Origin of the sequence: Enterobacter sp. WP_7_1 (assembly GCF_003688535.1) — a bacterium.
Taxonomy (GTDB): domain Bacteria; phylum Pseudomonadota; class Gammaproteobacteria; order Enterobacterales; family Enterobacteriaceae; genus Enterobacter; species Enterobacter asburiae.
Genome location: NZ_REFK01000004.1, coordinates 1 through 57,671 on the forward strand (window position 1 = coordinate 1; position 57,671 = coordinate 57,671).

51 protein-coding genes (1 of these 51 running past the window's edge) are annotated in these 57,671 nt (G+C 55.4%); 16 read left to right on the plus strand and 35 right to left on the minus strand.

Annotated features, from left to right (window positions below):
- Positions 1-319 precede the first annotated feature (319 nt).
- Positions 320-886 (minus strand): D-glycero-beta-D-manno-heptose 1,7-bisphosphate 7-phosphatase, encoded by a 567-nt coding sequence (gmhB, locus tag BJ885_RS16315; RefSeq protein ID WP_029741186.1) that lies wholly within the window; start codon positions 884-886, stop codon positions 320-322.
- Positions 887-1,074: 188 nt separating this feature from the next.
- Here gmhB and metN point away from each other — a divergent pair, with 188 nt between their 5' ends.
- The 6 genes from metN to proS all read left to right on the plus strand — a co-directional run bounded on the left by metN (position 1,075) and on the right by proS (position 6,654).
- On the plus strand, positions 1,075-2,106 hold the full coding sequence (metN, locus tag BJ885_RS16320) for a methionine ABC transporter ATP-binding protein MetN (RefSeq protein ID WP_121932528.1): 1,032 nt from the start codon (positions 1,075-1,077) through the stop codon (positions 2,104-2,106).
- Positions 2,099-2,752, plus strand: a complete 654-nt coding sequence (locus tag BJ885_RS16325; protein WP_014168730.1) for a methionine ABC transporter permease MetI — start codon at positions 2,099-2,101, stop codon at positions 2,750-2,752. The genes metN and BJ885_RS16325 overlap by 8 nt, the downstream gene beginning before the upstream one ends.
- Before the next feature lie 40 nt (positions 2,753-2,792).
- The gene (metQ, locus tag BJ885_RS16330) at positions 2,793-3,608 is read left to right on the plus strand and encodes a methionine ABC transporter substrate-binding lipoprotein MetQ (RefSeq protein WP_014168729.1); all 816 of its coding nucleotides are present in this window, start codon (positions 2,793-2,795) and stop codon (positions 3,606-3,608) included.
- 106 nt (positions 3,609-3,714) lie between these two features.
- Positions 3,715-4,119 (plus strand): Rcs stress response system protein RcsF, encoded by a 405-nt coding sequence (gene rcsF, locus BJ885_RS16335; RefSeq protein WP_008501883.1) that lies wholly within the window; start codon positions 3,715-3,717, stop codon positions 4,117-4,119.
- A complete protein-coding gene (tsaA, locus tag BJ885_RS16340; RefSeq protein WP_029741187.1) occupies positions 4,116-4,823 on the plus strand; it encodes a tRNA (N6-threonylcarbamoyladenosine(37)-N6)-methyltransferase TrmO in 708 nt (235 codons plus the stop codon). The genes rcsF and tsaA overlap by 4 nt, the downstream gene beginning before the upstream one ends.
- Positions 4,824-4,935: 112 nt before the next feature.
- Positions 4,936-6,654: a proline--tRNA ligase gene (gene proS / locus BJ885_RS16345; protein WP_033144681.1), complete on the plus strand. Its 1,719-nt coding sequence runs from the start codon at positions 4,936-4,938 to the stop codon at positions 6,652-6,654.
- Between the two features lie 47 nt (positions 6,655-6,701).
- On the opposite strand, the gene nlpE is transcribed toward proS, so the two are convergent.
- Genes nlpE through BJ885_RS16360 form a run of 3 tightly spaced genes read right to left on the minus strand, consistent with a single transcriptional unit; the run spans position 6,702 to position 8,399 of the window.
- Entirely contained in the window at positions 6,702-7,400 is a 699-nt protein-coding gene (gene nlpE, locus BJ885_RS16350) for an envelope stress response activation lipoprotein NlpE (RefSeq protein WP_032660574.1), read from the minus strand.
- Positions 7,401-7,434: 34 nt separating this feature from the next.
- Positions 7,435-7,857, minus strand: a complete 423-nt coding sequence (gene arfB, locus BJ885_RS16355) for an alternative ribosome rescue aminoacyl-tRNA hydrolase ArfB (protein ID WP_121932527.1) — start codon at positions 7,855-7,857, stop codon at positions 7,435-7,437.
- Positions 7,854-8,399: a YaeQ family protein gene (locus tag BJ885_RS16360; protein ID WP_033144678.1), complete on the minus strand. Its 546-nt coding sequence runs from the start codon at positions 8,397-8,399 to the stop codon at positions 7,854-7,856. The genes arfB and BJ885_RS16360 overlap by 4 nt, the downstream gene beginning before the upstream one ends.
- Positions 8,400-8,595: 196 nt before the next feature.
- Here BJ885_RS16360 and BJ885_RS16370 point away from each other — a divergent pair, with 196 nt between their 5' ends.
- Complete coding sequence (locus BJ885_RS16370; RefSeq protein WP_008501889.1) at positions 8,596-8,796, plus strand: YaeP family protein; 201 nt, start codon at positions 8,596-8,598, stop codon at positions 8,794-8,796.
- Positions 8,783-9,043 carry a Rho-binding antiterminator gene (rof, locus tag BJ885_RS16375; RefSeq protein ID WP_008501890.1) on the plus strand — a complete coding sequence of 87 codons (261 nt, stop codon included), beginning with the start codon at positions 8,783-8,785 and terminating at the stop codon, positions 9,041-9,043. The genes BJ885_RS16370 and rof overlap by 14 nt, the downstream gene beginning before the upstream one ends.
- 28 nt (positions 9,044-9,071) lie before the next feature.
- Here rof and tilS read toward each other — a convergent pair whose 3' ends face one another.
- The 20 genes from tilS to rpsB all read right to left on the minus strand — a co-directional run bounded on the left by tilS (position 9,072) and on the right by rpsB (position 32,554).
- Positions 9,072-10,361, minus strand: coding sequence for a tRNA lysidine(34) synthetase TilS (gene tilS, locus BJ885_RS16380; protein WP_121932526.1), 1,290 nt, complete (start codon positions 10,359-10,361; stop codon positions 9,072-9,074).
- Positions 10,362-10,419: 58 nt separating this feature from the next.
- Positions 10,420-10,809, minus strand: coding sequence for a VOC family protein (locus BJ885_RS16385; protein ID WP_029741193.1), 390 nt, complete (start codon positions 10,807-10,809; stop codon positions 10,420-10,422).
- 65 nt (positions 10,810-10,874) lie between these two features.
- On the minus strand, positions 10,875-13,007 hold the full coding sequence (locus tag BJ885_RS16390; RefSeq protein ID WP_121932525.1) for a lysine decarboxylase LdcC: 2,133 nt from the start codon (positions 13,005-13,007) through the stop codon (positions 10,875-10,877).
- 100 nt (positions 13,008-13,107) lie between these two features.
- Positions 13,108-14,067: an acetyl-CoA carboxylase carboxyl transferase subunit alpha gene (gene accA, locus BJ885_RS16395; RefSeq protein WP_008501895.1), complete on the minus strand. Its 960-nt coding sequence runs from the start codon at positions 14,065-14,067 to the stop codon at positions 13,108-13,110.
- Positions 14,068-14,079: 12 nt separating this feature from the next.
- Entirely contained in the window at positions 14,080-17,562 is a 3,483-nt protein-coding gene (dnaE, locus tag BJ885_RS16400; protein ID WP_121932524.1) for a DNA polymerase III subunit alpha, read from the minus strand.
- 38 nt (positions 17,563-17,600) lie between these two features.
- Positions 17,601-18,197, minus strand: coding sequence for a ribonuclease HII (rnhB, locus tag BJ885_RS16405; protein ID WP_024907528.1), 597 nt, complete (start codon positions 18,195-18,197; stop codon positions 17,601-17,603).
- The gene (lpxB, locus tag BJ885_RS16410) at positions 18,194-19,342 is read right to left on the minus strand and encodes a lipid-A-disaccharide synthase (protein WP_121932523.1); all 1,149 of its coding nucleotides are present in this window, start codon (positions 19,340-19,342) and stop codon (positions 18,194-18,196) included. Before lpxB ends, rnhB begins: the two co-directional genes overlap by 4 nt.
- Positions 19,342-20,130: an acyl-ACP--UDP-N-acetylglucosamine O-acyltransferase gene (lpxA, locus tag BJ885_RS16415; protein WP_029741198.1), complete on the minus strand. Its 789-nt coding sequence runs from the start codon at positions 20,128-20,130 to the stop codon at positions 19,342-19,344. The genes lpxB and lpxA overlap by 1 nt, the downstream gene beginning before the upstream one ends.
- A 3-nt stretch (positions 20,131-20,133) precedes the next feature.
- Positions 20,134-20,589: a 3-hydroxyacyl-ACP dehydratase FabZ gene (fabZ, locus tag BJ885_RS16420; protein ID WP_010426706.1), complete on the minus strand. Its 456-nt coding sequence runs from the start codon at positions 20,587-20,589 to the stop codon at positions 20,134-20,136.
- Between the two features lie 102 nt (positions 20,590-20,691).
- Positions 20,692-21,717: a UDP-3-O-(3-hydroxymyristoyl)glucosamine N-acyltransferase gene (lpxD, locus tag BJ885_RS16425; protein WP_029741199.1), complete on the minus strand. Its 1,026-nt coding sequence runs from the start codon at positions 21,715-21,717 to the stop codon at positions 20,692-20,694.
- A gap of 3 nt (positions 21,718-21,720) precedes the next feature.
- Positions 21,721-22,215: a molecular chaperone Skp gene (skp, locus tag BJ885_RS16430; RefSeq protein ID WP_029741200.1), complete on the minus strand. Its 495-nt coding sequence runs from the start codon at positions 22,213-22,215 to the stop codon at positions 21,721-21,723.
- 122 nt (positions 22,216-22,337) lie between these two features.
- A complete protein-coding gene (gene bamA, locus BJ885_RS16435) occupies positions 22,338-24,755 on the minus strand; it encodes an outer membrane protein assembly factor BamA (RefSeq protein ID WP_047646660.1) in 2,418 nt (805 codons plus the stop codon).
- 29 nt (positions 24,756-24,784) lie between these two features.
- Positions 24,785-26,137, minus strand: a complete 1,353-nt coding sequence (gene rseP / locus BJ885_RS16440; RefSeq protein ID WP_023310458.1) for a sigma E protease regulator RseP — start codon at positions 26,135-26,137, stop codon at positions 24,785-24,787.
- 11 nt (positions 26,138-26,148) lie between these two features.
- On the minus strand, positions 26,149-27,006 hold the full coding sequence (cdsA, locus tag BJ885_RS16445; protein ID WP_023310457.1) for a phosphatidate cytidylyltransferase: 858 nt from the start codon (positions 27,004-27,006) through the stop codon (positions 26,149-26,151).
- Between the two features lie 12 nt (positions 27,007-27,018).
- On the minus strand, positions 27,019-27,777 hold the full coding sequence (gene ispU / locus BJ885_RS16450; protein WP_024907522.1) for a (2E,6E)-farnesyl-diphosphate-specific ditrans,polycis-undecaprenyl-diphosphate synthase: 759 nt from the start codon (positions 27,775-27,777) through the stop codon (positions 27,019-27,021).
- A gap of 186 nt (positions 27,778-27,963) precedes the next feature.
- Positions 27,964-29,163 carry a 1-deoxy-D-xylulose-5-phosphate reductoisomerase gene (gene ispC / locus BJ885_RS16455; RefSeq protein ID WP_029741202.1) on the minus strand — a complete coding sequence of 400 codons (1,200 nt, stop codon included), beginning with the start codon at positions 29,161-29,163 and terminating at the stop codon, positions 27,964-27,966.
- Positions 29,164-29,258: 95 nt separating this feature from the next.
- The gene (gene frr, locus BJ885_RS16460; protein WP_003856180.1) at positions 29,259-29,816 is read right to left on the minus strand and encodes a ribosome recycling factor; all 558 of its coding nucleotides are present in this window, start codon (positions 29,814-29,816) and stop codon (positions 29,259-29,261) included.
- A gap of 167 nt (positions 29,817-29,983) precedes the next feature.
- Complete coding sequence (pyrH, locus tag BJ885_RS16465; protein WP_008501910.1) at positions 29,984-30,709, minus strand: UMP kinase; 726 nt, start codon at positions 30,707-30,709, stop codon at positions 29,984-29,986.
- Positions 30,710-30,859: 150 nt separating this feature from the next.
- Positions 30,860-31,711 carry a translation elongation factor Ts gene (tsf, locus tag BJ885_RS16470; protein WP_014882627.1) on the minus strand — a complete coding sequence of 284 codons (852 nt, stop codon included), beginning with the start codon at positions 31,709-31,711 and terminating at the stop codon, positions 30,860-30,862.
- Between the two features lie 117 nt (positions 31,712-31,828).
- Positions 31,829-32,554 (minus strand): 30S ribosomal protein S2, encoded by a 726-nt coding sequence (gene rpsB / locus BJ885_RS16475; RefSeq protein ID WP_003856207.1) that lies wholly within the window; start codon positions 32,552-32,554, stop codon positions 31,829-31,831.
- A 321-nt stretch (positions 32,555-32,875) separates the two neighbouring features.
- Here rpsB and map point away from each other — a divergent pair, with 321 nt between their 5' ends.
- The 4 genes from map to BJ885_RS16495 all read left to right on the plus strand — a co-directional run bounded on the left by map (position 32,876) and on the right by BJ885_RS16495 (position 37,764).
- Entirely contained in the window at positions 32,876-33,670 is a 795-nt protein-coding gene (map, locus tag BJ885_RS16480; RefSeq protein ID WP_023310454.1) for a type I methionyl aminopeptidase, read from the plus strand.
- Positions 33,671-33,733: 63 nt separating this feature from the next.
- A complete protein-coding gene (gene glnD, locus BJ885_RS16485) occupies positions 33,734-36,409 on the plus strand; it encodes a bifunctional uridylyltransferase/uridylyl-removing protein GlnD (RefSeq protein ID WP_029741204.1) in 2,676 nt (891 codons plus the stop codon).
- 32 nt (positions 36,410-36,441) lie between these two features.
- The gene (gene dapD, locus BJ885_RS16490; protein WP_121932522.1) at positions 36,442-37,266 is read left to right on the plus strand and encodes a 2,3,4,5-tetrahydropyridine-2,6-dicarboxylate N-succinyltransferase; all 825 of its coding nucleotides are present in this window, start codon (positions 36,442-36,444) and stop codon (positions 37,264-37,266) included.
- A 111-nt stretch (positions 37,267-37,377) separates the two neighbouring features.
- Positions 37,378-37,764 (plus strand): DUF3461 family protein, encoded by a 387-nt coding sequence (locus BJ885_RS16495; protein WP_014168696.1) that lies wholly within the window; start codon positions 37,378-37,380, stop codon positions 37,762-37,764.
- A gap of 92 nt (positions 37,765-37,856) precedes the next feature.
- Here the strand turns inward: BJ885_RS16495 and cdaR are convergent, their stop codons facing one another.
- The 3 genes from cdaR to dgt all read right to left on the minus strand — a co-directional run bounded on the left by cdaR (position 37,857) and on the right by dgt (position 42,243).
- Positions 37,857-39,014, minus strand: a complete 1,158-nt coding sequence (cdaR, locus tag BJ885_RS16500) for a DNA-binding transcriptional regulator CdaR (protein WP_023310452.1) — start codon at positions 39,012-39,014, stop codon at positions 37,857-37,859.
- 146 nt (positions 39,015-39,160) lie between these two features.
- Positions 39,161-40,597 (minus strand): serine endoprotease DegP, encoded by a 1,437-nt coding sequence (gene degP / locus BJ885_RS16505; protein WP_023334569.1) that lies wholly within the window; start codon positions 40,595-40,597, stop codon positions 39,161-39,163.
- A gap of 131 nt (positions 40,598-40,728) precedes the next feature.
- Positions 40,729-42,243 (minus strand): dGTPase, encoded by a 1,515-nt coding sequence (dgt, locus tag BJ885_RS16510; protein WP_121932521.1) that lies wholly within the window; start codon positions 42,241-42,243, stop codon positions 40,729-40,731.
- Positions 42,244-42,325: 82 nt separating this feature from the next.
- Here dgt and mtnN point away from each other — a divergent pair, with 82 nt between their 5' ends.
- The 3 genes from mtnN to BJ885_RS16525 are packed head-to-tail and all read left to right on the plus strand — an operon-like array spanning position 42,326 to position 44,468.
- Complete coding sequence (gene mtnN, locus BJ885_RS16515; protein WP_014882620.1) at positions 42,326-43,024, plus strand: 5'-methylthioadenosine/S-adenosylhomocysteine nucleosidase; 699 nt, start codon at positions 42,326-42,328, stop codon at positions 43,022-43,024.
- Positions 43,017-43,817 (plus strand): vitamin B12 ABC transporter substrate-binding protein BtuF, encoded by an 801-nt coding sequence (btuF, locus tag BJ885_RS16520; RefSeq protein ID WP_059347162.1) that lies wholly within the window; start codon positions 43,017-43,019, stop codon positions 43,815-43,817. Before mtnN ends, btuF begins: the two co-directional genes overlap by 8 nt.
- Before the next feature lie 27 nt (positions 43,818-43,844).
- Positions 43,845-44,468, plus strand: coding sequence for a TRIC cation channel family protein (locus BJ885_RS16525; RefSeq protein ID WP_023310447.1), 624 nt, complete (start codon positions 43,845-43,847; stop codon positions 44,466-44,468).
- Between the two features lie 71 nt (positions 44,469-44,539).
- On the opposite strand, the gene erpA is transcribed toward BJ885_RS16525, so the two are convergent.
- Together erpA and clcA are read right to left on the minus strand one after the other, a co-directional pair.
- Complete coding sequence (erpA, locus tag BJ885_RS16530) at positions 44,540-44,887, minus strand: iron-sulfur cluster insertion protein ErpA (protein WP_023310446.1); 348 nt, start codon at positions 44,885-44,887, stop codon at positions 44,540-44,542.
- A 79-nt stretch (positions 44,888-44,966) separates the two neighbouring features.
- On the minus strand, positions 44,967-46,367 hold the full coding sequence (gene clcA, locus BJ885_RS16535) for a H(+)/Cl(-) exchange transporter ClcA (RefSeq protein ID WP_039260615.1): 1,401 nt from the start codon (positions 46,365-46,367) through the stop codon (positions 44,967-44,969).
- Between the two features lie 177 nt (positions 46,368-46,544).
- Here clcA and hemL point away from each other — a divergent pair, with 177 nt between their 5' ends.
- Complete coding sequence (gene hemL, locus BJ885_RS16540) at positions 46,545-47,825, plus strand: glutamate-1-semialdehyde 2,1-aminomutase (protein ID WP_121932520.1); 1,281 nt, start codon at positions 46,545-46,547, stop codon at positions 47,823-47,825.
- 94 nt (positions 47,826-47,919) lie between these two features.
- On the opposite strand, the gene fhuB is transcribed toward hemL, so the two are convergent.
- The 6 genes from fhuB to hrpB form a co-directional block, all read right to left on the minus strand.
- Positions 47,920-49,902, minus strand: a complete 1,983-nt coding sequence (fhuB, locus tag BJ885_RS16545; protein WP_121932519.1) for a Fe(3+)-hydroxamate ABC transporter permease FhuB — start codon at positions 49,900-49,902, stop codon at positions 47,920-47,922.
- Entirely contained in the window at positions 49,899-50,789 is an 891-nt protein-coding gene (gene fhuD / locus BJ885_RS16550) for a Fe(3+)-hydroxamate ABC transporter substrate-binding protein FhuD (protein ID WP_121932518.1), read from the minus strand. The genes fhuB and fhuD overlap by 4 nt, the downstream gene beginning before the upstream one ends.
- Positions 50,789-51,586 carry a Fe3+-hydroxamate ABC transporter ATP-binding protein FhuC gene (fhuC, locus tag BJ885_RS16555; protein WP_121932517.1) on the minus strand — a complete coding sequence of 266 codons (798 nt, stop codon included), beginning with the start codon at positions 51,584-51,586 and terminating at the stop codon, positions 50,789-50,791. The genes fhuD and fhuC overlap by 1 nt, the downstream gene beginning before the upstream one ends.
- Positions 51,587-51,636: 50 nt before the next feature.
- A complete protein-coding gene (fhuA, locus tag BJ885_RS16560) occupies positions 51,637-53,886 on the minus strand; it encodes a ferrichrome porin FhuA (RefSeq protein WP_121932516.1) in 2,250 nt (749 codons plus the stop codon).
- A gap of 235 nt (positions 53,887-54,121) precedes the next feature.
- Positions 54,122-56,647 (minus strand): bifunctional glycosyl transferase/transpeptidase, encoded by a 2,526-nt coding sequence (gene mrcB, locus BJ885_RS16565; RefSeq protein ID WP_121932515.1) that lies wholly within the window; start codon positions 56,645-56,647, stop codon positions 54,122-54,124.
- 144 nt (positions 56,648-56,791) lie between these two features.
- On the minus strand, positions 56,792-57,671 hold the 3' portion of the coding sequence (gene hrpB / locus BJ885_RS16570) for an ATP-dependent helicase HrpB (protein WP_121932514.1). Its footprint extends 1,550 nt past the window's final position; only the last 880 of its 2,430 coding nucleotides appear in the window; the start codon falls outside the window, past its right edge; its stop codon occupies positions 56,792-56,794.

Here is a 57,671-nt window from a genome sequence, read left to right on the forward strand (position 1 = left end):
AGAGACTTGGTATTCATTTATTGTCCGAAGACATTAAGAATCCATGTCACTTTGAGTGCCCACACAGATTGTCTGATAAATTGTTAAAGAGCAGTTGCAACGCGGCTTTCGCTCACCGTTGCGAGGTGGCGTATATTACGCTTTCCTCTTTCAGAGTCAACCCGTTATTTCAGGATTTTTTCTCTTCAACCGAACCGCTTGTTGTGTGAAGTGATTCACATCCGCCGTGTCGATGGAGGCGCATTATAGGGAGCCGCCGAGGAATGACAAGCGGAAAAATGCATTTTTATTTCAACCGCTCATCTTTTCGCCAAAAAGGCTATTTTTGGTGCTTTTTAATCTCTTTTGGCAGATCGGCCAGACTATTAATCACCCAATCCGCTGCATTTTCTGCTTCTGGCGTCACTGGCTTACCGGTGCGAACTAATATTTTGGTCCCTACACCCGCTGCGGCGGCTGCCTGCATATCTTCCAGTTTATCGCCCACCATATAAGAAGCAGACATATCAATGTGCAGGAACTCCTGCGCAGAGATGAACATCCCCGGATGCGGCTTACGGCAGTCACAGGTCTGGCGATACGCTTCTACCGTTCCCTGCGGGTGGTGCGGACAATAGTAGATACCGTCGAGATCCACGCCTCGGTCGGCCAGCGACCAGTCCATCCATTCCGTCAGCGTTTCGAACTGCGCTTCGGTGAATTTACCGCGTGCAATACCGGACTGGTTCGTCACCACCACCAGCGCATAGCCCATCTCTTTCAGCTGGCGCATGGCATCTATTACGCCCTCGATAAACTCGAACTCATCAATCTCATGGACATAACCGTGATCCACATTAATAGTGCCGTCACGATCGAGAAAAATTGCGGGTACTGATTTTGCCACCGGTTTGCTCCTGAAAAAGGCATGTTCGACTAGTATCTCATGAATCGCAGCGCAATAAAGTGCTCATCGTACAGAGTTGGATTGATTTAGACGTCTGGATGCCTTAACATCCGTTTTGTTTACGGTCATCACCCGTATCTGGCAGAAGAAAATGCCACGGCTAACTTACATACGATAAAAATAATCTAATGATTAAACTTTCCAATATCACCAAAGTGTTCCAGCAGGGGAACCGAACCATTCAGGCGCTGAACAACGTCAGCCTGCATGTTCCTGCTGGTCAAATTTATGGCGTCATTGGCGCATCGGGTGCAGGTAAAAGCACGCTGATTCGTTGTGTTAACCTGCTTGAGCGCCCAACCCAGGGCAGCGTAGAAGTTGGCGGCCAGGAACTTACCGCCCTCTCAGAGAAAGAACTCACCAAAGCGCGTCGTCAGATTGGCATGATCTTCCAGCACTTTAACCTGCTGGCCTCCCGCACCGTGTTCGGCAACGTTGCCCTGCCGCTTGAGCTGGATAACACGCCGAAAGAAGAAGTGAAGCGTCGCGTTACCGAGCTGCTCGACCTCGTGGGTCTGGGCGACAAGCATGATAGCTACCCGGCCAATCTGTCCGGCGGTCAAAAGCAGCGTGTGGCCATTGCCCGCGCGCTGGCAAGCAACCCTAAGGTACTGCTGTGCGATGAAGCCACCAGCGCACTGGATCCGGCAACCACGCGTTCAATTCTGGAACTGCTAAAAGACATTAACCGTCGCCTGGGCCTGACGATCCTCCTTATTACACATGAGATGGACGTGGTGAAACGCATCTGCGACTGCGTGGCGGTCATCAGCAACGGTGAACTGATCGAGCAGGGCACGGTAAGTGAAGTGTTTTCGCATCCGAAGACGCCTCTGGCACAGCAGTTCATCCAGTCCACGCTGCATCTGGATATTCCGGAAGATTATCTGGAGCGTTTGAAAACCGAACCGACGGCAGACAGCGTCCCGATGCTGCGCATGGAGTTCACCGGTCAGTCCGTTGACGCTCCCCTGCTTTCCGAAACCGCGCGTCGCTTTAACGTGAACAACAACATCATCAGCGCGCAGATGGATTACGCCGGTGGCGTGAAGTTCGGCATTATGCTGACAGAAATGCACGGCACACAAGAAGAAACCCAGGCCGCGATTGCCTGGCTGCAAGAACACCATGTAAAAGTAGAGGTACTGGGTTATGTCTGAGCCGATGATGTGGCTGCTGGTTCGAGGCGTTTGGGAAACGCTGGCAATGACCTTTGTCTCTGGCTTCTTTGGTTTTGTGATTGGCCTGCCGGTCGGCGTATTGCTGTACGTGACGCGTCCGGGTCAAATCATTGAGAACGCGAAGCTGTACCGTACGCTCTCTGCGCTGGTGAACATCTTCCGTTCTATTCCCTTCATTATTCTGCTGGTGTGGATGATTCCGTTTACCCGCGTGATAGTCGGAACGTCTATCGGTCTGCAGGCGGCCATCGTTCCGCTGACCGTAGGCGCAGCGCCGTTTATCGCCCGTATGGTGGAAAATGCCCTGCTGGAAATCCCGACAGGTCTGATTGAGGCTTCCCGCGCGATGGGCGCAACACCGATGCAGATCGTCCGCAAAGTTCTGCTCCCGGAAGCACTGCCAGGCCTGGTGAACGCGGCAACCATCACGCTTATCACGCTGGTCGGGTATTCCGCGATGGGCGGTGCAGTTGGCGCTGGCGGTTTAGGCCAGATTGGTTACCAGTACGGCTATATTGGATATAACGCTACCGTGATGAATACCGTTCTGGTATTGCTGGTTGTTCTGGTTTATTTAATCCAGTTCTCTGGCGATCGCATCGTCCGGACCGTTACTCACAAATAACGTTACACACAACACAAACTCTACGAGTTAAGGATAAAACATGGCGTTTAAATTAAAGACCTTTGCAGCAGTAGGCGCGCTGATCGGCTCTCTGGCACTGGTGGGTTGCGGTCAGGACGAAAAAGATCCAAACCACATTAAAGTGGGCGTTATTGTGGGTGCAGAACAACAGGTTGCTGAAGTTGCTCAGAAAGTGGCGAAAGAGAAGTATGGCCTGGACGTTGAGCTGGTGACCTTCAACGATTACGTTCTGCCGAACGAAGCGCTGAGCAAAGGCGATATCGACGCTAACGCCTTCCAGCATAAGCCATACCTGGATCAGCAGATCAAAGATCGTGGCTATAAACTGGTGGGCGTCGGTAACACCTTCGTTTATCCAATTGCCGGTTACTCGAAGAAAATTAAATCTCTGGACGAGCTGCAGCCGGGCTCTCAGGTTGCCGTGCCTAACGACCCAACCAACCTTGGTCGTTCCCTGCTTCTGCTGCAGAAAGTGGGCCTGATCAAACTGAAAGACGGTGTTGGCCTGCTGCCAACCGTTCTGGATGTCACCGAGAACCCGAAAAATCTGAAAATTGTTGAACTGGAAGCACCGCAGCTGCCACGTTCTCTGGACGATGCGCAGATTGCCCTGGCCGTTATCAACACCACTTACGCCAGCCAGATTGGCCTGACGCCAGCCAAAGACGGTATCTTCGTAGAAGATAAAGACTCCCCGTACGTTAACCTGATCGTGACTCGCGAAGACAACAAGGACGCGGAAAACGTGAAGAAATTCGTTCAGGCTTATCAGTCTGATGAAGTTTACCAGGAAGCCAACAAAGTGTTTAACGGCGGCGCTGTTAAAGGCTGGTAATCTCACCTCAGTGTAATATCATCAGGACGGGCTTATGCCCGTCTTGTCATTTGTGCAATCAACTGATTCAATATCTGACGTTTTGATTATCCATTGAGGAACTATTATGCGTGCTTTACCGATCTGTCTTTTAGCACTCATGCTGAGCGGCTGTTCTATGCTAAGCAGATCTCCCGTTGAACCTGTTCAAAGCACGGCAACCCCGCCAAAAACCGAGCCTGCGAAACCGAAAGTGGTTCGCCCTGCGCCGGTTCGCATTATCACGAAAGCAGACGAACTCGTCGGTAAACCGTTCCGTGAACTGGGCGAAGTGAGCGGCGAATCCTGTCAGGCGACCAATCAGGACTCACCACCGAATATTCCGACAGCGCGTAAACGCATGCAGATTAATGCCGCAAAAATGAAAGCCAACGCGGTTCTGCTGCACAGCTGCGAAGTCACCAGCGGCACGCCAGGCTGCTATCGTCAGGCGGTTTGCATCGGTTCTGCGCTGAACATCACGGCTAAATGAGTGCATTTCAGTTCGAGCAGATAGGCGTTATCCACTCTCCTTATAAAGAGAAGTTCGCCGTCCCCCGCCAGCCCGGTCTTGTGACCAGCGGAAGCGGTGAACTTCACCTGATTGCGCCTTACAATCAGGCCGATGCGGTACGCGGGCTCGAGGCTTTCAGCCATTTATGGGTGGTGTTCGTGTTTCACCAGACGATGGAAGGCGGCTGGCGACCTACCGTGCGTCCTCCTCGTCTTGGCGGAAATGCGAGAATGGGCGTGTTTGCGACTCGCTCGACCTTCCGCCCAAACCCGGTTGGCATGTCGCTGGTTGAACTGAAAGGCATACGCTGCCAGAAAGATCGGGTGATACTGGAGTTAGGTAGCCTGGACCTGGTAGACGGCACGCCGGTAATCGACATCAAACCCTATCTGCCCTTCGCCGAAGCCCTCCCGGACGCGCGTGCAAGCTATGCTCAGGACGCACCGCAGGCGGACATGCCTGTTTATTTTACGCCTGAGATAACCGCGCAGCTCGGTCAGCTGGAGAAACGCTATCCTCGCTTACAGGATTTCATCACTGAAGTTCTGGCACAGGACCCTCGTCCGGCCTACCGTAAAGAAGAGGAAGAAGGAAAAACGTACGCCGTCTGGCTGTTCGATTTCAACGTTCGCTGGCGCGTCACCGGGGCAGGTTTTGAAGTGTTTGCCCTTGAACCCAGGTAATTTTGTTCTCCTCTCTTTTGGCATCTTTGCCACACTGGTAAACTAAACCACTTTTTTTGTGTCAGGCTGGTGTTTCAGCCTGTTCCAATCGTCGAAATGGAACCGTAACAACATGCGTACTAGCCAATATCTGCTCTCCACTCTGAAGGAGACGCCTGCCGACGCCGAAGTGATCAGCCATCAGCTGATGCTGCGCGCCGGGATGATCCGCAAGCTGGCCTCCGGGTTATACACCTGGCTGCCGACCGGCGTGCGCGTCCTGAAAAAAGTCGAAAACATCGTGCGTGAAGAGATGAACAACGCCGGTGCTATCGAGGTGTCCATGCCTGTGGTTCAGCCCGCTGACCTGTGGCAGGAGAGCGGCCGTTGGGAACAATATGGTCCTGAACTGCTGCGCTTTGTCGATCGCGGCGAGCGTCCTTTCGTTCTCGGCCCAACGCATGAAGAAGTCATTACCGACCTGATTCGTAATGAGCTGAGCTCTTACAAACAGCTGCCGCTGAACTTCTTCCAGATCCAGACCAAGTTCCGTGACGAAGTTCGCCCACGTTTCGGCGTTATGCGCTCTCGCGAATTCCTGATGAAAGATGCCTACTCTTTCCATACCTCTCAGGAATCACTGCAAGAGACTTACGACGCAATGTACGCGGCGTACAGCAAAATCTTCTCCCGCATGGGTCTGGATTTCCGTGCTGTGCAGGCTGATACCGGCTCCATCGGCGGTAGCGCATCCCATGAGTTCCAGGTACTGGCACAGAGCGGTGAAGACGATGTGATCTTCTCTGACTCTTCAGACTACGCGGCGAACATCGAATTTGCAGAAGCGCTGGCGCCAAAAGAACCGCGCGGCGCGGCAACGCAAGAGATGACGCTGGTTGATACGCCAAACGCGAAAACCATCGCCGAGCTGGTTGAGCAGTTCAATCTGCCAGTCGAAAAAACCGTAAAAACGCTGCTGGTGAAATCCACCGAAGGTAGCGCTTACCCGCTGGTTGCCCTGCTGGTGCGTGGCGATCACGAGCTGAACGAAGTGAAAGCCGAGAAGCTGCCGCAGGTAGCCAGCCCGCTGACCTTCGCAACGGAAGCGGAAATCCGCGCCGTGGTGAATGCGGGTCCAGGTTCACTGGGTCCAGTCAACCTGCCGGTGCCGGTTGTTATTGACCGCACGGTTGCTGCAATGAGCGACTTCTCCGCAGGTGCGAACATCGACGGTAAACACTACTTCGGCATCAACTGGGATCGCGACGTGGCGACGCCGGAAGTGGCTGACATCCGTAACGTGGTTGCAGGCGATCCAAGCCCGGACGGTCAGGGTACCCTGATGATTAAGCGCGGCATCGAAGTCGGTCACATCTTCCAGCTGGGCGATAAATACTCTCGCGCGCTGAACGCCGCTGTTCAGGGTGAAGATGGCCGTAACCAGATCCTGACCATGGGTTGCTACGGTATTGGGGTGACGCGCGTGGTAGCTGCGGCAATTGAGCAGAACTACGACGAACGCGGCATCGTCTGGCCGGACAATATTGCGCCGTTCCAGGTAGCCATTCTGCCAATGAACATGCACAAGTCTTACCGCGTGCAGGAGCTGGCCGAGAAGCTGTATGCCGAGCTGCGCGCACAGGGTATCGAAGTGCTGATGGATGACCGTAAAGAGCGTCCAGGCGTAATGTTCGCCGATATGGAACTGATCGGTATCCCGCACACCGTCGTCATCGGCGACCGTAACCTCGACAGCGATGAGATTGAATACAAATACCGTCGCAGCGGCGAAAAACAGATGATCAAGACCGGCGACATTCTTGATTACCTGGTGAAAGCCATCAAAGGCTAAACAAAAAACCCCGCTCAGGCGGGGTTTTTTAATGGCACAGCGTCAGCTTATTTACTGTTACAGTCTTTACCCGCAACAAACTTCGCGTCTTTATCTGCCACCAGCGTTTTCACCATCTCCCCGCTATCCGGGTTTGGCTCCAGCGTAAAGTGACCGTCAACCGTAAGCAATACCGGCTTGCTGTCATTGCCGCGTGCCACAGCGTAATCACGTTCAAGCTGCGCATTATTTGCCACGCTGACCTTCCTGCCGGTTGCGCAGTCGGTAAAGATCGCCGCATCCGCCATATAGAAGTACATTCCCCGCATTGCCATCGGCGTGGCAGGCAGAGCCGCTTTTACCGGCGCAAGCGTGTAGTTGAACTGGGATTCAATCGGGTTGCCTTCGCGGTCAAGCATCTCCATCCCCTCACCTTTGGCGCGGAAAAAGGTTTTCTCACCGGTGGTATCCGTCAGGACCAGCTTCTCCGCCGTGCGCGCCCATGTTCCATAAGTTGCAAAAGAAGAAGGCTCTTTAGCGCCCTGATAGCGCTGATTCATCACCCAGGTGCCGTCTTTTTGCAGGAACAGAGACGTTTCAATGCCTTCGCAGTCCGCGCAAGGCAATACGCCGCGCCAGCTTTGCTGCATTGGTTTTAATTCTTCCGTTTGCGTGGGTTGTAAAACCTGCGTTTCGGAGCGGTTGTTACACCCAAAAAGCGCAAACAGCGTACTCGCTGCCAGCGCTGACCATAATACTTTTTTCACAATGAATTCCTTATGAAAAGTGTGTTCCCTTTCGTCACTCTGTCGGGCGACGAACTTTACCGCGTAGTGCTTTCACTGTGGATTTTTGGGCCTTCGAGGACAACCGACGCTCTTTCGATGCGCGGGTTGGCCGCGTTGCCCGGCGGCTTTTTTGTACCGTCGTTAACTCTTTGATGACCGCCACCAGTCTGGCCAGCGCCGCTTCCCGGTTGAGCTCCTGGCTGCGGTACTCCTGGGCTTTGATCACAATCACGCCATCGCTGGTGATCAGATGATGACTGGCGGCAAGCAGGCTTTCTTTATAATACTCTGGCAGGCTTGAGGCCCGAATGTCAAAACGCAAATGGATAGCCGTCGACGCCTTGTTGACGTGCTGCCCGCCAGCCCCCTGCGCACGGATGGCGGTGATCTCCAGCTCGTTGTCAGGAATGCTGACGTTTCGGGACAAGACGATCATGACGCGGGTTGCCACGCCGTTAAATGAATTTCCAGATTATTCTGAGAATCAGAGAGCCAGATGGCGCCATCCTGAATCGTCGCCTGCAAAACCATGGTTCGGCTGGCAAACTCGCTCAACTGCGCCAGCTGCTCATCATCCAGATACCAGACCGTGAGATTTTTAAACTGTCCGCACTTGCTCTTGTTTTGCTGCCACCAGATCTCCGCAGCGCGCTGATTATACGCGAATAAGGCCACTTCAGCGGACTGGGTGCAGGCCTTCTTAATTCTGCGCTCGTCCGGCAGGCCGAGTTCGATCCACAAATCGATACCCAGATGATCGTTGCGCAGCCAAGCTTCAGGTTCGTCTTCTGCGCTTAACCCACGGGAAAACTGCAGGCGCTCGTCGGCATACTTAATCCACGCCAGCAGGCGCAGCATCATGCGCTCCTGGGTTTCGGAGGGGTGGCGTGCCAGCGTAAGCGACGCGTCGAGGAACTGGTTGCGATCCAGATCGGCCACATTGACCACTGCTTTATAAATTGTCGCTTTCAGCGCCATGAGAGAACTCCATTCGAATCAGGCGCACATTGTAGCGAAAACCGCGGCAAAAGGCTGTTACAGGGTGTTAAATACACCGCTATCAAGGCTCTGATATTGCTTAAATGAGTATGGTATAGTCACCTTGCTAAACCGAGTTTATCTTCGTAGGCTTAATGATATCTCACAGTAAGTCAGTGCGCTGGCGGGAGGGGATGTGAATAATTATTGTGAGTTAATTCGCAAACGGTATGCGGAAATCGCCAGCGGAGATCTGGGGTATGTCCCGGACGCGTTGGGCTGTGTATTGAAAGTGCTTAATGAAGTGGCCTCTGATGAGAGCCTTTCAGAGTCGGTCAGGGAAAAAGCAGCGTATGCTGCGGCGAATTTACTGGTGAGCGATTATGTCGATGAATGATACTTATCAACCCATCAATTGTGATGACTATGACAACCTCGAACTCGCCTGCCAGCATCATTTATTACTGACGCTGGAGCTAAAAGATGGCGAAGTTTTGAAGGCGAAAGCCAGCGATCTGGTTTCACGAAAGAATGTGGAATACCTGATAGTGGAAGACGCCGGTGCGACGCGTGAGCTGCGTCTGGACAAAATAGCCAGCTTCAGCCACCCGCAAATCGGCACCGTCGTGGTGAGCGAATCCTGATGACACTAACGGGCAGCCTGGCTGCCCGTTACGCTTTTTGCCACTCAAAACGGACACCCTCTTCTGACCACCCCTCTTCCGTGATGAAAACCCCTGCCGCAGCGATAAGCGTTTCACCGTAGAACAGTAGCGGCGTGGTGTCGCGCAGCCACGGCGGCACGTTACACTCCTGCCATATTTTCTTCAGCTTCCGTCCCCCGTTGCGCCCGACGATATGCAGCATGCCGCCAGCCTTAAAGCGCACGGTAACCGGTTCACCGGGCTTCGGCAGCCGCACATGACCAGACGGCAGGAGAGAGACGCGTCCTGACTCACAGGGCAATGGCAGCGGTGCGTCAGGAGAAAGCCAGTCGAGCACCACATCGGTCAGCGAGGGCGTGGATTTTACCCACCAGAGTTCGCCCTTATAGCGTCTCACCTCAAAACCGTTCAGATGGACGCACGGGGAAGCATCATCCCGCGCCAGGGCGACTTCGTCCCAGATACGACTCAGCATTGTCCGCGACGGCATCGCGGCGCGATGAAAGGCCAGCCAGCGTCGTAGCAGCGCGGCGCGACGTACCGGGCTCATCGCTTTCATCGGTGCGATCGCCAACGCCCCGTCGGCAGAAATGAGTCCAGCCAGCTCGTCGCTCAACAGCTCATCCAGCAACGACTCCTGTTCGGCGCACAGCATGGCGCTTCTTGCCGTCGCGTCGGCGAAATGCGGCCAGCGCTCGCCTAAAAGCGGGAGGACGCGCAGGCGCAGGAAGTTACGGTCATAGCCGTCATCCTGGTTACTCTCATCTTCGATCCAGTTCAGCTGATGTTCTCGCGCCCAGTTTTCCAGTGAGGCACGCGTCTCGCCAAGCAGCGGACGCAGTAACGTTGTGCCGGCAAATTCAGAACGCGCCGGCATGGCAGAAAGTCCCGCCGGCCCGCTACCCCGCTTAAGGGCCAGCAGAAAGGTTTCACACTGATCGTCCAGATGCTGGGCCGTGAGCAGCGCTTCTCCAGGACGTAATGCCCCGGCAAATGCAGCATAGCGGGCTTTACGCGCCTGCGCCTCGATGCCCAGCCCTTCCTCCGCAAGCGTGACGCGCTCAACGATGAGCGGGATCGCCCAGGCCGCACACAAGGCTTCGCAGTGCGCCACCCACGCCTCTGCGTGAGGACTTAATCCGTGGTGAATATGCATCGCCCGAAGCTGGACGTCAGGTTCCCGATCGCGCCAGCGCTTAAGGCGATGCAGCAACACGGTAGAATCCAGGCCACCGCTAAACCCCACCAGCAGCTGGCGGTACGGTGAAACGGCTTGTGCGATAGCGGGTAAGGTCATAGGAGATTACACATAAAAAATGCCCGAACTGAGCGGGCATTATCACACAGGACAATCATTACTGCTGATAAAGCTCCAGCGGCAGGCCGTCCGGGTCGTTGAAAAAGGTAAAACGCTTGTCGGTGAACGGATCGACGCGAATCGCTTCGCACGTCACGCCGTGCGCCTCCAGATGTTTTACCGCGCTATCCAGGTCATCGACGCTGAAGGCAAGATGACGCAGGCCACAGGCTTCCGGGCGGGACGGACGCGCAGGCGGAAAAGGAAAAGAGAACAGCTCAATCACATATTGCCCGTTTAACGCCAGATCGCCCTTCCAGGAGTCACGCTCCTCGCGGTAGGCCTCGCTCATGAGCGTAAAGCCCAGGATGTCGCAGTAGAAGGCCTTACTTTTCGCGTAGTCGGTCGCAATGATCGCAATATGATGAACCTGTTTTAAACCCAGCATAGCTTCTCCTTTTTATGATGCCTGAACGTTACAACCGAAAACCCGCACCTGGCAAGCAGTCACCCTTATTTTAGGACTCGCACCCAGTAAACGCCGTTCTCGTCGCGCTTCGCACCGTGGATATCAGTCTCAAAACCGGGATAGTGGCGCCCGACAGAGCAGAGCATCAGCAGGAAATCGAGCACGGCCCGACTCTCTTCGGTAATCATCTCTCCCGGCATCAGGAGCGGAACGCCCGGCGGGTAAGGCAGGATCATGTTAGCCGATACGCGCCCGACCAGGTTTTCCAGCTCGACGGTTTCGACCTCCCCTTTCACCTGGCGCTGCCATGCCTTGTGCGGGGTAAACTTCATCTCCGGTAAGACATCGAACGCCTGAAGCATCAGACGCGGCAGATCGTGCTGACGGATCAGCCTGTGGATCCCCTGGGCCAGATCCTGAATGCGCATATTTCGATAGAAGTCAGGATCTTCCGCGTAAAGATCCGGCAGCATATTCTTCACCCGCAGGTTGAGATCGTAGGCGCGCTTAAACTCCATCAGGCCGCGCAGCAACCCCATCGCGCGGGTTTTGTCGATCCCGATGCTGAACAGGAACAGCAGGTTATAGGGACCGGTTTTCTCCACCACCACGCCACGTTCATCAAGGAATTTCGCGACCAGCGCGGCCGGAATACCTTCATCGCTCATCTTGCCCTGCTCATCCATGCCCGGCGTCAGGATCGTCACTTTTACCGGGTCGAGGAACATATGGTCGCTATCGGCATCCCGGAAGCCATGCCAGTCTTCTCCGGGCGAGACGGGCCAGCATTCTGCTTCATCAATCTCTTCCGGCTGCCAGATATCAAAGAACCAGCCGTCGGCTTCATCTTTCAGCCGCTGCACCTCTTTGCGGAAATGCAGCGCGCGTTCTACCGAACGGTTGATGAGTCGTTTGCCCGGATTGCCGCGCAGCATCGCTGCGGCCGTTTCTATGGAGGCTACCAGCGGATAGCTCGGTGAGGTGGTTGTATGCATCATAAAGGCTTCGTTGAACGTGTCTTCGTCGTACTCGCCTTTGATGTGAATAAGCGAAGCCTGGGAAAACGCCGCCAGCATTTTATGGGTCGACTGCGTTTCGAAGAACACTTTACCCGGCACGCGTTCACCGCTCATGCCGCTTTTGCCGGCGTAAATCGGATGGAAATTAGTGTACGGCACCCATGCGGAATCGAAGTGGATCGACGGCACGTCGAGAGTCTTTTTGATCCAGTTCGTGTTGTACAGCAGACCGTCGTAGGTGGAGTTGGTGATCACCGCATGGACAGGCCAGCTTGCGCCAGGAATTGCCGCAACCTTACGTTCAATGGCGTCATGGGTGAACTCCCGGCGCGGAATACCCCCAAGAATACCGAGCGCGTTACGCGTGGGCGACAGCCAGAGCGGTACGACGTCGCTCATCATCAGCAGATGTGCCAGCGATTTATGGCAGTTACGGTCAATCAGCAAGGTGCTGCCAGCAGGCGCAGCGTACATCCCGACGATTTTGTTCGAGGTCGAAGTGCCGTTGGTCACCATATAGCTCTGCTCGGCGCCAAAGGTGCGGGCGATATACTCTTCGGCTTCAAGATGCGGGCCGGTGTGATCCAGCAGAGAGCCTAGTTCGGTGACTGAAATCGACACGTCCGCTTTCAGCGTGTTGCCACCGAAGAAATCATAGAACAGGCAGCCCACCGGGCTTTTTTGATAGGCCGTTCCCGCCATATGACCTGGCGTACAGAAGGTATATTTGCCCTCCTTCACGTAGGTGAAGAGCGCGCGTGTAAACGGCGGAGTGATGTTATCGAGATATTCACCGGTATATTGCTGAATTCGGGTCGCAATATCTTCAGCCACGCCGAGCGAATATTCAAAGAACCACAGCGCCATACGCATATCATTGGCGCTGACGTCCATGGTTGAGTGAGTATTAATAAACGCGTACAGCGGGAGGTATTCGTTCAGCTTGTTGATATCGCTGCACAGTTCGAGATCGTATTCGTCCCAGTCGAAGATCACGCCGCAGATACGCGGGTTATGCTCGATGAACTTCAGCAGGTCGGCGCTGTTGTGCGGCCAGATTAGCTGATACCCGCGCGACTGCAGGGCTTGCTCCAGCTCCTTAATTGGCTCATCTTTATAAAAGACGCCGTGCGGCCCCATAATGGCAATGATATTCATGGGCTTCCTCCCTAAAAAACATTAGCTAAGCATAGTCCGGCTAAACCGCAGGTATAAAAAAAGCCGCAACATTGTGCGGCTTTTCAGATAATTGTGAAGCTTACGCGTAACCGTAGGTCATCAGACGCTGGTAACGACGGTTGAGCAGATCTTCTTTGCTCAGCACGTCCAGATCTGCCAGGTCAGCCAGCAGCTGCGCTTTCAGAGAAGCCGCCATTACTTCCGGCTTACGATGCGCACCACCCAGCGGTTCCGGGATGATAGAGTCGATCAGCTTAAGCTCTTTCAGGCGTGGCGCAATGATGCCCATGGCTTCTGCAGCCAGCGGCGCTTTGTCGGCGCTTTTCCACAGAATGGATGCGCAGCCTTCCGGAGAGATAACGGAATAGGTGCTGTACTGCAGCATATTCACTTTATCGCCCACGCCAATCGCCAGCGCACCGCCGGAACCACCCTCACCGATAACGGTACAGATGACCGGCACCTTCAGACGAGACATCTCGCGCAGGTTGCGCGCGATGGCTTCAGACTGACCGCGCTCTTCCGCGCCCACGCCAGGGTATGCACCCGGGGTGTCGATGAAGGTGATGATTGGCATGTTGAAACGCTCAGCCATCTCCATCAGACGCAGGGCTTTACGGTAGCCTTCTGGTGCTGGCATACCGAAGTTACGACGGATTTTCTCTTTGGTTTCACGACCTTTCTGATGACCAATGATCATCACCGGGCGTCCGTCCAGACGCGCGATACCGCCAACGATAGCTTTATCGTCAGCGTATGCGCGATCGCCTGCCAGTTCGTCAAATTCGTCAAACGCCAGGCGGACATAATCCAGGGTGTACGGACGCTGTGGATGGCGAGCCAGCTGGGCCACCTGCCATGCGCCGAGATCGGCAAAGATTTTGCGCGTCAGCTCTACGCTTTTCTCGCGCAGACGATGCACTTCTTCGTCGATGTTAATATCCAGTTTTTCATCCTGACGGCTTACCGCTGTCAGAGAATCGATTTTCGCTTCCAGCTCAGCAATCGGCTGTTCGAAATCAAGGAAATTCAGACTCATAGTATTCCTGTATTAGTCAAACTCCAGTTCCACCTGCTCCGAACCAATGAGGCCACGGAGATCGTTCAGTAAACGATCGCTCGGAGAGACACGCCACGTTGCACCAAAGCGCAACCGCGCGCGTGCATCCGCCCTCTGATAGTAGAGATGTACTGGAATTGTCCCCGAGCGGTGGGGTTCCAGAGACTGACGGAGTCGGTTTAAAAGCTGGTCATCAATTTGCCTGTCCGTCAGCGAGATAGCAAGCCCGCGAGCATATTTTTCCCGGGCTTCGTCAATGTCCATCACTTCGCGGGCGGTCATTTTAAGCCCCCCACTGAAGTCATCAAAGCTGACCTGTCCGCTGACGATAAGTATGCGGTCTTTTTCCAGCAATTGCTGGTATTTATCCAGCGCGTCGGTGAACAACATCACCTCCAGACGCCCGGAACGGTCATCCAGCGTACAGATGCCGATACGATTGCCGCGCTTGGTGACCATAACCCTTGCGGCAATCACGAGCCCCGCAGCCGTGGTGATTTTACCACGTTCTGTCGGATGCATGTCTTTAAGCCTGTGGCCGCCGACATAGCGCTCAATTTCTTTGATGTACTGGTTGATCGGGTGCCCCGTCAGGTACAAGCCTAACGTCTCACGCTCCCCATCCAGTACCACCTGTTCTGGCCACGGCTGGCAGTTGGAATAAGATTGCTCTATCTGCTCTGGCTCTTCCGCCAGCACCCCGAACATATCCGCCTGACCAATGGCTTCCGCTTTTGCATGCTGATCCGCCGCTTTCAGCGCGTCGCCCAGCGAGTTCATCAGCGCGGCGCGGTGCGGCCCCAGCCTGTCAAACGCGCCGGACATGATCAGTTTTTCCAGCACGCGACGGTTCAGTTTTTTGGTGTCGGTACGGGCGCAAAGATCGAACAGCTCGCGGAAATACCCGCCGTTGTTACGCGCTTCGATGATCGCCTCGATCGGACCTTCGCCCACGCCTTTGATCGCGCCGATCCCGTAAACGATCTCTCCGTCGTCGTTGACGTGGAAGTGGTAGAGCCCTGAGTTAATATCCGGCGGCAGGATCTTAAGCCCCATGCGCCAGCACTCGTCCACCAGGCCAACCACCTTCTCGGTGTTGTCCATATCGGCCGTCATTACCGCCGCCATAAATTCAGCAGGATAGTGCGCTTTCAGCCACAGCGTTTGATACGACACCAAAGCATAGGCGGCGGAGTGGGATTTGTTAAATCCGTACCCGGCGAATTTCTCCACCAGGTCGAAGATTTTCATCGCCAGCTCGCCGTCAACGCCATTTTTCTTCGCCCCGTCTTCAAAGATGGAACGCTGCTTGGCCATCTCTTCCGGCTTTTTCTTACCCATCGCACGACGCAGCATGTCCGCGCCGCCGAGCGTATAGCCGGAAAGCACCTGAGCAATCTGCATGACCTGTTCCTGATACAGGATAATGCCGTAGGTTGGTTCCAGTACCGGCTTCAGGCTTTCATGCTGCCACTGAACGTCCGGGTAAGAAATCTCTTCGCGACCGTGCTTACGGTCGATAAAGTTATCTACCATCCCTGACTGCAGTGGGCCCGGACGGAACAGGGCGACCAGTGCGATCATATCTTCGAAGCAGTCGGGCTGCAGACGTTTAATCAGGTCTTTCATACCGCGGGATTCAAGCTGGAAGACGGCTGTCGTCTCCGAGCGCTGCAGCATGTCGAAACTTTTCTTGTCATCCAGCGGGATGGCGGCAATGTCTATCGGCTCAAGGCCCTGCTTTTCCCGGCGCGGGTTGATCATCTTCAGCGCCCAGTCGATGATCGTCAGCGTACGCAGGCCGAGGAAGTCAAACTTCACCAGCCCGGCGTATTCCACGTCGTTCTTATCAAACTGAGTAACAGGGTGCTCACCCGCTTCATCACAGTAGAGCGGCGCGAAGTCGGTAATTTTGGTCGGGGCGATAACCACGCCCCCCGCATGCTTGCCGGCGTTACGCGTGACGCCTTCCAGCTTGCGCGCCATGTCGATCAGCGCTTTGACTTCTTCGTCGGCTTCGTAGATTTCCGGCAGCTGAGGTTCGGCTTCAAACGCTTTTGCCAGCGTCATGCCCGGATCGGGCGGCACCAGCTTAGAAATACGATCGACAAACCCGTACGGGTGGCCCAGCACGCGGCCAACGTCGCGGATAACCGCCTTCGCCGCCATCGTACCGAACGTAATAATCTGCGATACCGCATCACGGCCGTACATATCGGCGACGTGTTCGATCACCTGGTCGCGTTTCTCCATGCAGAAGTCGACGTCAAAGTCGGGCATGGAAACACGTTCCGGGTTAAGGAAACGTTCGAACAGCAGGTCGAATTCCAGCGGGTCGAGGTCGGTAATTTTAAGCGCATAGGCCACAAGCGAGCCTGCACCGGAGCCACGTCCCGGTCCGACCGGTACGCCGTTATCCTTCGACCACTGGATAAACTCCATTACGATCAGGAAGTAGCCCGGGAAGCCCATCTGGTTGATTACCTGGAGTTCAATATCCAGGCGCTCATCGTACGGCGGCCGCTTCTCTTTGCGAACGGCCTCATCCGGGAACAGGAATTCCAGACGCTCTTCCAGACCTTCTTTTGATTTCACGACCAGGAAATCTTCCGTGGTCATATCACCCGTCGGGAACTGCGGCAGGAAGTATTCGCCGAGGCGAACGGTAACGTTACAGCGCTTGGCGATTTCTACGCTGTTTTCCAGCGCTTCGGGGATATCAGAGAAGAGTTCACACATCTCCTCCTCGCTGCGCATGTACTGTTGAGAGGAGTAATTACGCGGTCGTTTCGGATCGTCGAGCGTGAAGCCATCATGGATCGCCACGCGAATTTCGTGAGCGTCAAAATCTCCCGGCTCGAGGAACCGCACATCGTTTGTCGCGACAACAGGCAGACCGCGTTCTTCCGCAAGTGCGACCGCTGCATGCAGATAGTTTTCTTCGTCCTGGCGACCGGTGCGGATCAGCTCCAGATAATAACGATCCGGGAAATACTCTTCATAGAACGAGACGCATTGATCCACCAGCGCGCTATTGCCGCGCAGCAGGCATTTACCGACATCGCCCATACGGCCACCGGAGATCAGCAGCAGCCCTTCGTTGAGTTCAGCCAGCCAGTCGCGGTCGATCCACGGGCCCAGCGCACCGTATCCGCGCTGGTAGGCTTTTGAGATAAGCAGAGTGAGGTTTTGATAGCCCGTGTTGTTCATCGCCAGCACGGAGATTTGCGTCATTTCATCGCCGATGAGATCGCTCTGCACATGAAAATCCGCCCCGACGATGGGCTTTATTCCCGCGCCGTGCGCCGTTCCGTAGAACTTCACCAGGCCACACAGGTTGGTAAAATCGGTGATCGCCAGCGCGGGCATGCCAAGGGAGGCCGCCTTTTTTACCAGCGGCCCGGTCTTCGCCAGCCCATCGATCATGGAGTAGTCGCTATGCACCCGCAGGTGTACGAAACGTGGTTCAGCCATCTTCAGATTCCGCGTTACTTAATTGCTTGCGTATTGATTCAGGACACCCGTCCCAGCGCGCGCTTCACCGGGCCAAAGCTGCGACGGTGGTGTTCGGTTGCGCCATGTTCAGCCAGCCTTTCCAGATGGAAAGGTGTGGGATACCCCTTATGCTGGGCGAAACCATACTGAGGGTAAGTGAGATCCAGCGCGGCCATTTCGGCGTCGCGCGTCACTTTGGCAATAATAGAAGCTGCGCTAATTTCTGCGACCCGGCTATCGCCTTTGACGACCGCCATTGAAGGCATGGGCAATGCCGGACAGCGGTTGCCGTCAATCAGGACATATTCCGGGGAAATTTTCAGGCCTGCTACCGCACGCTGCATCGCCAGCATCGTGGCATGCAAAATATTCAGCTCGTCTATTTCATGCGGTTCAGCGCGCCCCAGGCTCCAGGCCAGCGCCTTCTCCTGAATCTCACTAAACAGCGCCAGACGGCGCTTTTCAGACAATTTTTTAGAGTCGTTCAGCCCGATAATCGGGCGAGCCGGATCGAGGATCACCGCGGCAGTCACTACGGCCCCGACCAACGGGCCACGACCCACTTCGTCCACGCCCGCCACAAGGCGAGTGTGAGGATAAACAAATTCCATCATTTTGCTAGCTCCAGCACCGCATCAGCCGCTTGCTCATCAGCATTACAGCGGATCAGTTGATGCAGTTCGCGGAAGGTATCGTGCATCTGGTGGCTGGTCTTGCCGTTGGCGAGCAGCGGCAGTAGCGCATCGGCGAGCGCCTGCGGCTGGCACTCGTCCTGCAGCAGCTCTTTCACCAGCTCGCGCCCGGCAAGCAGGTTTGGCAGGGAGACATAATCCGTTTTCACCAGACGTTTTGCCAGCCAGAAGGTGAACGGCTTCATGCGATAACCGACCACCATAGGGCATTTCGCCAGCATACATTCCAGCGCCGCCGTACCGGAGGCCAGCAGCGCGGCATCGCTCGCATACATCGCTTCCCGCCCTTTCCCGTCCAGAAGACGGACGTGAAGCTCCGGGGCGACTTCCGCTTTGATGCGCTCAAACTGCTCGCGGCGTTTGGCATTTACCAGCGGAACAACCACTTCAAGATCCGGATAGGTCTGGCGAAGAATTTGCGCTGTTTTGAGAAAATCGGCGCTCAACATCTCAACTTCTGCGCCACGGCTGCCTGGCAGCAGTGCCAGACAGTGCACATCATGCGGGATGCCCAGCGCGTCGCGCGCCGCGTTTTTATCCGGATCCAATGGCATCGCATCCGCCATGGTATGACCGATAAAACGGCACGGAACATTAAATCTGTCGTAAAACGCTTTTTCGAAAGGCAGGAAAGCCAGCACCAGGTTGGTGGACCGTCCGATTTTGAAAACGCGTTTCTGTCGCCACGCCCAGACGGACGGACTGACGTAGTGAATCGTTTTGATACCCTGCTTTTTCAGATTCCCTTCGAGGGTAATGTTGAAATCAGGCGCATCGATACCGACAAACACATCGGGTTTGAGTTCGGTAAAGCGGCGGGTGAGATCGGCACGGATGTGCAGCAAACGGCGTAGCCGTCCCAGCACCTCAACGATGCCCATCACGGCGAGCTCTTCCATTTCATACCAGGCTTCACAGCCTTCGGCCTGCATCAGCGGGCCAGCAACGCCGACAAAGCGAGCATTGGGTACACGCGCCTTAAGCGCGCGGATGAGACCGGCACCAAGAATATCGCCGGAGGTTTCTCCGGCGACCAGGGCTATCGTAAGCGGACGACTGTCGACCATTAACGAATCAGACCCCTTGTTGAACGGTCAAAGAATTCCATGAACGCGTTCACTTCCGGGTGCTTATTCGCCAGCTCGGCAATTTCCGGCTTCGCCTCTTCCAGCGTTTTACCGCTACGGTACAGCAGTTTGTACGCGTTGCGGATGGCAGTAATCGCTTCGCGACTAAAACCACGACGCTTGAGGCCTTCGATGTTCACGCCAAACGGCGTGGCATGGTTGCCCTGCGCAATCACATACGGTGGAACGTCCTGCGCCACACCGGAGCAACCGCCTACCATCACGTGCGCACCAATGATGCAGAACTGATGGACTGCGGTCATGCCGCCAATAATTGCGAAGTCATCAACCGATACGTGTCCTGCCAGCGTTGCGTTGTTGGCAAGAATACAGCGGTCACCCACGGTACAGTCGTGCGCGATATGCGCATTAACCATAAACAGGTTATCGCTGCCCACCTTCGTCAACCCACCACCCTGTACTGTTCCACGATGAATGGTGACGCTTTCGCGAATACGGTTACGATCGCCAATTTCCAGACGGGTCGACTCACCAGCATATTTCAGATCCTGGTTAACTTCGCCGATGGAGGCGAACTGATAGATCTCGTTATTGCAGCCAATGGTCGTGTGACCATTCACCACAACGTGAGATTTCAGTACTGTACCCTCACCAATTTCGACATGGGGTCCAACAATACAAAACGGGCCAACGTGGACGTTAGCGCCAATGATGGCACCAGTTTCCACAATAGCGGTAGGATGAATAAAGGCGGATTTATCAATCACGTATCAGGACTCCCGGCTACGAGCACACATCATGGTCGCTTCGCAAACAACTTTGCCGTCAACCAGCGCTACGCCTTTGAAGCGAGTCAGGCCACGACGCGTTTTTTCAAAAGTGACTTCCATGATCATCTGATCACCAGGCACGACAGGGCGCTTAAAGCGCGCTTCATCGATACCCGCGAAGTAATACAGCTCACCTGGCTCCAGTTTGCCGACGCTTTTAAACGCCAGAATACCGGTAGCCTGAGCCATCGCTTCCAGAATCAACACACCCGGGAAGATAGGCTTACCAGGGAAGTGCCCCTGGAAGAACGGCTCATTCACGGAAACATTTTTCACTGCGCGCAGAAAACGACCTTCTTCAAAATCCAGCACACGGTCTACCAGCAGAAACGGGTAGCGGTGCGGCAGAAGTTCTAAAATCTCTTCAATATGCAGAGTATGAGTGTCAGTAGTCAAAATACTCTTCCTGTCAAAATGTACTGATAACAATAATAACACGGCCTGCCGGTTTATTAGAAAGCCGACAGGCCGGGAAAAATAGCGTTCAACGGATGACGCTTAATCTTGTTGATCGATCTTACGCTCAAGAGACTTGAGGCGCTTGCTCATATCATCAATATTCATCACCAGAGCTGCTGTTTTACGCCATACCTTGTTGGGTTGTAGCGGAATACCTGAGGAATAGACGCCAGGTTCAGTGATTGGACGCATTACCATGCCCATTCCCGTCACAGTGACCTTGTCGCATATTTCCATATGGCCATTAATCACGCTCGCGCCGCCAATCATGCAATAACGGCCAATTTTCAGGCTGCCAGCCATGATGACGCCACCCGCAACCGCGGTATTGTCGCCAATCACAACGTTATGCGCAATCTGGCACTGGTTATCGATGATAACACCATTGCCAATGATCGTGTCGTCAAGCGCGCCACGGTCAATGGTAGTACAGGCGCCGATCTCTACGCGATCGCCAATAATAACGCGACCAAGCTGCGGGATCTTAACCCAGTTACCGCGATCGTTAGCGTAACCAAAGCCGTCAGAACCAATTACGGTGCTGGACTGGACAAGACAATTTTCGCCAATTTCAACATCATGATAAACGGACACATTGGCCCATAAACGGGTCCCGGCGCCGATTTTCGTATTTTTCCCAACGAAGCAGCCCGGGCCAATGACGACGTTATCGCCCAGCACTACGCCGGATTCGATAACCGCATTTGCGCCAACGGCGACGTTGCTACCAAGCCTGGCCGTCGCGTCAATCGCTGCACTGGCAGCAATGTCCTGGGCCGGCTGCGGCGTAGTATCAAGAATTTGAGCCATGCGTGCATATGTCAGGTAGGGGTTTTTCACTACCAGCGCGCTTACAGTGGCAAATGGAAGATCGTCCTGCGTCAGAACAACAGCTGACGCCTGGCATTGAGCCAGTTGCTCACGGTACTTAGGGCTTACCATGAAGGTAATCGTGCCAGCTTTAGCAGATTGCATGGACGCAACAGCGGTGATGACGATATCGCCATCACCGTGTAATTCTGCATCCAACTGCTGAGCTAAATCAGCCAGTCGAATTGAAGGCATTACTTATTTAACCTGTTTCAGAACATCAGCGGTGATGTCTTTAACATCGCTGCCGTTGAAAGCTACAGCGTTCGCATCAACAACCAGATCGATGTTCTGATCGGCAGCCACTGATTTAACAGCGGTCTGAATGCGAGTCACCAGCTTACCGCGTTCTTCGTTAGAACGACGCTGACGATCCTGCTCGAAAGCCTGCGCTTTCTGAGAGAACGCCTGGCGCTGAGCCATTACGTCTTTTTCCAGCTTGCTGCGGTCGCTTGCTTTCATGGTAGAACCATCACGCTGCAAACGCTGCATTTTGGACTGAAGATCGTTTTCCATACCCTGCAGTTCGCTTGCACGGCCTTTGAATTCGTTTTCCAGAGTCGCAGAAACACCCGTTTTCTGTGCAACCTGCTGGAACAAATTACCCATGTTGACGATTGCAATTTTGTCTGCTGCCTGAGCAGAAGTTGCCATCGCTAAACCGAGACCTGCAGCTAATAACCACTTTTTCACAATTAACTCCTTACCATCCCATTGGCACCAGAAGGTACCGTTCTTTGCGTGGCAAGGCGACCGTGTTACCGATCGCCAGTTGTCAGCGCTACACTGCCAACGCATTCCTTTGCAGCGGATTATTACCAGGTTTTACCAATGTTAAACTGGAATTGCTCCGACTTATCTCCATCATATTTCTTAAACGGCTGGGCGTAGGAGAAGACCAACGGCCCCAGCGGTGACATCCATTGTAATGCGATACCGGCAGACATGCGAATATTGCTCGGATCGCTGTAGTCAGGAATGCCTTCTGCGCGCATCTGGGCAGTATTCTGCCAGTTGGTATCCCATACGGTACCGGCATCCCAGAAGAAGGACGTACGGACCGAGTTCGCGTATTTATCACTGATAAACGGCGTTGGTGTGATGAACTCCAGGCTGGCAACGGCCATGGCGTTACCGCCCACCGCGTCATTGGAGCTACAGACTTCGGACGAGGAAGTCTTATTACAGTTATCTTTGTCGTTTCCGCCGTAGTAAACCGCTTTAGGACCAATGTTGTTGGACTGGAAACCACGAACGGTGCTGGAGCCACCCGCATAGAAGTTTTCATAGAACGGCAGTTCTTTGCCACCCAGACCATCACCATAGCCCCAACGGGTACGACCCAGAACCACCCACTTGTGATCGTCATCGATCGGGAAGTAGGACGCGGTATCCAGCGTGACCTTATAGAACTCGTTATCGGAACCCGGCACGGTAACTTTACCGTTCAGGTTGACGCGAGAACCTTCCGTTGGGAAGTAACCACGGTCGAGACGGTTATAGGTCCAGCCGTAGTTAAAGGTGAAGTCATCCGCCGCGAAGCCATTGTCATTACCATTTTTACTGGTTGACTGGCCGATAGAGTCCAGATAACGCCACATCGCCACCTGCGGTTGCATGTTGGACAGGTCGTTATGCACGTAACCCAAGCCTGCACGCAGGGTATTGTATTCGTTAACCGGGAAGCCAAGCGTACCGTCTACACCGTAACTCTTGTTGGTGTATGAAGACAGGTCCGCGTCATCTGCTTTAAAGTCGTTATAGAAGATACGACCGCCCAGGCTCACACCGTCTACGGTGAAGTATGGGTTAGTCACAGAGAACTCAGAGTAGGTCTGGTAATCGTTTTTGGTGCCGTTAATACCGACAGAGTAACCCGTACCCAGCCAGTTATCCTGCTGCACGCCGACCTGGAAGCTGACGCCGCTTTCAGTACCGTAGCCCACACCGAAGTTGAAGCTACCGGTGTTGCGCTCTTTCACTTTATATACGACATCAACCTGATCCGGGCTGCCCGGTACGCGCTGGGTATCGGTATCCACCGTTTCAAAATAGCCCAGACGGTTCAGACGCTCTTTACCCTGATCAACAAGGTCGCTTCCCAACCATGCGCCTTCCATCTGACGCATTTCGCGACGCAGAACGGAATCTTTGGAAGTGTCGTTACCGACGAAGCGGATCTTACGCACGTAGAAACGGTTGCCCGCATCAACATTCACGTGCAGCTTAACGGTTTTATCCGCGTCATTGATTTCCGGCTGAGTCTGTACGCGCGGATAAGCATAACCATAGCGGCCGAGCAGCTTCTTAATGCTGTCTTCCATTTTGGTTACTTTGGAACCGCTGTACAGGTCGCCCGGCTGAATTTTGGTCAGCGATTCGATTTCAGCAGAATGCCCCGCAAGGTTACCACTCACTTCAACACCAGAAAGCTTGTACTGCTCGCCTTCAGTGATATTAACCGTAATGTAGATGCCTTTCTTGTCCGGAGTCAGACTGACCTGAGTCGAGTCGATGTTGAAACGTGCATAGCCACGATCGAGATAGTAGCTGCGCAGGGTTTCAAGGTCGCCCGCCAGTTTCTGTTTCTGGTATTTGCGATCGCCTACCACGTTCCACCATGGCACTTCATCGCGCAGCTGGAAGGTGGAGATCAGTTCGTCGGTGCTGAACGCGTGGTTGCCGACAATGTTGATCTGCTGGATCTTCGCAGAAACACCTTCCTGGAAGACCAGCTTCAGGTCAACACGGTTGCGCGGCAGCGGAGTGACAACCGCTTTCACGCTGGCACTGTATTTACCGACGCTGTAGTAGAAGTCTTCCAGACCTTTTTCAATGTCTGAAAGGGTTGTGCGGTCCAGGGATTCACCCACACGAACACCGGATGCTTCAAGGTTCTGCTTGAGCATGTCATCTTTCACCGACTTGTTACCGGAGAAAGTGATACTGGCGATCGTCGGACGTTCTTTTACCTGTACCAGCAGCGTATCACCATCGCGCAGGACGCGGACGTCCTCAAAGTTGCCGGTGGCAAACAGAGCACGGATGGTGTTACTGATATCATCATCATTAACCGTATCGCCGGGGCGTACAGGCATACTGAGGAGGGCCGCACCAACGGCGACACGCTGGAGGCCTTCGAAATGAATGTCTTTCACTACGAACCCGTCAGCACCGTATACGGTGGCGCTGCTAAACAGCAGCGACGCTATGAGCAACTTTTTCATCGCCATCGTTATTATGCGTTCTTCCTAACACTCTCTTACAACCGAGAGAAATCATTGAAAAGTGCAAGCCCCATTAACAGCACCAGCAAAATCGAGCCAATGCGATAACTAAAGTCTTGAACTCGCTCGGATACCGGTCCGCCTTTTAGCTTTTCAATCGCCAAAAACAGCAGATGACCCCCGTCTAAAACGGGAAGCGGGAACAGGTTGATTATCCCAAGGTTCACGCTAATGAGCGCGAGGAACATGAGATAGTAAATCACCCCGAATTCCGCTGACATCCCAGCCCCCTGAGCAATCGAAATTGGCCCACTGAGGTTGTTCAGTTTCACGTCACCGGTTATCAATTTCCCCAACATGTTGACCGTCAGCTTCATCAGTTGCCATGTTTTATCCGTGGCTTCAAGGATGGCGCTGAACGGCCCATACTGGCGTATTGTCTTGTACTCATCTGGCAGCGGGATCACTTTTGGCACAACGCCTGCAAACCCTTCTGCCTTTTTGCCGACCGACTTCGTATCCGGGATCAGCGTCAGCGAAAGCGGACTGCCTTGCCTTTCAACTTCCAGCGCGAGAGACGTTCCCGGATTATCGCGCACCAGAGTAACAAAGGTCATCCACTCTGTTAATGGTTGACCATCGACTTTAACGATCCTGTCGCCCGCTTGCAAACCCGCTTTGCTCGCCGCCGAATTTGCCTGTACTTCGGCTAATACCGGCTCAATCTGCGCACCGCGTGGACGAATGCCCAGCGCAGCGACGGGATCTTCTTTGTCTGGCTCGAAACGCCAGTGACGTAAATCGAGTACTTTGTCCTGACGCGTATCTGAACCAAACGGCGATACGCTGATGGTGGTCTGCGGATCGCCAATTTTGGCTACCAGCTGCAGTCGCACGGCATCCCAATCAGGGGTTTCGATGCCATCAATCGCTTTAAGTTCCATCCCGGATGTAATTTGCGCACTCGCCGCGATGGAGTTGGGGGCAATTTCACCCACCACCGGACGTACGCCAGGGACGCCGATGATAAACACCAGCCAGTAAGCGAAAATCGCAAAGATGAAGTTGGCTACCGGTCCGGCAGCAATGATGGCGGCGCGTTGTCCAACGGTTTTATTGTTGAATGCGCTGTGTCGCAGCTCAGGAGCGACAGGCTCGACGCGTTCGTCGAGCATTTTGACGTAGCCGCCCAGCGGGATAAGGGCGATGACAAATTCCGTGCCGTGGCGGTCGGTGCGCGTCCAGAGTGATTTACCAAAACCGATGGAAAATCGCTCTACGCGCACGCCACAGCGGCGAGCAACCCAGAAATGGCCAAATTCATGCACGGTAATCAGTACACCCAGTGCAACAATGAACGCCGCCAGATTCCAGAGAATGCTCAGCATAAAACCTTCCGTTAAATCGTCCCGAATACCAGTAAAAGCAAACACGCAAACACTGGAACAGCCGCTGTCAGGCTATCAATGCGATCCAGTATACCGCCATGCCCTGGAATCAGGTGTCCGCTGTCCTTAATCCCTGCTTCACGCTTAAACATACTTTCGGTTAAATCACCGAGCACGGAGGCAAGCGCAGCAAAAATCGAGCACACCAGCAGTATTGACGGTGCCACTTCAAGATTCGCCCAGACGCCGTAGCCCCAGGAGATGATCGCTGCCGTAAACAGGCCGCCGATGAATCCTTGCCAGGTTTTGCCCGGGGAAACCTTCGGTGCCAGCTTATGTTTGCCAAACAGTTTACCAAACATATAGGCCCCGGAGTCAGCCCCCCAGACCAGAATCATCACATAAAGCAGCCAGATCGCACCGCTGTAGTGGTTTTCGTCGTAGTGCCAGGCTCGCAGCGCAACCATACCCCAGAAAAAAGGAATAATTGTGAGCAAGCCAAAAATCAGTCGCAGCACTTTTGAATTACGCCATAATGCCGCTGAACCCGGATAAAAAAGAACCAGCAACAGCGCGGCAACCCACCAGGCCAACGATATCCACAAGGAACCGGCAACCAGGGGCTGATGAATATCATGGTGATATTCAGGCAACGTAAACAGCATTATGGCCAGGATAAAACCACAAAGTACCGCAAGCCATACTCGCTGAGTGCGCGAGGTAAAGCCGCTAAACTGTCCCCATTCCCACGCAGCGAGCATGCACACCACCAGCGTGACGATAGCGAATCCCACCGGGGGCAGTAAAAACAGCGCCGCAATGACAATGGGTATTAATACAAAAGCGGAAATCAGGCGATACTTCAGCAAAAGCTACCCCCATCAGGCTTTGTCGCCACCAGGCTCGGTGCCGCCGAAACGACGCTCTCGATTGGCAAAGGCATGCAGCGCACCTTCAAAGTCTTGTTCATCAAAATCGGGCCAAAGAACATCCGTAAAGTAAAGTTCGGCATAGGCAATTTGCCATATCAAAAAGTTACTTATGCGATGTTCCCCCCCTGTCCTAATTACCAAATCCACAGGTGCCTGTTCATTCATGCAGATTTGCTTGCTCAGCGCCTCTTCATCAATTTGGTCGGGTCTCAACAGCCCTTCCTGAACCTGTTCGGCCAGATGCCGAACGCCCTGGATAATATCCCAGCGTCCGCCGTAATTCGCCGCAATATTCAGCGTAAGACCGGTATTATTTTCCGTCAGCGCTTCTGCTTTACGAATCCGTTCCTGCAAACGTGAGTTGAAACGACTGGTATCGCCAATGATACGCAGGCGGACGTTGTGGCGGTGCAGGCTTTTTACTTCGCTGTCTAGCGCCCATACAAACAATTCCATCAACGCAGTCACTTCCTGCAGAGGTCGATTCCAGTTTTCACTGCTAAAAGCATAGAGCGTTAACGCATCAATGCCGTTGTTGGCGGCAAAAGAAACGGCGCGGCGAACGGATTTCGCCCCCGCTTTATGCCCAAAGGCTCGTATCTTCCCTTGTCTTTTCGCCCAGCGGCCATTGCCATCCATAATGATTGCTACATGACGGCAGCCATGAGCTGGCAAATTTTCGCTTATTGGTTGATTCGCAGACAACATAACGCGTTTTTTGTCCCTGAAAAGGATTTAACGGTACTCAGGAATACTGAAGCCTATACATAAAAAAGCCGTGTCAAACCACGGCTCACCTGACCACATTAAGTCAAATACCTGCGATCAGGTGGCGCAGACTATATCACTGAAGCCCAACGCTAACAAATAGCACGACGACTAGTGCTTGCTTTATCACCAGCTTGCGAGACGTGTCACCTGTTGGCGCGCAATATTACGCGCAGCTGCATCCACCGCCAGCACCTCTTCCACGCTTTGTGGTTCGCGCAAATCCATCATCTCCAGTACCGATAAATTTAACGACGCGATATCGGTAAAACGAATTTGCTGATTCAGAAATGCCTCAACGGTAATTTCATTGGCTGCATTAAGTGCCGTCGTCGCCGCCTGCCCCTGGTCAAAGGCATTCATCGCAAGCTTCAGACAAGGATAGCGGTCGTAGTCTGGTTCACTGAACGTCAGGGAACTTAGCTTGCAGAAATCAAGCGGCTTCACGCCGGATTTCACTCGATTTGGCCACGCCATTGAATGGGCAATCGGCGTACGCATATCCGGCTCGCCCAGCTGTGCCAGCACGCTGCCATCCTGATAACGCACCATCGAGTGAATCACCGATTGCGGGTGAATCAGTACTTCCATCTGTTTCGCTGACGCATTAAACAGCCAGCGTGCTTCAATGTATTCCAGACCTTTGTTCATCATGGTGGCAGAATCAACGGAGATTTTACGCCCCATCGACCAGTTCGGATGACGGCACGCCTGATCCGGTGTCATCGCACGCAGTTCAGACAGTGGCGTTTCACGGAACGGGCCACCAGACCCGGTAAGCAGAATAGACACCACGCCATTCTGCTCCAGGTCAGCGTACCCCAGGTTCTGTTGAAAAGGTTGCGGTAAACTCTGAAAAATCGCGTTGTGCTCGCTGTCGACCGGCAAAAGACGCGCGCCACGCTGCTTCACCGCATCCATAAACAGGCGTCCGCAGGTGACCAACGACTCTTTATTGGCCAGCAAAACATCCTTACCGGCATCAATCGCAGCAAGCGTCGGCAGCAGCCCTGCCGCGCCGACAATGGCCGCCATCACCTGATCCACCTCGTCCAGCGCCGCCATCTCGCAGGCCGCCTGCTGGCCGCTCAGCACTTCGGTTCGGCTGCCCTTTTCACGCAGCCGTGCTTTCAGCAGACGCGCGCTCTCTTCGTCATCCATCACCGCATAGCGGGGCGCAAACTCCAGGCACTGCTCGACCATTCGCTGCACATTCTTACCGGCCACCAGCGCTGTCACGGTGTAAAGTTCAGGATTATGGCGAACGACGTCGAGAGTGCTGCAACCGATAGAGCCGGTTGAGCCGAGGAGTGTTAAATGCTTCATGAGATGCCCGAAAAAAGTTAGACCAGATAAAAGCAAAACGCCGCCAGCAAGACCCGAAGTCCCTCTGAACGGCGTTTATCAGTGTACGACAGAAATCAGAACTGCATCAGTTCCGCTTCTTTTTCTGCCAGCGCCGCATCAATTTTCTTGATGGCCGCGTCGGTCATTTTCTGAATATCGTCCTGAGAACGACGATCGTCATCTTCGCTGATCTCTTTTTCTTTCAGCAGTGCTTTCACTTTATCGTTCGCGTCGCGACGGACGTTACGCACGGATACACGACCCTGCTCAGCTTCGCCACGAACCACTTTGATAAGATCTTTACGACGCTCTTCCGTCAGCGGAGGCAGTGGAACGCGGATGTCAGCGCCCGCAGAGCTAGGGTTCAGTCCGAGGTCAGAGGCCATAATCGCTTTCTCAACGGCCGGGCTCATAGAGCGGTCGAAGACGTTGATTTTCAGCGTACGGGTATCTTCTACCGTGACGCTCGCCAGCTGACGCAGAGGAGTTGGCGTACCGTAGTATTCTACGATGATGCCATCCAGCAGGCTCGGGGAAGCACGGCCAGTACGGATTTTGCTGATTTGGTTTTTGAACGCTTCTACGCATTTGTCCATGCGTACTTCAGCATCTTTTCTGATGTCGTTAATCACGTTACGAATCCTTGAAAACTTGTCTCAGGCAGACTATCCGCCAGCACAGCGCTACAGGTGTGCTAAGTATAGTCGCGTTTAATTCATGACAACGCCAAAGGCGCGCCCGGGTAAGATACCACTACAAAATAAAGCGGAATCTTACCTGTATTTATCGTCAACGGAAATTATTCCGTGATCAAAGTGCCTTCTTTTTCGCCCATGACCACGCGACGCAGTGCGCCAGGCTTGTTCATGTTGAAGACACGGATCGGCAGTTTGTGGTCGCGAGCCAGCGTGAAGGCGGCAAGATCCATCACTTTCAGCTCTTTATCCAGCACTTCGCTGTAGCTCAGCTGATCGTACATGGTGGCAGAAGGATCTTTTGCCGGGTCGGCAGTAAACACGCCGTCTACTTTGGTCGCTTTCAGTACCACATCGGCTTCGATCTCGATACCGCGCAGGCAGGCAGCGGAATCGGTAGTAAAGAACGGGTTACCCGTACCGGCGGAGAGGATCACCACGCGGTTATTGCGCAGCAGGCTGATGGCCTCTGCCCAGCTGTAATTATCGCAAACGCCATTCAGCGGGATCGCGGACATCAGGCGGGCATTCACATAGGCGCGGTGCAGTGCATCACGCATTGCCAGGCCATTCATGACGGTTGCCAGCATACCCATGTGGTCGCCCACAACGCGGTTCATCCCCGCTTTCGCCAGACCAGCACCACGGAAAAGGTTGCCACCGCCAATGACCACGCCAACCTGGATACCCAGTTCGACCAGTTCTTTGATTTCCTGTGCCATGCGATCAAGGATGCTTGCGTCAATACCGAAGCCTTCCGATCCCTGCAGCGCTTCGCCACTCAGCTTAAGCAGAATGCGTTTGTACACGGGTTTTGCATTGGTAGCCATGTTTCTTTCCTGAGACTGTCAACGATTAAGATGGGGGTTAATTCTGGCGACATGATATGCCGCAAATCAGCACAGCGATACTGGAGCCTGTCTGATTTCCTGTGACGGGTGACAAAAAGAAGCCGCCCTCAGGCGGCTCCTTTTCAATCATTAAGACTGCTTGGACATTGCAGCAACTTCTGCTGCGAAGTCAGTCTCAACTTTCTCGATGCCTTCGCCCACTTCGAAGCGGATGAAGCCAGTTACGTCAGCGTTGTGCTCTTTCAGCAGCTGAGCAACAGACTTGCTTGGGTCCATTACGAATGGCTGGCCAGTCAGAGAAACTTCGCCGGTGAATTTCTTCATGCGGCCTTCAACCATTTTCTCTGCGATTTCTTTTGGCTTACCAGACTGCATCGCGATGTCCAGCTGAACCTGGTACTCTTTCTCTACCACTTCAGCAGACACGTCTTCTGGCTTAACGAATTCTGGTTTGCTTGCAGCGATGTGCATTGCCAGCTGTTTAACCAGCTCTTCGTCAGCGCCTTTAGCCGCAACCAGAACACCGATACGTGCACCGTGCTGGTAAGAGCCCAGAACGTCGCCTTCCAGAGAAGATACGCGACGGATGTTGATGTTCTCACCGATTTTAGCAACCAGCGCAACACGTTCTTCTTCGAACTGTGCTTTCAGAACTTCAACGTCAGTGATTTTACCAGCAACAGCTGCGTCCAGAACTTTGTTAGCAAATGCCTGGAAACCGCCATCTTTAGCAACGAAGTCAGTCTGGCAGTTAACTTCCAGAATGATGCCGTAGTTGCCGTCGATCTTAGTGATGATCACGCCGTCAGCAGCAACGTTGCCTGCTTTTTTAGCTGCTTTGATCGCACCGGATTTACGCATGTTTTCGATTGCCAGCTCGATGTCGCCGTTCGCTTCAGTCAGCGCTTTTTTGCAATCCATCATGCCTGCGCCAGTACGCTCGCGCAGCTCTTTTACCAGGGATGCGGTAATTTCAGCCATTCTTAAATCCTCGGGAGATGTGAACTGCCCGGCCGGGGGCCAAACAGTGTAAATTGAAAAAAGGGGCCGGTAATGGGCCCCTATTCATACACGGTACTAATAAGGGGTAAAACCTTATTATTCAGCTTCTACGAAGCTTTCTTCCGCCTGAGAAGCCAGATCCTGGGAACGGCCTTCACGAACGGTAGCAGCTACAGCGCTCAGGTACAGGCTAACAGCACGGATTGCGTCGTCGTTACCCGGGATAACGAAGTCAACACCGTCCGGATCGGAGTTGGTATCAACGATAGCGAATACCGGGATACCCAGGTTGTTAGCTTCTTTGATTGCGATGTGCTCGTGGTCTGCATCGATTACGAACAGCGCGTCTGGCAGGCCGCCCATATCTTTGATACCGCCCAGGCTGTTTTCCAGCTTGTCCAGTTCACGAGTGCGCATCAGCGCTTCTTTCTTAGTCAGCTTGTCGAAAGTACCGTCCTGAGACTGGGTTTCCAGATCTTTCAGGCGTTTGATGGACTGACGAACAGTTTTCCAGTTGGTCAGCATGCCGCCCAACCAGCGATGGTTCACGAAGAACTGGTCGCAGCTGTTAGCAGCATCTTTCACAGCTTCGCTTGCAGCGCGCTTGGTACCAACGAACAGAATCTTACCTTTACGGGAAGAGATCTTGTTCAGCTCAGCCAGGGCTTCGTTGAACATTGGTACAGTTTTCTCAAGGTTGATGATGTGAACTTTGTTACGTGCGCCGAAGATGAAAGGCTTCATTTTCGGGTTCCAGTAACGGGTCTGGTGACCAAAGTGAACACCAGCCTTGAGCATGTCGCGCATGGAAACAGTTGCCATGTTTAAAACCTCTATATTGAAAGTTGGGGTTATGCCTCCACGTATCCCATATTACCGACCCCGAAGGGCACCCCGGAATATGTGCCGATACGTGTGTGTTGTTACACAAAGTGAGATTTGTCGCTTCCGTCCAGCCTGTGTATCTGAGATGGATCGGAAGTCCGGCGCGCTTTATACCACAAAACACGACCAGAAACCAACAGTTGTTGGCGGAGTGTGCTGTTAATGATTCTCAATTTGGCACGGAGCGTGCCTGACTGATACCATTGACGACACTTAGACTAGTATTGTCGAAAAAATCGACACCGATGGACAGATTACATGGCTATCTCTATTAAGACACCTGAAGAAATTGAAAAGATGCGCGTCGCCGGTCGTCTGGCCGCGGAAGTGCTGGAAATGATCGAGCCGTTCGTGAAGCCGGGCGTCAGCACCGGTGAACTGGACCGTATCTGTAACGACTATATCGTGAACGAGCAGCACGCGGTTTCCGCCTGCCTCGGCTACCACGGTTTCCCGAAATCCGTCTGCATCTCTATTAATGAAGTGGTTTGCCACGGCATCCCTGATGACGAAAAACTGCTGAAAGATGGCGACATCGTCAACATCGACGTGACCGTTATTAAAGACGAATACCACGGTGACACCTCAAAAATGTTCATCGTTGGCAAGCCGACTATTCTTGGCGAGCGTCTGTGCAAAGTGACGCAAGAGAGCCTCTACCTGGCGCTGAAAATGGTTAAACCGGGTATTCGCCTGCGTACCATCGGTGCGGCAATCCAGAAGTTTGTGGAAGCAGAAGGTTTCTCCGTGGTGCGCGAGTACTGCGGTCACGGCATTGGTCGCGTCTTCCATGAAGAGCCGCAGGTCCTGCACTATGATGCAGATGACGGCGGCGTGGTGCTGCAAAAAGGCATGACCTTTACCATTGAGCCGATGGTCAACGCGGGTGATTACCGCATCCGTACCATGAAAGACGGCTGGACGGTGAAAACCAAAGACAGAAGCTTGTCTGCGCAGTACGAGCATACTATTGTGGTAACAGACAACGGCTGCGAAATTATGACGTTGCGCAAGGATGACACCATCCCGGCGATACTGACGCACGATGAATGATAAAAAAGCCGGCAAATGCCGGCTTTTTTAATGGCTATAGCTTTTTCTTATGGGTGGCGCACGATGAGTAATCTTTTACCCGAACAGTATGCTAACACAGCACTTCCCACCCTCCCCGACCAGCCCGATAACCCGGGAGTCTGGCCTTCGCACGAGCTGACCTGCGCGCATATTAAAGCCCATATGGATGTTTTCCATCGCTGGCTGGGCAGCGCGTTCGACGCGGGCGTGTCGGCCGAGCAGCTCATTGAAGCGCGCACCGAATTTATCGACCAGCTGCTGCAGCGCCTGTGGATCGATTACGGGTTTGGGCAAATCAGTGATGTTGCGCTGGTTGCCGTCGGGGGCTATGGCCGCGGTGAGCTGCATCCGCTTTCCGATATCGATCTGCTGATCTTAAGCCGCAAAAAGCTGCCGGATGAACAGGCGCAAAAAATTGGCGAACTGCTGACGCTGCTTTGGGACGTAAAGCTGGAAGTCGGCCACAGCGTGCGCACTCTGGAAGAGTGTTTGCTGGAAGGGTTATCGGACCTGACCGTCGCCACCAACCTGATTGAAACCCGCCTGCTGATTGGTGACGTCGCCCTGTTCCTGGAGCTGCAAAAACACATCTTCAGCGACGGCTTCTGGCCGTCAGAAAAGTTCTTCGCCGCGAAGGTCGAGGAGCAAAATCAGCGCCACCAGCGCTACCATGGCACCAGCTATAATCTTGAACCGGATATTAAAAGCAGCCCCGGCGGCCTGCGCGACATCCACACCCTGCAGTGGGTCGCCCGCCGCCATTTTGGCGCCACCTCGATGGACGAGATGGTCGGCTTCGGCTTTTTAACCGAGGCCGAGCGTAACGAGCTGAACGAGTGCCTGCACCTGCTGTGGCGCATCCGGTTTGCCCTGCATCTGGAAGTCACCCGCTACGATAACCGCCTGCTGTTTGACCGCCAGCTCAGCGTGGCTCAGCGCCTGAATTATCAGGGCGAAGGCAACGAGCCGGTTGAGCACATGATGAAGGATTTCTTCCGCGTCACCCGCCGGGTGACCGAGCTGAACCAGATGCTGTTGCAGCTGTTCGACGAGGCCATTCTGGCTCTGACGGCGGACGAAAAACCGCGCCCGATTGATGACGAATTCCAGCTTCGCGGCACGCTTATCGATCTGCGCGACGAAACGCTGTTCATCCGCGAGCCGGAAGCGATTCTGCGGATGTTCTATACCATGGTGCGTAACAGCACCATCACCGGGATCTACTCCACCACTCTGCGCCATCTGCGCCATGCCCGCCGTCATCTGACGCAGCCGCTGTGCTATATCCCGGAAGCGCGTTCGCTGTTCCTGAGCATGCTCCGCCACCCGGGCGCCGTCAGCCGCGGCCTGTTGCCGATGCACCGCCACAGCGTGCTGTGGGCCTATATGCCGCAGTGGTCGCACATTGTCGGGCAAATGCAGTTCGATCTGTTCCACGCCTACACGGTGGATGAACACACGATCCGCGTGATGCTCAAGCTGGAAAGCTTTGCGAAAGAAGAGACGCGCTCCCGCCACCCGCTGTGCGTAGAGCTGTGGCCGCGCCTGACCCATCCGGAGCTGATCCTGATTGCCGCCCTGTTCCACGATATCGCCAAAGGTCGCGGCGGTGACCATTCGGTGCTGGGCGCACAGGACGTGCTGAAATTTGCCGAACTGCACGGCCTGAACTCGCGTGAAACGCAGCTGGTGGCCTGGCTGGTGCGCCATCACCTGCTGATGTCGGTCACCGCGCAGCGTCGTGACATTCAGGATCCGGAAGTGATCAAGCAGTTCGCGGAAGAGGTTCAGACGGAAAACCGTCTGCGCTATCTGGTCTGCCTGACGGTGGCCGATATCTGCGCCACCAACGAGACCCTGTGGAACAGCTGGAAGCAGAGCCTGCTGCGCGAGCTGTACTTCGCCACCGAAAAACAGCTGCGTCGCGGGATGCAAAACACCCCGGACATGCGCGAGCGCGTGCGCCATCACCAGCTTCAGGCGCTGGCGCTGCTGCGGATGGATAATATTGATGAAGAGGCACTGCATCAGATTTGGGCCCGCTGCCGCGCCAACTATTTTGTCCGCCATAGCCCAAACCAGCTTGCGTGGCACGCGCGGCATCTGCTCAAGCACGATCTGTCCCAGCCGATGATCCTCCTGAGCCCGCAGGCCACCCGCGGCGGGACGGAGATTTTCATCTGGAGCCCAGACCGACCTTACCTGTTTGCTGCGGTCTGCGCCGAGCTGGACAGGCGTAACCTGAGCGTTCACGACGCGCAGATTTTCACCACCCGCGACGGCATGGCGATGGACACCTTTATCGTGCTTGAGCCGGACGGCAGCCCGCTCTCGTCGGACAGGCATGAAGGGATACGTTTTGGTCTGGAGCAGGCAATTACCCAGCGCAGCTGGCAGCCCCCGCAGCCGCGTCGACAGCCGGCGAAATTGCGCCACTTTACCGTCGATACCGAGGTCAATTTCCTGCCGACCCACACCGACCGTAAATCGTTCCTGGAGCTGATCGCGCTCGACCAGCCGGGGCTGCTTGCCCGCGTCGGCCAGGTTTTTGCCGATCTGGGAATTTCGCTCCATGGGGCCCGAATTACAACGATTGGCGAGCGAGTAGAAGATTTATTTATAATCGCGACAGCGGACCGGCGTGCCCTTAATAATGACCTGCAGCTTGAAGTGCAACAACGGTTGACAGCAGCCCTCAATCCAAACGATAAAGGGTGATATGTTTTTTAGTGAAATGGAAAGAGTAAACAATGCAGCAGTTACAGAACGTTATTGAGTCCGCTTTTGAGCGTCGCGCCGAGATTACCCCGGCAAATGTGGATACCGTGACCCGTGAAGCGGTAAACCAGGTGATTTCCCTTCTGGATTCCGGCGCGCTGCGCGTGGCAGAAAAAATCGACGGTCAGTGGGTCACTCATCAATGGCTGAAGAAAGCCGTGCTGCTCTCTTTCCGTATCAACGATAACCAGGTTATCGACGGAGCAGAAAGCCGCTACTTCGATAAAGTGCCAATGAAATTCGCTGACTACGACGAAGCGCGTTTTCAGAAAGAAGGCTTCCGCGTGGTACCGCCTGCGGCAGTGCGTCAGGGCGCATTCATCGCACGCAACACCGTGCTGATGCCATCCTACGTGAACATCGGTGCCTACGTTGGCGAAGGCACCATGGTTGACACCTGGGCGACCGTCGGTTCATGCGCGCAGATCGGTAAAAACGTTCACCTGTCCGGCGGCGTGGGCATCGGTGGTGTTCTGGAGCCACTGCAGGCTAACCCGACCATCATCGAAGACAACTGCTTCATCGGCGCGCGCTCTGAAGTGGTTGAAGGCGTGATCGTTGAAGAAGGCTCCGTGATCTCCATGGGCGTTTACATCGGTCAGAGCACCCGTATTTACGACCGTGAAACCGGCGAAGTTCACTACGGTCGCGTTCCGGCGGGCTCCGTGGTGGTTTCCGGCAACCTGCCGTCAAAAGATGGCAAATACAGCCTGTACTGTGCGGTTATCGTGAAGAAAGTGGATGCGAAAACGCGCGGTAAAGTGGGCATCAACGAATTGCTGCGCACCATCGATTAATCCGGTATAACAAAAAGCGGGGGCAACCCCGCTTTTTTTATATCTGAGGGTGGCGAAAATAGATTTTTTCGTTAATTATTCAAAGGTTATGTTGAGATCAAGGGTACCGCTATGTACGATAATCTGAAAAGTCTGGGCATTACCAATCCTGATGAAATTGATCGTTACAGCCTCCGTCAGGAAGCCAATAACGATATTCTGAAAATCTATTTTCACAAGGACAAAGGAGAGTTTTTCGCCAAAAGCGTGAAGTTTAAATATCCACGCCAGCGTAAGACCGTTGTGGCTGACGGTGTAGGACAGGGCTACAAAGAAGTACAGGAAATCAGCCCTAACCTGCGCTATGTGATCGATGAACTCGATCAGATCTGCCAGCGCGACCGCACCGAAGTCGATCTCAAGCGTAAGATCCTTGACGATCTGCGTCACCTTGAAAGCGTTGTAACGAATAAGATCAGCGAGATTGAAGCGGATCTTGAGAAATTAACGCGGAAATAAAAGCAAAACGGCAATCCTTGATTGCCGTTTTTAGTGTTTGCGCCCTCTCCCCGTGGGAGAGGGATGGAGTGAGGGCACCAGACCGCACTCAGTCATCTCTGTTCATCCAGCTGCAGCGCCACATACAGCAGCAGCCTGTCGTCAAAGTTTCCCAGATCCAGCCCCGTCAGCTCCGAAATCCGGTTTAACCGATACTCAAGCGTATTGCGGTGAATAAACAGCGCCTTTGAGGTCGCCAGCGGCTGCACGTTATGCCGGAACCACGCCTGCAGCGTCCGGCGCAGCAGGCCGTTGTTGTCCATGGCTTTCAGACGCGCTAATGGCCGCGCCAGCTCATTGGCCTGCCAGCCCCCGCGCAGACTGTCGAGCAGCACTGGCAGCATCAGATCCTGATAGAAATAGCTGCGGCTCTCCGGCATCCGCTGCTTGCCCACCATCATAGTGGTGCGCGCGGTACGCCAGGAGCGGGCGATACTGCCCGGCCCGGTAAAGTAGTTGCCCAGCGCAACGCGAAAACGCAACTGACCATTCTCCTCCATCCGGGAGATCAGCTGCTCCACGCGACGACGATGATCGTCTGCATCCCAGCGGCCGAACGCATTGAGCGCCGGTTTGAGGACCACCATTTCCGTCAGAGAAACGATCGCCACCAGGTTATCGCGCTCCGGGGTCGCCAGCGCATTTTGCAGCTGCTGCAGTTCGGCCATGGCGCTGTCCACGCCAAGCTGGCCGCTATCGACCTCAATGACCGCCACCACGCGCGGCTGGTTGAGATCGATCCCCAGACGCTGGGCCCATTCGCTGAGCGCAGGCGTATGCTCTTCCGCCTGAATAAGGTTCATCACCAGCTCTTCACGCAGGCGGCTGTCCTGGGCAAGCAGGTGCATCAGGCGCGACTGCTCCAGCATCATCTCAGCCGTCATACAGACCAGCTCACCGTATTTTCGCAGTGACTCGGGCTCGCCGGTAAGGCCGATTACCCCCACAATTTCGCCTTCAAGGCGCAGCGGTAAATTAATGCCCTGGCGTACGCCGTGCAGGTGTTTCGCTACCGCATCGTCGATATCCACGACCCGCCCCTGGGAAAGCACCAGCAGCGCACCTTCGTGCAATTCCCCAATACGCTCGCGATCGCCGCTGCCAATAATGCGCCCGCGGGCATCCATTACGTTGATATTGGTATCAATGATGCGCATGGTGCGCGCCACGATATCCTGCGCCATTTTGGTATCAAGATGCCAGCCAGCCATGTAAACCTCCCGTGAGCAGAGCTCAAGCATAGGGAAGTTCAGCGACGGCTGCATTGTGCGAATGCACAAAGAGAGAGGGAGAAGTATGGAGTTGTGGCAAGAATCACAGAAAAGAGAAAGCCCCTGCGAACAGGGGCTTTAGAGGATTACTGCATCAGCAGATAAAGCGAGGTGTCACCACGCTGGATATTCAGCGCCAGCACGGAAGGCTTGCTGTCGAGGATCTTGCGCAGTTCAGCGATGTTCTTCACCGGCTGCTGGTTAGCGCCCATGATCACATCGCCTTTTTTCAGGCCGATACGGGCTGCCGGTGAATTCGCTTTCACGTTGTTCACCACCACGCCTTTATCTGCGCCTTTATTGCTCATCTCGGCACCTTCAATGCCGCTGAAGATAGTGCTGGAATCCACCTGATTCTGGCTGCTCTGCTGCAGCTCCAGGCTCACGTTAACCGGCTTACCGTCGCGCAGCAGGCCGAGGGTCACTTTACTGCCAATCGGCATCGAGCCCACTTCGGCACGCAGGGCGGCAAAGCTGCTGATCGGTTTACCGTTCAGGGAGGTGATCACATCCCCCGCTTTAATGCCCGCTTTCGCCGCAGAGGAATTCGGCATCACCTGGCTGACGAATGCCCCGCGCTGGGCGTCAACTTTCATCGCTTTAGCCAGTTCGGAGTTCAGCTCAGTCCCGAGGATACCCAGCTCGCCGCGTTTCACCTGGCCATACTGCACCATCTGCGAGGTCAGGTTTTTCACCATGTTACTCGGGATAGCAAAACCGATACCGATGTTGCCGCCGTCCGGTGCCAGGATCGCGGTGTTGATACCGATCAGCTCACCGTTCAGGTTCACCAGCGCACCGCCGGAGTTGCCGCGGTTGATCGCCGCATCCGTCTGGATGAAGTTTTCGTAGTTTTCCGCGTTCAGGCCGCTACGACCCAGCGCTGAGACGATACCGGATGTCACGGTTTCACCCAGACCGAACGGGTTACCGATCGCCACGGTATAATCGCCCACGCGCAGCGCGTCAGAGTCGGCAATTTTAATCGCCGTCAGGTTTTTCGGATCCTGAATCTGAATCAGCGCAATATCGGAGCGCGGGTCTTTACCCACCACTTTGGCGTCAAACTTGCGGCCATCGCTCAGCTGAACCTTAATGCTGTTAGCGTTATCGACAACGTGGTTGTTAGTGACGACATAGCCTTTTGCCGCATCAATAATTACACCCGAGCCAAGCGCCATGAATTTCTGCTGCTGGCCGCCGCCCTGGCTGTCATCCCCGGCACCGCCGCCCTGACAGAACGGAGAGCTCTGGAATGGCGAACCGTCCTGGCAGAACGGCGAGTTGTCGCCGAAGAACTGCTGGAAGTTACGCGGCATACGCGGCGTATTGACGGTCGTACTGCCCTCAACGTTAATACTCACCACCGATGGCATCACTTTTTCGAGCATCGGTGCCAGGCTTGGCATCTGCTGCGCGGTTGCTGCCGACGACGCGGTCTCGGCTGCAGTAGCAGTCAGAGGAGACAGCGCTAAACCTAAACTCAGAGCCAGTGCACTCATTGCTAATGTGGTTTTTTTCATGTTTCTCAATCTCGATTTACAGGTAACGCAAAATTGCTGTGTAACTCAGATTCGTTTTATACCGCTTAGTTCCGGCGATAAGTTTATGGAAAAGGTAAAAATTTATTGGCCGTCTTTACAAAACTCCGGAATTATTCCACCGCCATCAGCTTGCGGTATTCATCCCAGGCATACAAATCCGTCATGCCGCTGATATAGTCCTGGATAAGACGGCAGCGATAATAATATTCCATCACCGGCCATTCGGGAGAATTGCGTTCCAGCTTGCCAATCGCTTCGACATACGCCAGACGATGCCGGGTAGAGAGTTTTTGATAAAGCCGCGATTCGATGGGTATTCTGCGCACGCGCTCGTGTTCCACCAGCTCGCTGAACTCGTCGACCGACAGCCGGAGCAACGGGGAATAAATTTCCAGTAACCCACTGATTACCCGATAGCCCTGCAGCTCTAGCTGCTCGACATCCGGATGGCTGAATACGTGCCGCATCGCCACATGTTTATAAAGCTCAAGGAGTTGACTGAAGCTGCTGTCATCTTCCAGCAGCGCGTGGTTGAATTCCCCGCTGAAGATGAGCGGCAAATTATCAATAAAGCGTGACGCCGCATACGGCACCAGTTTATTTAATGTATTGACCCGCAAATACATAAAGAACTGGTCTTCCGTACTTCGGCTTAATGTATTTGAGCGCGATTTTTCCCAGGCATTTTCGACCACCTGCGCAAACAGCGAGCCTTTTTCATGGGTACCCCAGGCCGCATAAAGATGCTGATAAAGCTCCTCGACGCTGAAGATTCTTTTCTCGACGGCATCTTCCAGATCGGCAACGCAATAGGAAATATCATCGGCGGCTTCCATAATCCAGGTCAATGGAAAGCGGCCGTTTGGCGTCAATGAAAGTTCTTTACGTAACCGTTCAATATAGGCCTCTTCGGAAAGGTAATAGCCCGGTTTTTTCATTAAATAACTGTGGGACGCGGGCGTCTCCCCCATCCACCACGCTGGGCGGGTATATTTCAGAATGCAGCCGACCTGGGCCCAGGTCAGGTTCATGCGCATCAGGGAATGAACCAGCCGGATCCCCTGCGCGTTGCCCTCGAAGTGACACAAATCCTGGCGCACTTTGCGGCGCAGGTCGTTCAGCCGCTCTTCACCTTCACGCAGGCGTAAATCGCGTACGATGCAGCGGTCATCGCTGAGGGGCTGGCTTACCGCATCCGAAGGATAAAGCCGCTGCTTAAACCAGTCGTTGATCGCCGCCTCGCCGAAATGCCCAAAGGGCGGGTTGCCGATGTCATGCATCAGGCAGGCCATCTCAACGATGCTCTCGAAGGGACCCGTCAGCTCGTCCAGACCATAGATTTCCAGTAAACGCTGCTCTTTGAGACGGCTCAAAATCTCTTTGGCAATGTATCGTCCGACCTGCTGCACTTCCATCGAGTGGGTTAAGCGCGTGCGTACCGCGGCGTTACGCTCCAGCGGGAACACCTGGGTCTTTTGCTGCAGACGCCGGATGGCGGGCGAGTTAACGATCCGCCCGCGATCGCTTTCGAAGATACGCAGGATCTCATGTTCGCTCTTGTCGCCCTGCGGCGAACGGAAACGTCGGTGCCAGTTAATTTTGGTGCGAAAATCGATTGGTGACATATGCTCCCCCGCGTGAGAATGCGTTTCCCCTTAACCGCATGATAGACTATGCATCTTAACAAGGCACATCGCGAGTAAATCTATGAAAATCGGCATTATTGGTGCAATGGAAGAAGAAGTTACGCTGCTGCGTGACAAAATTGAGAACCGTCAGACTCTCTCTCTTGGTGGTTGTGAGATCTACACCGGCCAGCTGAACGGCGTTGACGTGGCTCTGCTGAAATCAGGCATCGGTAAAGTGGCTGCTGCGCTGGGTGCAACCCTGCTGCTTGAGCGCTGCAAGCCGGACGTGATCGTGAATACCGGCTCTGCGGGCGGCCTGGCGCCGACGCTGAAAGTGGGTGATATCGTTGTCTCCGACGAAGCGCGTTACCACGATGCCGACGTCACCGCGTTCGGTTACGAGTACGGTCAGCTTCCGGGCTGCCCTGCGGGATTTAAAGCTGACGACAAGCTGATTGCGGCGGCAGAGACCTGCATCGCAGAACTCAACCTCAACGCGGTACGCGGTCTGATTGTCAGCGGTGATGCCTTCATCAACGGCTCCGTTGGTCTTGCGAAAATCCGTCATAACTTCCCTCAGGCGGTGGCCGTTGAGATGGAAGCGACCGCGATCGCTCATGTTTGCCATAACTTCAGCGTACCCTTCGTGGTGGTTCGCGCCATCTCTGACGTGGCAGACCAGCAGTCCCACATCAGCTTCGACGAGTTCCTGACCGTTGCGGCAAAACAGTCCACCGTGATGGTGGAACGCCTGGTGCAGAATCTGGCACGTGGCTAAACATACCGTCAGGGCGCTGGCCGCCCTGCTTCTTCTCGCACCGCTGTGGCTCTATGCTGTACCGCGTGTGATTACGCTCTCTCCCGCGAATACGGAACTGGCGTTTGCCGCCGGGATCACGCCCGTTGGCGTGAGTAGCTTTTCGGATTACCCACCGCAGGCCGCGGGTATTGAACAGGTGGCAACCTGGCAGGGGATGAACCTTGAGCGCATCGTGGCGCTTAAACCGGATCTCGTACTGGCCTGGCGCGGCGGCAACGCCGAGCGGCAGGTCAACCAGCTCACCTCGCTTGGCATAAAAGTGATGTGGATTGATGCCGTCAGCATTGAGCAGGTCGCTCAGGCGCTACGCGCTCTGGCACCCTATAGCCCTACGCCCAAAAAAGCCGAGGCTGCGGCGAAACAGATGCTGAGCGACTATGCCGCGCTGAAATCCCAATACGATACCCCTGTTAAAAAGCGCATCTTCCTGCAGTTTGGCAGCCAGCCGCTGTTTACCACCGGAAAAGGGTCGATTCAGAACCAGGTGCTGGAAGTCTGCGGCGGTGAAAATATCTTTGCTGCCAGCCGGGTGCCCTGGCCTCAGGTCAGCCGTGAACAGGTCCTGGCGCGCCAGCCGCAGGCCATCGTCGTGGTCGGAAATGCGAGCGAAATTCCCAAAATTGAGCAATTCTGGCAAAAGCAGCTAAAAATACCGGTAATACCCCTCAACAGCGACTGGTTTGAACGCGCCAGCCCGCGTATTATCCTCGCCGCAAAACAGCTCTGTGCCGCGCTGGCAGAGAGTCACTAACATAAGACCCTTTTCGAGGATTTAACGATGCTCGTTTATTGGCTGGATATTCTTGGCACAGCCGTTTTTGCTATCTCCGGCGTTCTGCTCGCTGGAAAACTACGCATGGATCCGTTTGGCGTGCTGGTGCTGGGCGTCGTGACCGCCGTCGGCGGCGGGACTATCCGCGATATGGCGCTGGCGAATGGGCCGGTGTTTTGGGTGAAAGATCCTACCGATCTGGTGGTCGCGATGGTTACCTGCCTGTTAACCATTGTGCTGGTTCGCCAGCCCCGCCGCTTACCCAAGTGGATATTGCCGGTACTGGATGCCGTGGGTCTGGCCGTGTTTGTCGGTATCGGCGTTAATAAGGCGTTTAATGCGGGTACCGGTCCGATGGTGGCAATCTGCATGGGCGTATTAACCGGCGTGGGCGGCGGGATCATACGCGACATTCTGGCGCGTGAAGTGCCGATGATCCTGCGTACTGAAATTTACGCGACGGCCTGCATTGTGGGCGGGATTGTTCACGCTACCGCGTACTACACCTTTGCCCTCCCGCTGGAAAATGCCGCGATGCTGGGGATGGTCGTGACGCTGGTGATACGTTTAGCGGCGATACGCTGGCACCTGAAGCTGCCGACGTTTGCGCTGGATGATAATGGCAGGTAAAAGCAAAACGGTAACCGCAAGGTTACCGTTTTTAGCATTTTGCCGGGGTGAAGGTATCAGCCCGCACTCTCTTAGATGCTGAACGAAGATCCACACCCGCAGGTGCTTGTCGCATTCGGGTTAGTGACCACAAAGCGCGAACCTTCCAGACCCTCAGTGTAATCCACCGAACCACCCACCAGATACTGCAGGCTCATCGGGTCAACCACCAGCGCGACGCCCTGTTTCTCGATAGTCATATCGCCATCGTTAACCTGATCGTCAAAGGTAAAACCATACTGGAAGCCGCTGCAGCCGCCACCGGTAATATAGACACGCAGTTTCAGATCCGGATTGTCTTCATCGGCAATCAGGACTTTCACTTTGTTGGCTGCTGCTTCGGTAAATTCGAGCGGTACAGCTACTACGTCATCACTCATCTTATGCTCCCATGAATACTGCTATTGGGTAAAATTCACCCAATTCTTTGTCTCATTATCTAATACCCTGGTAATTCATTCAAGTATTCTGCGTGGCGGCCCGTTCAGCCTCTTGTTTCGCCAGGGTACGCGCAAGGATGGTGGAGTATAACGGTTTTCCACCCAGGAACTGGGCTAATAGTGTCGCGCCGAGACAGGTAATGATCATTGGCAAAATGAGCTGGTAATTGTCCGTCATCTCCAGCACCAGCACGATCCCGGTCAAGGGCGCACGCAGGGACGCGGCCAGCAGCGCCCCCATTCCGGCCACCGCAAAGGTCCCGGCTTCAAGGTGATAGGCGGGAAAGCCCACTTCAGCCGCCATACCAAACGCGGTCCCGAGCAGCGTACCCAGCGCCAGCATCGGGGCAAAAATCCCCCCGGGCGCGCCGGAAGAGAAGCACAGTACCGTCGTGATAACCCGGGAGATGAACATAAAGAGCAGCAGACCCACGCTGAAATTCCCCGCCGCCGCAATGGGAATCAGCCCGAACCCGCCGCCTGCGGCATTCGGCTCGATAAACCCGAGTACGCCACACATTCCGCCCAGCAGACCGCCCATCAGCACCCATTTCGTGGTGTTCCCGCCGTGAATGCGCTGGAACATATCCTGAGCGCGCAGGATAAAGGTGTTAAACAGCGGCCCCACCACGCCAAAAATCATGCCGAGGATCAGGTAAAGCCACAGGGTGTTGACCGGCGCGTTGGTGAGTTTACCCACCTCAATGACCGCTCCCTCGCCATTAAAGATGCGAAACACGATGCTCGACATAATGACGCCGGTGAATACCGCTTTAATTGAGATCAGGTTGTAGCGGAACTGCGCGCGCATCTCTTCGATAATGAACAAAATGCCCGCCAGCGGCGCGTTAAACGCGGCGGAAAGCCCCGCCGCTGCGCCGGTTGCCAGCAGCGTATGGCGCGCTTCGGCGCTTCGCATCCGAAACAGATCGCCCACCATGCGGCCGACGTTTCCCCCCAGCTGTACCGTGGGCCCTTCCCGGCCAAGCACCATGCCCGCGCCCAGGGTCCCCATGCCGCCGATGAATTTAACCGGAATCACCCGCCACCAGCGCACCGGACGCAGCTCCTCCAGTGCACCTTCAATTTCCGGGATGCCCGATCCCCCCGCTTCCGGCGCGAATTTTCGCACCAGAAAATACCCCACCATGGCAAACAGCGCGGACAGCCCGAATGCCCACACCCAGACCAGCCATTCGCTGTCGGCGAAACCGGCCACGGTGCCCACTCGCCAGTTGAGTACGGCATTAACCGCTTTTTCAAACGCTACGCCAACCAGGCCCGCGAGAGTGCCCACCACGGCAGCGGCCAGCAGGATCGCCAGCGGCGTTTTATCGCGATTGAGCAGGCGCCGAATGCTGATTCGGTGCTGGGCGCGCGTAAATTGTTGTTCTTCAAAAGACGGAGAATCTGATTTCATGTCCTGTTCTTATTTGTCACACAAAAAGCCGCGAGGATTTTACCAGAGACGGCCCCACCGTCTCCTGAAAATTACTTAACAAATCTTAAAGCATTGCCCGGCTAAAAATTTCATAACCTTCCCCGAATCACATAGAATAGTGGGCTTAACCATTTTATTCGAACCAGGAACGACGCCATGAGCAAGTCTGAAAACCTCTACAGTGCAGCCCGCGAGCTTATTCCGGGTGGCGTGAACTCACCTGTGCGCGCCTTCAGCGGCGTGGGCGGTACGCCGCTGTTTATCGAACGTGCTGACGGCGCGTATCTGTATGATGTCGATGGCAAAGCCTATATCGATTATGTGGGTTCCTGGGGACCGATGGTGCTGGGGCACAACCATCCGGCCATTCGTAACGCGGTAATTGAAGCCGCCCAGCGCGGCCTGAGCTTCGGTGCGCCAACCGAAATGGAAGTGAAAATGGCGGAGCTGGTGACTGAACTGGTGCCTACCATGGACATGGTGCGTATGGTGAACTCCGGTACCGAAGCCACTATGAGCGCCATCCGCCTGGCGCGCGGTTTTACCGGTCGCGATAAAATCATCAAGTTTGAAGGCTGTTACCACGGTCATGCGGACTGCCTGCTGGTGAAAGCCGGTTCCGGCGCGCTGACGCTCGGCCAGCCGAACTCCCCGGGCGTACCGGCAGATTTCGCGAAGCACACCCTGACCTGCACCTACAACGATCTTGCTACCGTTCGCGCGGCGTTCGAGCAGTATCCGCAGGAGATCGCCTGCATCATCGTTGAGCCGGTTGCCGGCAACATGAACTGTATCCCACCGCAGCCTGACTTCCTGCCGGGCCTGCGCGCCCTGTGCGACGAGTTCGGCGCGCTGCTGATCATCGATGAAGTCATGACCGGCTTCCGCGTGGCGCTGGCGGGTGCCCAGTCTTACTACGACGTCGTGCCGGACCTGACCTGCCTTGGCAAAATCATCGGCGGCGGCATGCCGGTCGGCGCATTCGGTGGTCGTAAGGACGTGATGGAAGCCCTGGCGCCAACCGGTCCGGTTTACCAGGCGGGCACGCTCTCCGGTAACCCCATCGCCATGGCGGCGGGCTTTGCCTGCCTGACCGAAGTGGCTCAGCCAGGCATTCACGAAACCCTGACCGACCTGACCACGCAGCTGGCAAACGGTCTGCTGGAAGCGGCAGAAGAGGCCGGTATCCCTCTGGTGGTTAACCACGTGGGCGGCATGTTCGGGATTTTCTTCACCGATGCGAAAACCGTGACCTGCTATCAGGACGTGGTGAAGTGCGACGTTGAACGCTTCAAGCGCTTCTTCCACCTGATGCTGGAAGAAGGCGTGTACCTCGCGCCTTCCGCGTTCGAAGCGGGCTTTATGTCCGTGGCGCACAGCGAAGAAGATATCAACAACACCATCGACGCGGCGCGCAAGGTGTTTGCGAAGCTGTAAGATTGTGCGGCTTGATGCCCTCACCCCAACCCTCTCCCACGAGGAGAGGGAGCAAACACTAAAACGGCAATCTAAGGATTGCCGTTTACTTTTATTACCGGCTCTGCTTTCTCAACAGATAAATAAAGTACGGCGCGCCGATAAAGGTCGACAGCAGACCCGCCGGGATCTGATACGGGAACAGCACCATTCTTCCGCACCAGTCCGCGAACACCAGCATCACCCCGCCCGTCAGGGCCGACATCACGATATGCGGCATCGTCCGGCGGAACCCCATCATTCTGGCAATGTGCGGCGCCATTAGCCCGACAAAACTCAGCGGTCCAATCGTCAGGGTTGCCGTCGCCGTCAGGCCCGCCGCCAACAGCAGCAAGGCCACGCGCGCTGGCGTCAGCGCCATTCCCACCGCACGCGCGGTTTCGCCGCCGAGCGGCAGAATGGTCATCCAGCGGCGGCACAGCGGCACCATCGCCAGCAGCACGAGCATCACGATCCCGGACCAGACCACCTGGCTGCCGGTGGCGTTGTAGGTCGAGCCGGAAATCCAGGTCAGAATCTTCGCCATACGCGGATCGCCGCTGGCCTGCAGCATCATCAGCAGCATGGTAAATGCGGTGCTGAGCGCCATCCCGGCCAGCAGCATGCGGTGCGGCGAAAATCCGCCGCGACCGGCGGCAACCAGGATAATCATCAGCGTGACTGCCGCGCCGATACTGCCGGCAGGCATCAGCCAGCCAAACGCATTCCCCGGCACAAAGAACAGCATCAGCACCACGCCAAAGGCTGCGCCAGAGCTGATCCCCAGCACTTCCGGGCTTGCCATCGGGTTGCCGGTCAGACGCTGAATAATGCACCCCGCCACCGCCAGCATCACCCCTGCGATCAGCGCAGCGAAGATACGCGGCCAGCGCCACTGCACCAGTTCATTGAGTAAATCACCCGTCGCCCAGTGCCAGCCCACGGCATCGCGTCCAAATGAGAGCGCCGCAAACGAAGCGATAATCAGCACCGCCAGACCGGCAAGGCTAAAACACAGCACCGACTGACGTTCAGCGTAAACTTTATCGCCCGCGTCCATCGCCGGTGCGCTCATGCTGCGCAGGCGCGGGAGCAGCCACAGCAGCAGCGGCGCCCCGATAAGCGCGGTCACCGAGCCGGTGGAGACTTCCCTCCAGACCTGCGCCAGCCAGAGAATAAGCTGATCGGAAAGCCAGAGGATCAGCGCCCCAATCAGCGGCGCCAGCATCAGACGCGCCAGCAGGCGACGCGCTCCGAGCATTTTCGCCAGCAGCGGCGCAAACAGGCCGATAAACCCGATGATGCCGACCGCGTTTACCAGCAGGGCACTCAATACAATCGCCAGCGTCAGCGCCGCCAGACGAGCCAGCGACAGCGCCAGCCCCAGGTTACGCGCCACGCCATCATCCAGCCCCATGAGCGTCAGGGGGCGCAGGAGCAGCAGCGTCAGCACGACGCCGCCAGCCAGCTGCGGCCAGAGGTGCTCTACAACGCTCCAGTCGGTCTGGGTGAGCGTGCCGGTACTCCACAGGAACATGCTTTGCAGCCGATCGTGATGGAACAGCACCAGCAGCTGGTTAATCGCCCCGCAGTACAGGCTCACCACCAGCCCGGCCAGAATAAGCGTCACAGGAGAAAGGCGCTTGCCCCAGGCCACGCCAAAGACCAGCGCCCCCACCACGCACGCCCCCGCGAGTGCCGCAAACTGAGAGGTTAGCGCTCCCGGCAGCGCCCACAACGTGGTGATAGTGATCCCAAGCTGCGCGCCGGTCGCGACGCCGAGCGTGGTTGGCTCTGCCAGCGGGTTACGTAAAACCTGCTGGAACAGCACGCCTACCAGCCCTAAGCCGGCCCCGACCAAAAGGGAGATCGCCAGACGCGGCAGCAGGCTGTAGTGGAACAGCATCTGCTGAATATTGTCGATATCCGGCGAGGCCAGAGCGGCCCCCCACTGCACGCGTGGTAAGGCCGTGGAGAGGTTGAATCCGGTTAATACCAGCGCAACCAGAAAAAGCAGGGATAGCAGCAGCGCCGGGAAGCGGGCGATACGCGTACTCATGCTTTACCTCCCAGGGCGTTATCCAGCACGCGGGCAAAATGCATGGCCGACAGCGTCGCACCGTAGAACCAGACCGCCGGGGCGCGCTGGAAGCGCCTCTCGCGCACAAACGGCATCGCCTGCCAGAGCGGGGTCGCCATCAGGGTTTGCATGTCGCGTTCGTTACCGTGGTCGAAACAGAGCACGTCCACATCGCGAAACGCCGCCAGACGATCGATACCCACGGTGGTACTGCCCCAGAAGGTCATCTCCCCTTCCCAGGCGTTGCGAATGCCGAAGCTGTCCAGCACCTCCTGGAACAGACAGTTTTTACCGAAGACCAGCATATGGCGGGCATCCAGCAGCGTCACCATCAGCAGCGGACGATCGCCCCGGTGAGCAAAGCGCGGCTTCAGGGAGTCTATCAGGGCATCAAATTCGTCGAGATGCCTTTTGGCCTCCGCTTCGCGGTTGAGGAAATGCGCCATCTCGTTAATCGAATTTTTCGCCACGGCCAGCGGTTTTTTACCGTCGCTGAAGGCAAAACCACGTCCCGGCGCAATGCGCGCCAGGGTCTCCTCTGACGGGCCGTAGCCCGCGGACCAGAACAGGAACGAGGGTTTCATCTGGGTGAGCAGCTCAAGGTTTGGCTCCGTTCGCAGACCGACGTCGATCACCGAGTCCGGCAGCTTTGGCTCATTCACCCAGAGGTTATAGTTAGGAATGTCCGCCACGCCATAGGGCGTGACGCCGAGCGCCATCATCAGTTCGACCGGCAGCCATTCCAGGGCCACGATACGGTGCGGATCGACGGCGGCAGCACGCGCCGTATTCATTTTGAACAGCAGCGGTGAGAGCGCCATCGCCGTCAGCAGGCGACGGCGGCTAATGCGTGTGTTATCGAGCATCAGTAGACAAAGCTCACCGGTGCAGCCCCGGCCGGGTGAGGCAGAATACCCATCGGAATACCGTAAATATGTTCCAGCGTTTCGCTGCGCATCAGCTCTGCCGGTGTCCCCTGGGCAATCATCTCGCCCCCGCGCAGCGCGACGAGGTAGTCACAATAGCGCGCGGCCATGTTGATATCGTGCAGGACCGCAATGACCGTCAGGCCACGCTGCTGGCTCAAGCGATGCACCAGCGCCAGGACGTCGACCTGATGCGCGATATCCAGCGCAGAGGTCGGTTCATCCAGCAGCAGACAGCGGCTGTCCTGCGCCACCAGCATCGCAATCCACGCGCGCTGACGTTCGCCGCCGGACAGGCTATCCACCAGACGGTGCGCCAGCGGTTTTAGCCCGACCAGCGCAATCGCCTCTTCCACCTTCTCTCTGTCGGCGACGCCAAAGCGCCCAAGCGCACCGTGCCACGGATAACGCCCAATCGCCACCAGCTCACGCACCGTCATCCCTTCCGCCTGCGGCAGCTGCTGCGGCAGATAGGCCACTTTGCGGGCAAAGGCTTTACTGCTCCAGCTATCCAGCGGTTGGTCATCCAGCAGAATATCGCCTTCTGAAGGCGGCTGATGGCGCCCCAGCATCTTGAGCAGCGTGGATTTACCGGAGCCGTTGTGACCAATCAGGCCCGTCACTTTACCGGCAGGGAACGTCAGAGAGAGCGGATGCAGCAGCGTGCGCCCGGGTACGCGAAAGGAGAGATGGTTGAGCGTAAAGGTGGTGTCGGGTTGCGTTTGAATATCCTGCATATCAGCCAACTTAAATAAAAAGGGCACGGCGAACCGTGCCCGAAGAGAGATTAGAAGCGGAAGGTCGCGGTGGCAACAACCTGACGTTCAGCACCCCAGAAGCAGCCGTAGGTATTGAAGCAGCTGGCAACGTACTCACGATCGAACAGGTTGTTCACGTGCAGCGCCACGTTTGAACCAGCCATGCCAACGCGTGCCAGATCGTATCTGACCAGCGCATCGACAACGGTGTAGCTGCCCACTTTGAAGGAGTTCGCCGGATCGCCATAGCTTGAGCCCGTGTAACGCACGCCGGTACCCAGCGTCAGACCAGACAGCGCACCGTCAAACAGGGTGTAATCGCCCCACAACGATGCCATGTGTTTTGGCACCTGAGCAGGCGTGTTGCCTTTGTAGGTGGTGTCCGTGGTGTATTCTGCATCGGTATAGGTATAAGAACCCACCAGGTTAACGCTCGCAGACAGGGCCGCTTTCGCTTCCACCTCTACGCCACGCGCGCGGATTTCACCGCCCTGAACCGAGAAGAAGGAGCCCGCCGGGTCCGCCATCAGGTTGTTGGTTTTGGTCAGCTGGTACAACGCGCCGGTGACGACGATCGGACGATCGTTCGGCACGTATTTCACGCCCGCTTCGTACTGTTTGCCTTTAGACGGCGCGAACAGCTTGCCCTGGGCATCGCTCTGCGAAGCCGGTTCAAACGATTCGCTGTAGCTAAAGTACGGGGTTACGCCGTTATCAAACAGATAGTTAACGCCGCCGCGCCAGGTGAACTGGGTATCATCACGTTTGGAGGTGGTGTTCGTTACGCGGTTGTAGGATTCCTGATCGGCCCAGTCATAACGACCGCCCAGGGTTACCAGCACTTTATCCCACTGCGCCTGATCCTGAACGTACAGCCCCGTCTGTTTCTGACGGTTGAGGATCTGATATGGGCCAGAGGTCGCGGGATCTTTTGAGCTGAAATCAAAATCGCTGTTCACCGGATTGTAGAGATCCAGCAGCGGAACAGAGTCGTCGTAACCAAACCAGGAGTTGATGTCATTCCGCATGCGCATAAAGTCAACGCCGGTCAGCAGGACGTGGTCCACCTCGCCGGTTGAGAATTTGCTCTGCAGCTGGGTATCAACGGTAAAGTTCTGCAGCTTTTCGTTATCAACAACGTATTTACGCGCCAGATAATGGCCTTTGTCCGATGGCGCTAACGCGGCACACTGTTTGTTGCCGCTGTTTGCCGGGTCGGTACAAACGCCATAACCGTATACGCTGTTTTGCGAGGTTTTGTTCTCGGCAAAGCGCAGGTTCTGACGCACGGTAAAGGTATCGTTGAACTCGTGGTCGAAGCTGTATCCCACCATTTTCTGGTTACGGGAATAGGTATTGTTCTTCGCGCCTTCGTTGAAGTTCGTCGGCAGACGATCGCCGTTCGGCAGCGGATCAACCGTTCCCTCTTTAGGCAGCCAGCCGTAGTAGCCCGTTTCAGGCTCGTTCTGGAAGTAGGAGAGGAACGTGAAGGTAGTTTTATCATCCGGACGCCAGGAGAACGATGGCGCAATGGCGTAACGCTGCTCTTCAGCACGCTCCTGCTGAGCGTTATTAGAACGCGCAACGCCCGTTAAGCGATAAGAGTAAACGCCGTCGTCGTCGATCGCATCGCTAAAGTCGAACCCGGTCTGGAACAGGCTATCCGTGCCGACTTTGAACTGGATCTCTTTCAGCGGCTCGGTTGTTGGGCGCTTACTGACCATGTTCAGCAAACCGCCCGGGCTGCTTTTGCCGTACAGAACGGAAACCGGACCGCGCATGATCTCGGCGCGCTCCAGCATATAAGGATCAATCACCGCGTCGTTATAGAAGTTCCCCTGCATTTTCATGCCGTCGAGGTAGTTATTCTGCGTCTGGCCATCGGCCGCGAAGCCGCGAATGATCAAATAGTCATAGGTGTTAGACGCGCCGCGCGTGCCTACCGCAACGCCCGGCGTATAGCTCAGGGCTTCTTTCACCGAGCGCGGCTGATGCAGCGCCATCTCTTCGGCCGTGACCACAGAAATAGACTGCGGAACCTTTTGAATAGGGGTATCCGTTTTGGTCCCGGTCGCGGATTGCCGTGCGGCGATGGTCGCAGCAGGGCCCCAGGCACTTTCCTGTGCCGCAGGTGCTGCGGTTACCGTAATGGTTTCTTCTTTTTTCGGGGCTTCGGCCGCGTGAGCATAAGCAGACATGCCGGCAACCGCTGTGGCGACGACGACCGCGAGCTTACGCAGCGACGTATTCATTGGCTGAGCAGTATTGGAAAGCGCCATGTTGAATCTCTGATGTGAAAGTGAATGATAACGTAAACGAGAATTATTATTATGAGCGCCAGAATAATATGCGAAACGCTGGTTGCATAGCAAGCAGTAAGCGGCCCTATGAGAATTAAGGGTTTAAGAAATCATCAAGAGAAAACGAAGGGTTAATCAGAGTTAAAGCGAGGGTTAACGAAATGAGGTTTACGGGTAAAAAAAGCCCCCTTCCAGGGAAGAGGGCTTTAAAAGGTTAGTTACCGCCGAACATGTCTTTAATCCAGCCCGCGACACCGTCGCTGTCTTTCTTCTCATTCTGCTGCTGCGGCTGTTGCTGCTGCTGCTGCTGTGGTTGAGAAGACTGGTCGAACGGGTTACCCGTTGGCTGTTCTGGCTGGCTTTGCTGGCACAGCGAGTCCGGGTTTGCGGTCCAGACAGGCAGCGTACGCATTCCGCCACCGCAGACGAAGTTACCGGAGCTGTCCACGCCCATATCGACGATATCTTCCGGCGCGACCAGATTCAGCGGCACAGGAGACTGATTCGCCAGATAGCGCTGGTAAATCGACATCGCCCCGCTCGCGCCGTACAGCTTGGTCGGCTGGTTGTTGTCGCGGCCTACCCAGGTGATCACCACTTCGCGGCCATCAATACCGGCAAACCAGGTATCGACGTTGTTGTTGGTGGTCCCGGTTTTACCCGCAAGATGCAGACCCGGATACTTCGCGCCCAGCTGACGCCCGGTGCCGCGCTGCACGACCTGCTGCATCGTCCACAGCGTCATATAGGCGGCCTGAGCAGGAACGGCACGCTCCGCCTGCGGGAAGCTCTGATACAGCACGGAACCATCTTCGGCAATCACTGAGCGCAGGGCAGACAGCGGCGCGCGGTTGCCCCCGCTGGCAATGGTCTGGAACGCCTGCGCCACTTCGATCGGCGTCAGGTTAAGCGCACCGAGGATCATCGCAGGCACCGGGTGCAGCTGATCTTTCGACACGCCCAGTTTTTGCCAGGTATCGACAATCGCCGGCAGTCCCAGCGACATGCCCAGGTTCACCGTTGGCACGTTCATGGAACGGGTTAACGCATCCACCAGCATGACCTGGCCGCTGAACTGTTTATCATCGTTCTGCGGTGACCAGACCTGGCCGTTAGGCTGGCGCAGGGAGATCGGCGCATCCGCAATCCAGGTATTCAGGCGATACTGATTTGGCTGGCTCAGGGCAGTGAGGTAGGTTGCAGGTTTTGCCAGAGAGCCGATTGAGCGACGCGCCTGCATGGCGCGGTTGTAGCCTGCAAACTGCGGCTCGGCACCGCCCACCATGGCGCGAACTTCGCCGGTGTTACGGTCAACCACCACCATCGCGGTTTCCAGATCGCTCAGCTTACGCTGTTTCTTCAGCGCCGGAATGCCTTCCACCGCCGCTTTTTCGGCCGCATCCTGCGCCACGGAGTCAAAGGTGGTGAAGATCTTCACGCCGGAGAGATCTTTGACCTTATCACCGAGCTTGCTTTGCAGCTCCTGACGCACCAGCTGCATAAACGCAGGCTGAGGCGAAATCACGCCACCGCGCGGCTGAACGCCGAGCGGACGCGCGCTCAGCATGTCGTACAGCTCCTGGTCAATCACCTGCTGCTGTTGCAGCAGACGCAGAACGAGGTTACGACGCTCCAGCGCCAGTTTCGGGTTACGCCACGGGTTATAAATGGACGCCCCTTTCACCATGCCCACCAGCAGCGCCTGCTGGTCCAGGCTCAGCTCTTCTACCGGACGGCCAAAGTAGTACAGGCTCGCCAGCGGGAAGCCGCGGATTTCGTTATCGCCGCTCTGACCGAGGTACACCTCGTTCATGTACAGCTCAAGGATACGATCCTTGCTGTAGCGCGCATCCATCAGCACGGCCATGTAGGCTTCGTTCGCTTTACGCCAGTAAGAGCGTTCGCTGGAGAGGAACAGGTTCTTCACCAGCTGCTGGGTCAGCGTACTCGCTCCCTGCACGGTACGACCGGCAGTCAGGTTAGCCAGTACCGCACGACCAATCGAGTAGAGGCTGATGCCATCATGCTCGTAGAAGTGACGGTCTTCGGTTGCCAGCAGGGTATCGACCAGCAGATCCGGGAAGCCGTTACGCGCCACGAACAGGCGCTGCTCGCCGTTTGCCGACGAAAGCATAGTGATCAGACGCGGATCGAGACGGAAGAAACCGAACTGACGGTTGTTATCCATGTTCTCGATGGTGTCCAGACGATCGCCGTCAAAGGTCAGACGCGCGCGCACCTGCCCCTCTTTGCTGTCCGGGAAATCAAACGGACGACGGATCATCTCAATGCTGTTGGACTGCACGGTAAATTCGCCAGGACGGGTCATTTTAGACACCTGACGATACTGGGTGGCTTCCAGCAGTTTGACCATCTCGTTCTTGGTGATGGACATATCTGGCTCAAGGTTCACCATACGGCCATACACTGCCGCAGGTAGCTGCCAGACTTTACCGTCGATACGGCTGCGGATCTTCTGATCCAGATACACGCCGTAAATCGCCATCAGCACGACAAAAACAATAAACAGCTTCAGCAGCAGCCAGAACCAGCCGCGCTTGCCCCGAGGCTTACGCCCTTTGCCTTTTCCATTACGCGGCATCGGTTCTTCATCCTCATAATCGTCTTCATAGTCATCGTCATAGTCCTCATCTCTGAGGCGACGACGGCTTACCTTTTCTTTCGCCGGACGCGTTGGTTTTCCCTTACGTCCTATTGGCTCGCGGTCATTCCCCGCCATGCTTTTTCTCCGCAACTTTCAGGCGCAAAGGCCAGATTTTCTTTTCTTTCACAGGCCTGTGAAAGAAGAAATCTCTCAAAATTTGTTTTCTCCCTCTCCCCGTGGGAGAGGGCCGGGGTGAGGGCATCAGGCCGCACTCCCCTTTTACGAATACTTCTTCGTTCGCCGTGTCGGCGCCGTATTCGCCGGATCGTCCGGCCAGACATGTTTGGGGTATCGCCCCTTCATCTCTTTCTGCACTTCACGGTAGCTTCCCGCCCAGAACGCCCCCAGATCTCGGGTGATTTGTAATGGACGATGCGCAGGCGACAGCAGCTCAAGCACTAACGGCACGCGCCCTTCCGCAATAGACGGCGTGGTGGCTTCACCAAACATCTCCTGCATCCGAACCGCCAGCGCCGGCGGATTATCCTCATGATAACGGATGGCAATCCGGCTTCCGGTCGGCACAGTGTAATGCCCTGGCAGTTCACTATCCAGACGTTGACGTAATGACCAGTCCAGTAAATTCTGTAACGCTGTCTTAACATCAAGCGCCTTAAGGGCTCGCAGAGAGTGTACGCCGCTCATTTGCGGCAGTAGCCAGCGCTCAAGCGTAGCGAGCAGCGTCTCGTCATCCACCGCGGGCCAACTATAGTCCGGTAGCCACTTCGCGGCGCAGTGCAGACGAATGCGGTACTGCTCCGCTTCCGGCGTCCAGTTCAGGGCGCTCAGCCCTTTTTCCCGAATGCCGTTCAGCATCGCCTGATGAAGCTCGTCTTCCGACGGCTTCGCCAGCGGCTTCGTTCCTAACGTCAACTTACCAACCTGGCTGCGACGAAAGGCCTTAAGCGTGCCCTGGGCGTCATCCCATTCCACGATATCAGATTGCTGAAGCAGCTGCGGACAGGCACGCGTCAGGGCGTCAATCTCTACGGCAATCGCCTGCAGGATGCGCGCATCCGGAGAATGGCTGCCCTGCAGCAACAGCGGGGCGATCAGCCATTCGTGACGCGTCAGCGCATCATCGCTGTCCAGCATCGCC

Bases quoted from the DNA above. Each gene is read 5' to 3' on its own strand.
- dapD (WP_121932522.1), top strand. From the start codon at position 36,442: ATGCAGCAGTTACAGAACGTTATTGAGTCCGCTTTTGAGCGTCGCGCC.
- fhuB (WP_121932519.1), bottom strand. From the start codon at position 49,902: ATGAGTACGCGTATCGCCCGCTTCCCGGCGCTGCTGCTATCCCTGCTT.
- ispU (WP_024907522.1), bottom strand. From the start codon at position 27,777: ATGTTGTCTGCGAATCAACCAATAAGCGAAAATTTGCCAGCTCATGGC.
- BJ885_RS16360 (WP_033144678.1), bottom strand. From the start codon at position 8,399: ATGGCGCTGAAAGCGACAATTTATAAAGCAGTGGTCAATGTGGCCGAT.
- tsf (WP_014882627.1), bottom strand. From the start codon at position 31,711: ATGGCTGAAATTACCGCATCCCTGGTAAAAGAGCTGCGCGAGCGTACT.
- tilS (WP_121932526.1), bottom strand. From the start codon at position 10,361: ATGACCTTACCCGCTATCGCACAAGCCGTTTCACCGTACCGCCAGCTG.
- fhuC (WP_121932517.1), bottom strand. From the start codon at position 51,586: ATGCAGGATATTCAAACGCAACCCGACACCACCTTTACGCTCAACCAT.
- metQ (WP_014168729.1), top strand. From the start codon at position 2,793: ATGGCGTTTAAATTAAAGACCTTTGCAGCAGTAGGCGCGCTGATCGGC.
- mrcB (WP_121932515.1), bottom strand. From the start codon at position 56,647: ATGGCGGGGAATGACCGCGAGCCAATAGGACGTAAGGGAAAACCAACG.
- BJ885_RS16495 (WP_014168696.1), top strand. From the start codon at position 37,378: ATGTACGATAATCTGAAAAGTCTGGGCATTACCAATCCTGATGAAATT.
- rpsB (WP_003856207.1), bottom strand. From the start codon at position 32,554: ATGGCAACTGTTTCCATGCGCGACATGCTCAAGGCTGGTGTTCACTTT.
- cdaR (WP_023310452.1), bottom strand. From the start codon at position 39,014: ATGGCTGGCTGGCATCTTGATACCAAAATGGCGCAGGATATCGTGGCG.
- hemL (WP_121932520.1), top strand. From the start codon at position 46,545: ATGAGCAAGTCTGAAAACCTCTACAGTGCAGCCCGCGAGCTTATTCCG.
- rof (WP_008501890.1), top strand. From the start codon at position 8,783: ATGTCGATGAATGATACTTATCAACCCATCAATTGTGATGACTATGAC.
- arfB (WP_121932527.1), bottom strand. From the start codon at position 7,857: ATGATCGTCTTGTCCCGAAACGTCAGCATTCCTGACAACGAGCTGGAG.
- accA (WP_008501895.1), bottom strand. From the start codon at position 14,067: ATGAGTCTGAATTTCCTTGATTTCGAACAGCCGATTGCTGAGCTGGAA.
- dgt (WP_121932521.1), bottom strand. From the start codon at position 42,243: ATGTCACCAATCGATTTTCGCACCAAAATTAACTGGCACCGACGTTTC.
- erpA (WP_023310446.1), bottom strand. From the start codon at position 44,887: ATGAGTGATGACGTAGTAGCTGTACCGCTCGAATTTACCGAAGCAGCA.
- BJ885_RS16385 (WP_029741193.1), bottom strand. From the start codon at position 10,809: ATGCTGGGTTTAAAACAGGTTCATCATATTGCGATCATTGCGACCGAC.
- pyrH (WP_008501910.1), bottom strand. From the start codon at position 30,709: ATGGCTACCAATGCAAAACCCGTGTACAAACGCATTCTGCTTAAGCTG.
- clcA (WP_039260615.1), bottom strand. From the start codon at position 46,367: ATGAAATCAGATTCTCCGTCTTTTGAAGAACAACAATTTACGCGCGCC.
- rseP (WP_023310458.1), bottom strand. From the start codon at position 26,137: ATGCTGAGCATTCTCTGGAATCTGGCGGCGTTCATTGTTGCACTGGGT.
- proS (WP_033144681.1), top strand. From the start codon at position 4,936: ATGCGTACTAGCCAATATCTGCTCTCCACTCTGAAGGAGACGCCTGCC.
- metN (WP_121932528.1), top strand. From the start codon at position 1,075: ATGATTAAACTTTCCAATATCACCAAAGTGTTCCAGCAGGGGAACCGA.
- tsaA (WP_029741187.1), top strand. From the start codon at position 4,116: ATGAGTGCATTTCAGTTCGAGCAGATAGGCGTTATCCACTCTCCTTAT.
- degP (WP_023334569.1), bottom strand. From the start codon at position 40,597: ATGAAAAAAACCACATTAGCAATGAGTGCACTGGCTCTGAGTTTAGGT.
- lpxB (WP_121932523.1), bottom strand. From the start codon at position 19,342: ATGGTCGACAGTCGTCCGCTTACGATAGCCCTGGTCGCCGGAGAAACC.
- BJ885_RS16325 (WP_014168730.1), top strand. From the start codon at position 2,099: ATGTCTGAGCCGATGATGTGGCTGCTGGTTCGAGGCGTTTGGGAAACG.
- fhuD (WP_121932518.1), bottom strand. From the start codon at position 50,789: ATGCTCGATAACACACGCATTAGCCGCCGTCGCCTGCTGACGGCGATG.
- BJ885_RS16390 (WP_121932525.1), bottom strand. From the start codon at position 13,007: ATGAATATCATTGCCATTATGGGGCCGCACGGCGTCTTTTATAAAGAT.
- rnhB (WP_024907528.1), bottom strand. From the start codon at position 18,197: ATGATGGAATTTGTTTATCCTCACACTCGCCTTGTGGCGGGCGTGGAC.
- map (WP_023310454.1), top strand. From the start codon at position 32,876: ATGGCTATCTCTATTAAGACACCTGAAGAAATTGAAAAGATGCGCGTC.
- lpxD (WP_029741199.1), bottom strand. From the start codon at position 21,717: ATGCCTTCAATTCGACTGGCTGATTTAGCTCAGCAGTTGGATGCAGAA.
- BJ885_RS16525 (WP_023310447.1), top strand. From the start codon at position 43,845: ATGCTCGTTTATTGGCTGGATATTCTTGGCACAGCCGTTTTTGCTATC.
- rcsF (WP_008501883.1), top strand. From the start codon at position 3,715: ATGCGTGCTTTACCGATCTGTCTTTTAGCACTCATGCTGAGCGGCTGT.
- fhuA (WP_121932516.1), bottom strand. From the start codon at position 53,886: ATGGCGCTTTCCAATACTGCTCAGCCAATGAATACGTCGCTGCGTAAG.
- ispC (WP_029741202.1), bottom strand. From the start codon at position 29,163: ATGAAGCATTTAACACTCCTCGGCTCAACCGGCTCTATCGGTTGCAGC.
- dnaE (WP_121932524.1), bottom strand. From the start codon at position 17,562: ATGGCTGAACCACGTTTCGTACACCTGCGGGTGCATAGCGACTACTCC.
- mtnN (WP_014882620.1), top strand. From the start codon at position 42,326: ATGAAAATCGGCATTATTGGTGCAATGGAAGAAGAAGTTACGCTGCTG.
- bamA (WP_047646660.1), bottom strand. From the start codon at position 24,755: ATGGCGATGAAAAAGTTGCTCATAGCGTCGCTGCTGTTTAGCAGCGCC.
- glnD (WP_029741204.1), top strand. From the start codon at position 33,734: ATGAGTAATCTTTTACCCGAACAGTATGCTAACACAGCACTTCCCACC.